This window comes from Tissierella creatinophila DSM 6911 (assembly GCF_001940565.1).
Taxonomy (GTDB): domain Bacteria; phylum Bacillota; class Clostridia; order Tissierellales; family Tissierellaceae; genus Tissierella_A; species Tissierella_A creatinophila.
In genome coordinates this window covers 1-57,671 of sequence record NZ_LTDM01000002.1, presented here as the reverse complement: position 1 = coordinate 57,671, position 57,671 = coordinate 1, and the positions used below count along the sequence as shown (strand labels likewise).

Annotated in this window: 52 protein-coding genes, 1 other RNA gene and 1 pseudogene (1 of these 54 running past the window's edge); 33 read left to right on the top strand and 21 right to left on the bottom strand. The window is 29.3% G+C overall.

Features of this window, described 5'->3' with window-relative positions; all coding sequences use genetic code 11:
* The 6 genes from TICRE_RS00780 to ssrA all read left to right on the top strand — a co-directional run.
* Nucleotides 1-1,970: the 3' portion of a sodium-translocating pyrophosphatase gene (locus TICRE_RS00780; protein WP_075724131.1), read on the top strand. Its footprint begins 31 nt before the window's first position; the window shows 1,970 of its 2,001 coding nt (coding positions 32-2,001); its start codon lies beyond the left edge, outside the window; its stop codon occupies nt 1,968-1,970.
* Nucleotides 1,971-2,170: 200 nt separating this feature from the next.
* On the top strand, nt 2,171-4,282 hold the full coding sequence (rnr, locus tag TICRE_RS00775) for a ribonuclease R (protein WP_075724130.1): 2,112 nt from the start codon (nt 2,171-2,173) through the stop codon (nt 4,280-4,282).
* A 23-nt stretch (nt 4,283-4,305) separates the two neighbouring features.
* Nucleotides 4,306-4,770, top strand: coding sequence for an SsrA-binding protein SmpB (gene smpB / locus TICRE_RS00770; protein WP_075724129.1), 465 nt, complete (start codon nt 4,306-4,308; stop codon nt 4,768-4,770).
* Between the two features lie 158 nt (nt 4,771-4,928).
* Nucleotides 4,929-6,392, top strand: a complete 1,464-nt coding sequence (locus TICRE_RS00765) for a protein adenylyltransferase SelO (protein WP_075724217.1) — start codon at nt 4,929-4,931, stop codon at nt 6,390-6,392.
* A gap of 154 nt (nt 6,393-6,546) precedes the next feature.
* Complete coding sequence (locus TICRE_RS00760) at nt 6,547-6,921, top strand: hypothetical protein (protein WP_075724128.1); 375 nt, start codon at nt 6,547-6,549, stop codon at nt 6,919-6,921.
* Nucleotides 6,922-7,012: 91 nt separating this feature from the next.
* Nucleotides 7,013-7,361, top strand: a transfer-messenger RNA (tmRNA) gene (gene ssrA / locus TICRE_RS00755).
* 82 nt (nt 7,362-7,443) lie between these two features.
* On the opposite strand, the gene TICRE_RS00750 is transcribed toward ssrA, so the two are convergent.
* The 9 genes from TICRE_RS00750 to TICRE_RS00715 all read right to left on the bottom strand — a co-directional run bounded on the left by TICRE_RS00750 (nt 7,444) and on the right by TICRE_RS00715 (nt 15,953).
* Entirely contained in the window at nt 7,444-9,123 is a 1,680-nt protein-coding gene (locus TICRE_RS00750) for an MASE3 domain-containing protein (RefSeq protein ID WP_084191677.1), read from the bottom strand.
* A 219-nt stretch (nt 9,124-9,342) separates the two neighbouring features.
* On the bottom strand, nt 9,343-9,747 hold the full coding sequence (locus TICRE_RS00745) for a hypothetical protein (RefSeq protein ID WP_075724127.1): 405 nt from the start codon (nt 9,745-9,747) through the stop codon (nt 9,343-9,345).
* An 18-nt stretch (nt 9,748-9,765) separates the two neighbouring features.
* Nucleotides 9,766-10,107: a cytochrome b5 domain-containing protein gene (locus TICRE_RS00740; RefSeq protein WP_075724126.1), complete on the bottom strand. Its 342-nt coding sequence runs from the start codon at nt 10,105-10,107 to the stop codon at nt 9,766-9,768.
* Nucleotides 10,108-10,379: 272 nt separating this feature from the next.
* Nucleotides 10,380-11,429 (bottom strand): 16S rRNA (cytosine(1402)-N(4))-methyltransferase RsmH, encoded by a 1,050-nt coding sequence (rsmH, locus tag TICRE_RS00735; protein WP_075724125.1) that lies wholly within the window; start codon nt 11,427-11,429, stop codon nt 10,380-10,382.
* Between the two features lie 83 nt (nt 11,430-11,512).
* Complete coding sequence (locus TICRE_RS13145) at nt 11,513-11,653, bottom strand: hypothetical protein (protein WP_158016372.1); 141 nt, start codon at nt 11,651-11,653, stop codon at nt 11,513-11,515.
* A gap of 146 nt (nt 11,654-11,799) precedes the next feature.
* Entirely contained in the window at nt 11,800-12,996 is a 1,197-nt protein-coding gene (gene hydF / locus TICRE_RS00730) for a [FeFe] hydrogenase H-cluster maturation GTPase HydF (protein ID WP_075724124.1), read from the bottom strand.
* Nucleotides 12,997-13,005: 9 nt separating this feature from the next.
* Nucleotides 13,006-14,382, bottom strand: a complete 1,377-nt coding sequence (gene hydG / locus TICRE_RS00725; protein WP_075724123.1) for a [FeFe] hydrogenase H-cluster radical SAM maturase HydG — start codon at nt 14,380-14,382, stop codon at nt 13,006-13,008.
* Nucleotide 14,383: 1 nt separating this feature from the next.
* Nucleotides 14,384-15,436: a [FeFe] hydrogenase H-cluster radical SAM maturase HydE gene (gene hydE, locus TICRE_RS00720; protein WP_075724122.1), complete on the bottom strand. Its 1,053-nt coding sequence runs from the start codon at nt 15,434-15,436 to the stop codon at nt 14,384-14,386.
* A 262-nt stretch (nt 15,437-15,698) separates the two neighbouring features.
* Complete coding sequence (locus tag TICRE_RS00715; RefSeq protein WP_075724121.1) at nt 15,699-15,953, bottom strand: TM1266 family iron-only hydrogenase system putative regulator; 255 nt, start codon at nt 15,951-15,953, stop codon at nt 15,699-15,701.
* Nucleotides 15,954-16,274: 321 nt separating this feature from the next.
* On the opposite strand from TICRE_RS00715, the gene TICRE_RS00710 reads away from it, so the two are divergent.
* The 5 genes from TICRE_RS00710 (at nt 16,275) to ilvA (ending at nt 21,224) form a co-directional block, all read left to right on the top strand.
* Nucleotides 16,275-16,691: a YkvA family protein gene (locus tag TICRE_RS00710; RefSeq protein WP_075724120.1), complete on the top strand. Its 417-nt coding sequence runs from the start codon at nt 16,275-16,277 to the stop codon at nt 16,689-16,691.
* 40 nt (nt 16,692-16,731) lie between these two features.
* Complete coding sequence (gene iadA / locus TICRE_RS00705; protein ID WP_075724119.1) at nt 16,732-17,874, top strand: beta-aspartyl-peptidase; 1,143 nt, start codon at nt 16,732-16,734, stop codon at nt 17,872-17,874.
* Between the two features lie 239 nt (nt 17,875-18,113).
* Complete coding sequence (locus TICRE_RS00700) at nt 18,114-18,665, top strand: hypothetical protein (RefSeq protein ID WP_075724118.1); 552 nt, start codon at nt 18,114-18,116, stop codon at nt 18,663-18,665.
* Between the two features lie 73 nt (nt 18,666-18,738).
* Nucleotides 18,739-19,602, top strand: coding sequence for a DUF1002 domain-containing protein (locus TICRE_RS00695; protein ID WP_075724117.1), 864 nt, complete (start codon nt 18,739-18,741; stop codon nt 19,600-19,602).
* A gap of 410 nt (nt 19,603-20,012) precedes the next feature.
* Nucleotides 20,013-21,224, top strand: a complete 1,212-nt coding sequence (gene ilvA / locus TICRE_RS00690; RefSeq protein ID WP_075724116.1) for a threonine ammonia-lyase — start codon at nt 20,013-20,015, stop codon at nt 21,222-21,224.
* Nucleotides 21,225-21,272: 48 nt separating this feature from the next.
* On the opposite strand, the gene TICRE_RS00685 is transcribed toward ilvA, so the two are convergent.
* Both TICRE_RS00685 and TICRE_RS00680 read right to left on the bottom strand, forming a co-directional pair.
* Nucleotides 21,273-24,182, bottom strand: coding sequence for an insulinase family protein (locus TICRE_RS00685; RefSeq protein ID WP_075724115.1), 2,910 nt, complete (start codon nt 24,180-24,182; stop codon nt 21,273-21,275).
* A 138-nt stretch (nt 24,183-24,320) separates the two neighbouring features.
* A complete protein-coding gene (locus TICRE_RS00680) occupies nt 24,321-24,755 on the bottom strand; it encodes a general stress protein (protein WP_075724114.1) in 435 nt (144 codons plus the stop codon).
* A 132-nt stretch (nt 24,756-24,887) separates the two neighbouring features.
* On the opposite strand from TICRE_RS00680, the gene TICRE_RS00675 reads away from it, so the two are divergent.
* From TICRE_RS00675 to TICRE_RS00660, 4 genes are all read left to right on the top strand, one after another.
* Nucleotides 24,888-25,781, top strand: a complete 894-nt coding sequence (locus TICRE_RS00675) for a YihY/virulence factor BrkB family protein (RefSeq protein ID WP_084191675.1) — start codon at nt 24,888-24,890, stop codon at nt 25,779-25,781.
* A gap of 73 nt (nt 25,782-25,854) precedes the next feature.
* Nucleotides 25,855-26,733: an efflux RND transporter periplasmic adaptor subunit gene (locus TICRE_RS00670; protein ID WP_075724113.1), complete on the top strand. Its 879-nt coding sequence runs from the start codon at nt 25,855-25,857 to the stop codon at nt 26,731-26,733.
* Nucleotides 26,726-27,421, top strand: coding sequence for an ABC transporter ATP-binding protein (locus tag TICRE_RS00665; protein WP_075724112.1), 696 nt, complete (start codon nt 26,726-26,728; stop codon nt 27,419-27,421). Before TICRE_RS00670 ends, TICRE_RS00665 begins: the two co-directional genes overlap by 8 nt.
* Nucleotides 27,408-28,580, top strand: coding sequence for an ABC transporter permease (locus tag TICRE_RS00660; RefSeq protein ID WP_075724111.1), 1,173 nt, complete (start codon nt 27,408-27,410; stop codon nt 28,578-28,580). The genes TICRE_RS00665 and TICRE_RS00660 overlap by 14 nt, the downstream gene beginning before the upstream one ends.
* 74 nt (nt 28,581-28,654) lie before the next feature.
* Here the strand turns inward: TICRE_RS00660 and TICRE_RS00655 are convergent, their stop codons facing one another.
* Nucleotides 28,655-28,852: a CsbD family protein gene (locus TICRE_RS00655; protein WP_075724110.1), complete on the bottom strand. Its 198-nt coding sequence runs from the start codon at nt 28,850-28,852 to the stop codon at nt 28,655-28,657.
* A 155-nt stretch (nt 28,853-29,007) separates the two neighbouring features.
* Between TICRE_RS00655 and pgeF the strand changes: the two genes are divergently transcribed.
* Both pgeF and TICRE_RS00645 read left to right on the top strand, forming a co-directional pair.
* The gene (gene pgeF, locus TICRE_RS00650) at nt 29,008-29,820 is read left to right on the top strand and encodes a peptidoglycan editing factor PgeF (RefSeq protein ID WP_198927445.1); all 813 of its coding nucleotides are present in this window, start codon (nt 29,008-29,010) and stop codon (nt 29,818-29,820) included.
* Nucleotides 29,821-29,893: 73 nt separating this feature from the next.
* Entirely contained in the window at nt 29,894-30,328 is a 435-nt protein-coding gene (locus TICRE_RS00645) for a YkvA family protein (RefSeq protein WP_075724108.1), read from the top strand.
* A 171-nt stretch (nt 30,329-30,499) separates the two neighbouring features.
* On the opposite strand, the gene TICRE_RS00640 is transcribed toward TICRE_RS00645, so the two are convergent.
* The gene (locus tag TICRE_RS00640) at nt 30,500-31,882 is read right to left on the bottom strand and encodes a UDP-N-acetylmuramoyl-tripeptide--D-alanyl-D-alanine ligase (RefSeq protein ID WP_075724107.1); all 1,383 of its coding nucleotides are present in this window, start codon (nt 31,880-31,882) and stop codon (nt 30,500-30,502) included.
* A complete protein-coding gene (locus tag TICRE_RS00635; protein ID WP_075724106.1) occupies nt 31,882-32,961 on the bottom strand; it encodes a D-alanine--D-alanine ligase family protein in 1,080 nt (359 codons plus the stop codon). The genes TICRE_RS00640 and TICRE_RS00635 overlap by 1 nt, the downstream gene beginning before the upstream one ends.
* Before the next feature lie 387 nt (nt 32,962-33,348).
* Between TICRE_RS00635 and TICRE_RS00630 the strand changes: the two genes are divergently transcribed.
* The 3 genes from TICRE_RS00630 (at nt 33,349) to TICRE_RS00620 (ending at nt 36,159) form a co-directional block, all read left to right on the top strand.
* Entirely contained in the window at nt 33,349-34,263 is a 915-nt protein-coding gene (locus TICRE_RS00630; RefSeq protein WP_233120111.1) for a DMT family transporter, read from the top strand.
* Nucleotides 34,264-34,401: 138 nt separating this feature from the next.
* A complete protein-coding gene (locus TICRE_RS00625; protein WP_075724104.1) occupies nt 34,402-35,013 on the top strand; it encodes a superoxide dismutase in 612 nt (203 codons plus the stop codon).
* A gap of 144 nt (nt 35,014-35,157) precedes the next feature.
* Nucleotides 35,158-36,159 carry a questin oxidase family protein gene (locus TICRE_RS00620; protein WP_075724103.1) on the top strand — a complete coding sequence of 334 codons (1,002 nt, stop codon included), beginning with the start codon at nt 35,158-35,160 and terminating at the stop codon, nt 36,157-36,159.
* 31 nt (nt 36,160-36,190) lie between these two features.
* Here the strand turns inward: TICRE_RS00620 and TICRE_RS13805 are convergent, their stop codons facing one another.
* Both TICRE_RS13805 and TICRE_RS00615 read right to left on the bottom strand, forming a co-directional pair.
* Nucleotides 36,191-36,475, bottom strand: coding sequence for a CC/Se motif family (seleno)protein (locus tag TICRE_RS13805; protein WP_332881331.1), 285 nt, complete (start codon nt 36,473-36,475; stop codon nt 36,191-36,193).
* A 1-nt stretch (nt 36,476) separates the two neighbouring features.
* The gene (locus TICRE_RS00615) at nt 36,477-37,868 is read right to left on the bottom strand and encodes an L-cystine transporter (protein ID WP_075724102.1); all 1,392 of its coding nucleotides are present in this window, start codon (nt 37,866-37,868) and stop codon (nt 36,477-36,479) included.
* A gap of 209 nt (nt 37,869-38,077) precedes the next feature.
* Between TICRE_RS00615 and TICRE_RS00610 the strand changes: the two genes are divergently transcribed.
* The 4 genes from TICRE_RS00610 to TICRE_RS00595 all read left to right on the top strand — a co-directional run bounded on the left by TICRE_RS00610 (nt 38,078) and on the right by TICRE_RS00595 (nt 42,348).
* A complete protein-coding gene (locus TICRE_RS00610; protein WP_075724101.1) occupies nt 38,078-38,959 on the top strand; it encodes an EamA family transporter in 882 nt (293 codons plus the stop codon).
* A gap of 71 nt (nt 38,960-39,030) precedes the next feature.
* Nucleotides 39,031-39,681, top strand: a complete 651-nt coding sequence (locus TICRE_RS00605) for an SIMPL domain-containing protein (RefSeq protein ID WP_075724100.1) — start codon at nt 39,031-39,033, stop codon at nt 39,679-39,681.
* Between the two features lie 93 nt (nt 39,682-39,774).
* The gene (locus TICRE_RS00600; RefSeq protein ID WP_075724099.1) at nt 39,775-40,671 is read left to right on the top strand and encodes an FUSC family protein; all 897 of its coding nucleotides are present in this window, start codon (nt 39,775-39,777) and stop codon (nt 40,669-40,671) included.
* 18 nt (nt 40,672-40,689) lie between these two features.
* The gene (locus TICRE_RS00595) at nt 40,690-42,348 is read left to right on the top strand and encodes a nucleoside kinase (protein WP_075724098.1); all 1,659 of its coding nucleotides are present in this window, start codon (nt 40,690-40,692) and stop codon (nt 42,346-42,348) included.
* A gap of 39 nt (nt 42,349-42,387) precedes the next feature.
* Here the strand turns inward: TICRE_RS00595 and TICRE_RS00590 are convergent, their stop codons facing one another.
* On the bottom strand, nt 42,388-42,972 hold the full coding sequence (locus TICRE_RS00590; protein ID WP_075724097.1) for a metal-dependent hydrolase: 585 nt from the start codon (nt 42,970-42,972) through the stop codon (nt 42,388-42,390).
* Nucleotides 42,973-43,206: 234 nt separating this feature from the next.
* Here TICRE_RS00590 and TICRE_RS00585 point away from each other — a divergent pair, with 234 nt between their 5' ends.
* The 4 genes from TICRE_RS00585 (at nt 43,207) to TICRE_RS00570 (ending at nt 48,010) form a co-directional block, all read left to right on the top strand.
* Nucleotides 43,207-44,400, top strand: a complete 1,194-nt coding sequence (locus TICRE_RS00585) for a methyl-accepting chemotaxis protein (protein ID WP_075724096.1) — start codon at nt 43,207-43,209, stop codon at nt 44,398-44,400.
* 160 nt (nt 44,401-44,560) lie between these two features.
* The gene (locus TICRE_RS00580; RefSeq protein WP_075724095.1) at nt 44,561-45,523 is read left to right on the top strand and encodes a sugar ABC transporter substrate-binding protein; all 963 of its coding nucleotides are present in this window, start codon (nt 44,561-44,563) and stop codon (nt 45,521-45,523) included.
* Nucleotides 45,524-45,579: 56 nt separating this feature from the next.
* Nucleotides 45,580-47,085: a sugar ABC transporter ATP-binding protein gene (locus tag TICRE_RS00575; protein WP_075724094.1), complete on the top strand. Its 1,506-nt coding sequence runs from the start codon at nt 45,580-45,582 to the stop codon at nt 47,083-47,085.
* Nucleotides 47,078-48,010 (top strand): ABC transporter permease, encoded by a 933-nt coding sequence (locus tag TICRE_RS00570; protein ID WP_075724093.1) that lies wholly within the window; start codon nt 47,078-47,080, stop codon nt 48,008-48,010. Before TICRE_RS00575 ends, TICRE_RS00570 begins: the two co-directional genes overlap by 8 nt.
* A 97-nt stretch (nt 48,011-48,107) precedes the next feature.
* Here TICRE_RS00570 and TICRE_RS00565 read toward each other — a convergent pair whose 3' ends face one another.
* Together TICRE_RS00565 and TICRE_RS00560 are read right to left on the bottom strand one after the other, a co-directional pair.
* The gene (locus TICRE_RS00565; RefSeq protein WP_075724092.1) at nt 48,108-49,001 is read right to left on the bottom strand and encodes an RsiV family protein; all 894 of its coding nucleotides are present in this window, start codon (nt 48,999-49,001) and stop codon (nt 48,108-48,110) included.
* Nucleotides 48,994-49,503, bottom strand: a complete 510-nt coding sequence (locus tag TICRE_RS00560; RefSeq protein ID WP_075724091.1) for an RNA polymerase sigma factor — start codon at nt 49,501-49,503, stop codon at nt 48,994-48,996. Before TICRE_RS00560 ends, TICRE_RS00565 begins: the two co-directional genes overlap by 8 nt.
* A 626-nt stretch (nt 49,504-50,129) precedes the next feature.
* Here TICRE_RS00560 and TICRE_RS13140 point away from each other — a divergent pair.
* The 5 genes from TICRE_RS13140 (at nt 50,130) to TICRE_RS13555 (ending at nt 56,580) form a co-directional block, all read left to right on the top strand.
* A complete protein-coding gene (locus TICRE_RS13140; RefSeq protein WP_158016370.1) occupies nt 50,130-50,270 on the top strand; it encodes a hypothetical protein in 141 nt (46 codons plus the stop codon).
* Nucleotides 50,263-52,230, top strand: a complete 1,968-nt coding sequence (locus TICRE_RS00555; RefSeq protein WP_075724090.1) for a site-specific DNA-methyltransferase — start codon at nt 50,263-50,265, stop codon at nt 52,228-52,230. Before TICRE_RS13140 ends, TICRE_RS00555 begins: the two co-directional genes overlap by 8 nt.
* 11 nt (nt 52,231-52,241) lie before the next feature.
* Nucleotides 52,242-55,388: a restriction endonuclease gene (locus TICRE_RS00550; RefSeq protein WP_075724089.1), complete on the top strand. Its 3,147-nt coding sequence runs from the start codon at nt 52,242-52,244 to the stop codon at nt 55,386-55,388.
* A gap of 141 nt (nt 55,389-55,529) precedes the next feature.
* Entirely contained in the window at nt 55,530-55,763 is a 234-nt protein-coding gene (locus TICRE_RS13135) for a hypothetical protein (RefSeq protein ID WP_158016369.1), read from the top strand.
* Between the two features lie 94 nt (nt 55,764-55,857).
* On the top strand, nt 55,858-56,580 hold the full coding sequence (locus TICRE_RS13555) for a restriction endonuclease (RefSeq protein WP_084191687.1): 723 nt from the start codon (nt 55,858-55,860) through the stop codon (nt 56,578-56,580).
* A 351-nt stretch (nt 56,581-56,931) separates the two neighbouring features.
* On the opposite strand, the pseudogene TICRE_RS00540 reads toward TICRE_RS13555, so the two are convergent.
* Nucleotides 56,932-57,150 (bottom strand): annotated as a pseudogene (locus TICRE_RS00540) (DUF188 domain-containing protein); the annotation flags it as partial.
* A gap of 64 nt (nt 57,151-57,214) precedes the next feature.
* Nucleotides 57,215-57,671 (bottom strand): IS3 family transposase (locus tag TICRE_RS00535; RefSeq protein ID WP_143582993.1); only part of this gene is annotated, 457 nt, incomplete at its 5' end.

Here is a 57,671-nt window from a genome sequence, read left to right as displayed (position 1 = left end):
TAGGTATATTGGCCTTATTATTTGCTTTTTATAAAGCAGCTAGTATCGATAAAGTTGATCCAGGAAATGATCGTATGAAAGAGATTTCAAAATATATCCAAGATGGATCTATGGCTTTTTTATCTAGACAGTATAAATCTCTTGCAATTTTTGTAGCAGTATTATTTGTTATATTAACATTTGTAAAAGGACTTGGAATCAAAGTAGCAATTTGTTTTTTACTTGGAGCTTTATTTTCTGTAGCAGCAGGATATGTAGGTATGAGAGTTGCTACTAAGGCAAACGTAAGAACAGCAAATGCTGCAATGACAGGTGGAATGAACAAAGCACTAGATGTAGCATTCTCTGGTGGAGCAGTAATGGGTATGTGTGTTGTAGGACTTGGACTTTTAGGAGTTGGACAATTATATAATATCTTTAGAGAACCAGAGATAATCACAGGTTTTGGATTAGGTGCATCTTCTATAGCATTATTTGCTAGAGTAGGTGGGGGAATCTATACAAAGGCAGCAGACGTTGGAGCAGACCTTGTAGGTAAAGTAGAAGCAGGAATACCAGAAGATGACCCTAGAAACCCAGCAGTTATAGCTGATAACGTAGGAGATAACGTAGGAGACGTAGCTGGTATGGGAGCTGACTTATTTGAATCATATGTTGGAGCTATAATATCGGCAATAACACTTGGACTTTTAGCATTTGGTGAAGAAGGAGCTATATTTGCTCTAGCACTTTCAGGAGTTGGAATAATTGCTTCTATAATAGGGGTATTCTTTGTTAAGGGTGATGGAGATCCTCAAAAATCATTAAATCGTGGTACTTTAGTTAGTTCATTAATTACATTAGTAGTAGGATTTTTCTTAAGCAAGTATATACTTAATTCATACAAACCTTTTATAGCCATAGTAGCAGGATTGGCAGTAGGACTTATAATAGCTAAAATCACAGAATACTATACATCAGCAGATCATGCACCAGTTAAAAGAATAGCTAAAGAATCAGAAACTGGAGCATCTACAAATATAATAGGTGGATTATCCGTAGGTATGATGTCTACAGCAGGACCTATAATATTTATAGCTATTGGTATAATGGTAGCATATTTCCTTTCAGGAGGAGCAGAAAATCCAGCTTATGGTCTATACGGTATTTCCCTTGCAGCAGTAGGAATGCTTTCTACAGCAGGTATGACTATAGCAGTAGATGCATATGGTCCAATAGCAGATAACGCAGGCGGTATAGCTGAAATGTGTGATTTACCTGAAGAAGTAAGAGAGATTACAGATAAACTTGACTCAGTAGGAAATACAACTGCAGCTATAGGTAAAGGATTTGCAATAGGTTCAGCTGCACTTACTTCACTAGCACTTTTCTCTTCTTACACTCAAACTGTAGGTCTTTCTGCAATAGACTTAACAAAACCAGTAGTTATAGCAGGAGCTTTTATAGGTGGAATGCTTCCATTCTTATTTTCAGCTATGACAATGGATGCGGTAGGTAAAGCAGCTTTTGCAATGATAGAAGAAGTAAGAAGACAGTTTAAAGAAATGCCAGGAATTATGGAAGGAACACAAACTCCAGATTATGGAAGATGTGTAGATATAAGTACAAAATCAGCACTACAAGAGATGATAATTCCAGGACTTTTAGCTGTAATAGTACCAGTAGGTATTGGTCTATTATTAGGTGCAGAAGCACTTGGAGGTCTTCTTGCAGGTTCACTTGTAACAGGAGTACTTATGGCAATATTTATGAGTAATGCCGGAGGAGCTTGGGACAATGCTAAGAAGTATATAGAAGATGGACACCACGGCGGAAAAGGTAGTGAAGCTCATAAAGCTGCAGTTACTGGAGACACTGTAGGAGATCCATTTAAAGATACTTCAGGACCATCATTAAATATATTGATAAAACTTATGACTATAGTTTCTCTTGTATTTGCAGGAGTATTTGGAAACGGAATATTATTTTAAATTAAAAATCCCTCTTTAAAGAGGGATTTTTAATTTAAAACTTTTACTATTTAATAATAAATGATTTTCCAGAGGAATATTAAAGTTTTCTATATATAATAAGTATAAAAAATGTAAGACATTGAAATATCTTACATTTTTTTTCATAAAAAGGGTAATTATAAATGATAAGAAGAATTATATAACTCGAGGAGGAAAATATGAGTATAAAAGAAAAGATAATAGAGCTTATGTCCCAAAAAGACTATAAACCTATGTTAAAAGAAGAACTTTTAGTAAAGTTTGATATTCCAATAGAATTTAAAAAAGAATTCTTTAAAGTTTTAAAGGATTTAGAAAAAGAAGGAACAATAATAAAATCAGCAAATGAAAGATATGGCAAGATAGATACTGATTATTTAGTAGTAGGAAAGCTTCAAGGTCATGAAAGAGGGTTTGGATTTGTAATTCCAGAAGAAAAAGAAAACCCAGATGTATATATTTCAGCTGAGGCTATGAATGGTGCAATGCATGGAGACAAAGTAGTAGCAAATGTTATTAAGAGATCAGAGGGAGGAAAAAGACAAGAAGGAGAAATAATCAGGATACTTGAAAGAAAAAACCAATTTATTGTTGGAACATTTGAAGACAATCAAAACTTTGGATTTTTAATACCAGATAATCAAAAAATATTTCATGATGTGTTCATTCCAAAGGGACATACAAATGGAGCTAAAAATGGGCAAAAGATAGTAGTAGAAATAACTCAGTGGCCGGAAAGGAGAAGAAATCCAGAGGGAAAAGTTGCAGAAATCTTAGGCTACCCTGATGAAACAGGTACAGATGTACTTTCAATTATAAGACAATTTGACTTACCTGAAGAATTTCCTGAGAAAGTAATTAGATTTGCTCAAAATATAGAAGATAGAATATCTGAAGATGATATTAAAGATAGAAAAGATTTAAGAAGAGTAAAGACTTTTACAATAGATGGGGCAGATGCTAAGGACTTAGATGATGCTATTTCGATTGAAAAACTAGAAAATGGTAATTATAGTTTAGGAGTTCATATAGCAGATGTATCTCACTATGTAAGAGAGGGAACTCCATTAGACAAGGAAAGCTATAGAAGAGGAAACTCGGTATATTTAGTAGACAGAGTAATTCCTATGCTTCCTAAAGAATTATCAAATGGAATTTGTTCACTAAATCCAAATGTGGATAGGCTTTGTCTATCAGTTATAATGGAAATAGATAAAAGTGGAAAAGTTTTATCTCACGAAATAGTAGAAACAGTCATAAATAGTGATAAAAGACTTATATACGAAGATGTGTCTAATTATCTAGAAGACAATGATGAAGAGGCTAGAGAAAAACTAGATGGAATATTAGAAGAGATAAACCTAATGGAAGAGCTTATGCATATTTTAAAATCACAAAGAGAAAATAGAGGTAGTATAGACTTTAATTTCCCTGAAACTCAGATAATACTAGATGAAAGAGGAAAGCCTATAGATATAAAGAAAGCGGATAGAAGGATTGCAAATAGGATGATAGAAGAGTTTATGCTTATAACAAATGAAACAGTAGCAGAACAGTTTTTCTGGGCCGAGATTCCATTCCTATATAGAATTCATGAACAACCTTCAGAAGAAAGGATGGCTACATTTAGTAAATTTATCTATAATTTAGGATATAAGCTAAAGGGAAAAGAAATACATCCAAAAGATCTTCAAATGCTAACTGAAGAAATAGAAGGAAAAAAAGAAGAACTAGTTATATCAACTATGATGCTTAGATCTCTTAAAAAGGCTAAATATAGCATGGATCAAGATATACACTTTGGACTAGCTGCAAAATACTATTCTCATTTTACAGCTCCTATAAGAAGATACCCAGACCTAGTAATTCATAGGATAATAAAAGATTTTATAAAAGGTGAAATGAGCACTCACAAGCAAGAGATATTAAAAGCTAATTTACCTGAAATAGCAGAACATACTTCATATACAGAAAGATTAGCAGAAGAAGCTGAAAGAGAAGTACAAGATTTAAAAATGACTCAATATATGAGTGAACGAATTGGTGAAGAGTACGAAGGGATAATATCTTCACTTACAAACTTTGGTATGTTTGTACAACTTGAAAATACTATTGAAGGGCTAGTACCATTTAGTCAAATGTTAGATGACTATTATCAATTTGATGAAGAAAACTTAAAAATAGTTGGAGAAAGGACTAAAAAGGAGTATAATCTAGGAGATAAGGTAAAAATTGAAGTAGTCGGAGCCGATATAGTTAGAAGAAATATTGACTTTCAACTTGTAGTATAAGTAAAAAAATAGAAGGTGAAATGATGAAAAAAAGTGGGGTAAAAGTTGTAGCAAGCAATAGAAAGGCAAGACATGAGTTCTTTATAGAGGATACTTTGGAAGTTGGTATAGCTCTTAAAGGTACTGAAGTAAAGTCTATAAGACAGGGAAAACTAAATTTAAAGGAAAGTTATGCAAGTATTGATGATGATGAAGTGTTCATAAACAATATGCATATAAGCCCTTATGAACAAGGAAACATTCACAATGTAGATCCTATAAGAAAAAGGAAACTTCTTCTTCATAAAAGAGAGATAAGAAAACTAAAACAAGAAACTAAACTTAAAGGATCAACACTAGTACCATTAAGTGTATATATTAAAGATGGTAAAGTAAAGATGGAACTAGCTACAGCAGTAGGTAAAAAACTATACGATAAAAGACAAGACATAGCTAAAAAAGATGCGGATAGAAGGATGAGGCAGCATGCAAGTGAAAAGTATAGTTAAACTTTAAAAGCCAAGAGAAATCTCTTGGCTTTTTTATAAAAAATGTAAAGATTAAAACATAAATTCTGCTTTATCCTTAGCTTCTAAATTTGAGTATAATAAACTTAAAAAAGTAAAAGCTAAAATATGGATGTCATAAAAGAATGGGAGCTGTTAATATGAACACAATGGATACAGGATGGAATTTAGAAAATAGTTATTTAGATCTTCCAGAAATGTTTTATACCAAAGTAAGCCCAAACTCTGTAAGTACACCTAAGATAGTTATTATAAATAATTCCTTAGGAAAATATTTGGGATTAAATACAGAGAGATTAAAGAGTAAAGAAAATATAAATCTTTTAGTAGGAAACACTCTTCCAGAAAGCGGATTTTTATTAGCCCAGGCTTACGCAGGACATCAATTTGGTCACTTTACTATGCTAGGAGATGGTAGAGCAGCTTTAATTGGAGAGCAAATAACTCCCCAAGGTGAAAGATATGATATACAATTAAAAGGCTCAGGAAGAACTCCTTACTCTCGTGGAGGAGATGGTAGGGCAGGACTTGGACCCATGTTAAGAGAATATATTATTAGTGAAGCGATGCACAATCTCCAAATTCCAACAACTAGAAGTTTAGCTGTGATAGCAACAGGAGATAAAATATATAGAGAAACATCATTAAATGGTGCTGTTTTAACAAGAGTTGCAAAAAGTCATATAAGAGTTGGAACATTTGAATACGCTTTGAGAATGGGAACTAAAGAAAATCTTAAGGCACTTTCAGATTATACTATTAAACGTCATTTCCCAAACATTCAATCGGATGAAAATCTTTATCTTTCAGTGTTAAAAGAAGTAATAAAAGTTCAAGCTAGACTTATTTCTAAATGGCAGTTAGTTGGATTTATTCATGGAGTTATGAACACTGACAACATGACTATAAGTGGAGAAACTATAGATTATGGACCTTGTGCTTTTATGGATAGCTATAGTCCTAAAACTGTATTTAGCTCCATAGATAGATATGGTCGTTACGCCTATGGAAATCAACCTAGTATTGCCAAATGGAATCTTGGTAAATTTGCAGAAACTCTGTTACCATTGATAGATAATGATATGGATAAATCACTAGAATTAGCCCGAAATGCCCTTCAGGATTTTGATGGATTATATTACAATAATTGGTTAACTGGTATGAAATCTAAACTTGGCATATTTAATGATGAAGTAGAGGATAAGGGGATCATAGAGGAACTTTTAAACTTAATGGAAAAGCATAATGCAGATTATACTAACACATTTATTTCTTTAACATTTGATAAGCTAGATGGAGCATGTTTATTTAGTAGTGAAGAATTTAAAAAGTGGAATAGAAAATGGAATGAAAGATTAAATAGTCAGGGAGAATCCAAAGACTTATCGAAAGAATTAATGAAAAAATCTAATCCTTCAGTAATACCTAGAAATCATTTGGTAGAAGAAGCATTAGAATCTGCTACAAAGGATGGAAACTATGAACCACTTTTTGATCTATTGGATGCACTATCTAGTCCATATGAGCATTTAAAAGTAGATGATAAATATACAAAAACTCCCGAGCCTTCATCTATACAATATAGAACATATTGTGGGACTTAGGGTAAAATACAGATAAGAGTAGGACAAATTTGTCCTACTCTTATCTATATTTTAAGCACACTTCCTATAGTTAAATACTAAGCTTTTATTAAATTTTATAGTAAGATTTAAAGATATAATATATAATACATATATAAGAATATGGAGGAAATTTATGAAAAAATTAGAAAAAGTAATTAAGATACCTATTGTATTATTTGTTTTAGGAGTATTATTTCTGTCAATAGTTATGTGGAAAGACATTGAAATAGGTGGAAAATTTATAAATATGTTTATGATCATATTTTTTATTTCGATTTGCTTGGTATTGGGAATAGGTCTTATTTTATCAATAAAGTCTATATTAAAATATATTAAAAATAATCCATTAGGCTTTTTAAAATCATTTATCATAAGATTTATCATTCTTATATCAATAGACTTTGGAATTGATTATATAAAAGGAAAAGAAATTGATTTAGTATATGGAGTCGTTTATAGCATTTTACTTACAATAGGAAGTTTTTATATGGAAGATAGATATTTATAAAAACAGGAAGACCTGTTAAATTGAGGTATTTGACATATCTTTTTAAATTTGTTATAATAAAAAGTAGACAAAATTAATGATTTTAATATCTGGGGGCGCACTGGTTTCGACGGGGATATGGAATCAGGAGTAGCGAGTCGTTGTCGCCGAACAACGTTAAAAGTGGCACAAACAATAATTGACAACAATAATTACGCATTTGCAGCTTAGTTAAAGCTGTCGTTCTATCTTTGTAGCCCACGGCTTAGAATAGAACGTCAACCTAGTGGGGAACCGAGCCAAGTAAAGCTTTGAGCCTGGAACGGAAACTATGAAGCTACTAAGGCCTATATCCCGTTAGTAGGAGATAGGCTAAGGGAATGTTAAATTACTAACTGCACTCGGAGAAACTCTTGTGGAAGTGTTTTCGGACGTGGGTTCGATTCCCACCGCCTCCACCATACATATGACAATATAAAAGCTCTAGTAAATTATTTACTAGAGCTTTTATAATGTCATAAATTCTGTATAGAAATTTTATTCTTAATTTGTTATTAACATAGTTAAAAATGTTATATCATCCATTAGTTCCTTACTATAATCTATATGGTTGAAAAAATCTTCCTTTATAGCAATATTTAACTCAGTAGAATTTAAATTATAGTTATTTTTTAATAAATTTTCTAATTTATGATGTCCATATACCTCTTTATTTTTATTCTTAGCTTCAACTAAGCCATCAGAATAAAATAAAATCTTATCACCTGTTTCTAACTGTATACTTTTATTCTCGTAATAGGGATCCATAAGATTACCTAATTTACAGATGGGGAATCCTCTAACATCCATTTCATATAATTCTCCTGATTTTTTAATAATGTAAGGTGATACATTTATTCCTGCTGATGAATAATTAAAAGACCTATCTTTAATATTATAAATACCATAAAGCATGACTATATATTTTTCTTCAGTAATATTTGTGTTATTAAAACTGTTATAAATAGTTTTCAAAACTAATCCAGGTTCTATAATCTTTTGGGTTAAATTTTCTTTTAACTGCAAAACATTCTGGTAAGCAAATACTGATAACATAGCGGCAGAAATACCATGACCGGACACATCTCCAATATAGATAGCAATATTATCTTCATCTAGCTTAATGACATTATAAAAATCTCCACTTAAATGTTCAGCCGCTAAATATTCTGCATCAAATGATACAGACATTCCTCCAGGCATTTGGTTGGGCAACAAGCATCTCTGCATTTCTTTTGCATATTCAATATCATTTAACAATACTTCATTCAACTTTTCAAGCTCTTTGGTTCTTTGTTTTACAATTACATTAAGATTGTCTGAATATCTCTTTAATTTATTTTTAGCTTTTTTCATTTCTTTATATGGTGTGATTACATTTCCTATATAGATAGTTTTATATAATATACTATAAGCTATTATTTTATATAAATGACCTATATAATTAAAGGCATCATAGATACTTCCATAGCTAGTAAATGAAAATTCACTAAAGATTAATAATACTAAAGCTATCATAAACTGATATTCATTATTAGAAAGAGTTTTTCTATACTGAGTTTCAATGATAATAAATGTTATTGCTAAAATAAATATTATAAAATATTCTATAAATATTTTAATATTAGTCAGCCCTTCTCCTTCTATATACATAGAAGGGAAAAAAGTAGGATTGTAAGTTACTATTAAAAACAATAGAACAGTAAAAAAAGTTGTTACTATTGCAAAGACTTCTTTTTTAATATAACAGATAAAATTAGAAGGTATAGAAACAGCTGCCATAAATCCTAAACTTCCAATAAGCCTTGAAAAAATCCATAGAATTGTTGCTCTATTTGCAGTATCATTTGCTATGAAAAAGTATGGCATACCTTTATAACTAAAAGTATGAAATGCATCAAGTAAACCCATCAACAAAAATGCACACCCAAACATTATCATCTTTAAGTTTCCTGATTCTTCATAAATAAAGTATGTAACTGTAAATATGGAGAATGACACCAATATACTAGAGAGTTCAAATATAGTATGCCATGTCAAAAAGCTTTCTACAGGCATAATTTTAACAAATATACTATTAAAAACCGCAGCTATAATATATATTATTATTGAAAAAATAGAAACAAATATCACTTTATTGTATTTTTTAGTGTTATGAAACAAACTCATCTTTGCAATATCCATAAAAATCCTCCTATATAGAATTATATTTGTATATTTAAAATATATTAAGCTTTGAAAAAACTGTATTATATTAGACCTTGTCTCATTTTAATTATTATACCTTAATTTAGAAACAATGTCACTAAAAGCCATTTTCTTATATTTTAAAATAATTATTAGATAATTTAAACTAAAAATAGGAGTTTCATAACTATTCTAACAGTCATGAAACTCCTATTTTTAGTTTAACAAATAATATATTGCATTTGGAGCAAAGAAGTGTATAAGAAAAAATAATATTGTAATTACAGCCATACGTTTATGCCAAGTGAAAAAATTTTTATTTTTAGTTTTATAAAAAGCACCCCCAAGTAAAGCGGTGGTAAGTGCAGACAAATATAATATAAGTCCTGTATGAAGTCTCAAGGCTCCCAGAGCCATATAACCATGTATCAATGGTATTATAATTAATGATAGTCCAAGAGGCTTATGGATTTTCCTAAAGAACTTTATTGTCTTTATATAACAGTTATTTTTTGATTTATCGATTGATTTTCTATATTTATTTAAACGCTTTAATATATAAGGAAATACTAAAATTCCAAGAATTATTAAACTCATCCAACCCCAATTTACATACGTCATATTTACCTTCCTTCTAATTTAATCTTTTAGTTTACCTACTATAGGAACTTCTTTTAGCTTAGATATTCCGTGTGGTGATATTGTCTTTATCTCTTTTGTAAGGTCTTTACCAGCTGAAAAACCATTGTGCATACCACCTTTCCAAGGAGTGGCATCTGTTACATCATATATTACTCTATCGATAGCCACATAAGAAGGTTTACCATCCATACCATTAAATTGACTTAACTCTTTTAGTGTAAGGATCACTTCTTCACTTTTAGGTGCAGAAGTTTCAGGTTCTTTGTTTCCACTACATCCCGCTAGTATAAAAATAAAAACTAATAATATTATAGTAACTTTCATAAATTGATTTTTCATAACAGACCTCCCAATAATAAGTTTTAATTATAGTGTAATATTTATACCCTATAATTAGAAGTAAAAGTCAATTATTTTAAGCAAAACAAAATTAAATAAAAGTTCTTTATATTGAGAATTTAATGATACACTAGGTACTGCTATAGAGAAAATTTACAACGCTTCAATTGTATAAGTCAGATAAAAATATAAAAAAGCTATGCTTGTTATAAATTACGAGTATAGCTTTGCTAAGTGGAAAATAAATCCAATATAAAACATTTCTTTTAAAGCTAAGCTTTTATAGCCCAACGCAATTTTGCTGAACGAGCACGACCATTTGAGCTACATTCTTCTGGTGTTGGACGAATTGGACCTGGAGTTACTTCACTATATATTCCTTTCCTGAAATAATGCTTAAATGATTTTTTTACTAAACGGTCTTCTCCCGAATGGAAAGAAAGAATAGCTACTCGTCCTCCCTTAGCTAGAGCAGAAGGAAGTTTTTCTAAAAACTCATAGAGTACCTCAAACTCATCATTGACATCTATTCTCAATGCTTGAAAAGTTCTTTGGCACGATTTTTTAGTTTCATTTTCTCTTTTGTTTTCTGGTATAAATTTAAGAGTATCTGTTATAATTTCTTGAAGATCTGTAGTAGTATTTATTTTTCCACCTTTTTTTAATGCTGAAATAATAGCACTAGCTATTTTTTTAGCATGTGGTTCATCGGCATTTTCTATTAACATACCTTCCAATTCATCTTCTGAAAATTTACTTAATCTTTCGGATGCTGATTCTCCTTTGTTAGGATTTAGTCTTAAATCTAATGGACCTTCATTTTTAAAAGAAAAACCTCTATCGGGATTATCTATTTGCATAGAAGAAACACCTAAATCTGCTAATATAAAATCTAATGGACCTGATTCTAAAACCACTTGATCTATATTTGAAAAATTTAGTTGTCTAATTTTTAAAACTTCTGATCCATAGCCCAAATCTTCTAATCTTCGTTGTGTTTTTGGTAACTCAATAGAATCTATATCAGTTGCATATAATTGGCCCTTTGAATCCAGACATTTAAGTATTTCTAGAGTATGACCACCATAACCAAGAGTTGCATCTAATCCGGTTTGTCCCGGAGTAATTTGTAAAAAATTCAATATTTCATCAACGCAAATTGATCTATGCATTCCTGCAGGGGTACTTCCCTTTTGAATAACTTTTTCAACTGTATCAGGATATGCCTCTGGTTGTAATTCTTTATATTTCTCTTTATAGGATCTTGGATGAGTTCCTTTATATCTAACACGTCTTTTATGTTTTTGGTCTTGATTATTCATTCTTTCGCCCACCTTTCATATAGTATAATACCAAATATAAGTCATAAAGACAATTTGGTAAAAAAATATTAGGAAAACTAAATTTAAGAATAAAATAGTAGAGCTTCATCATATTCATCAAGGATTTCTTGATTTGGTTCTTCCGTAACTAAGGATACAAAATAAATAAATAATGATGAAATAATAAATCCAGGAATAATTTTACAAAGTCCAAATATTGCCAAAGAAGAAATTTTAGCTATTTGAATCCATCCAATTACGACTACTGCAGAAGTTGTATCATATCAAATAATATATTACAGCTTTAATAAAAATAGGCTACTTTGCATTTTATACAAAGTAGCCTATTTTTATTAATTGGTATTTAAAGTTATAAATTTTTAACTTTTAAAGTTCTATCGAGTATGCTAGTAGCATAAGCAAGAACAACTCCATAATTCGTTATAGGAACACCTGCGTCATTACATATCATTATTCTACTTTGCATAGTTTTTTTATTGAGCATACAAGAACCACAGTGAATAACAAGATTATATTCGCTAAGATTTTCTGGAAAATTATGTCCCATTCTAAAATCGTAGTTAAAAGTTTTATTTTCTTTGTGATTTAGTAATTTCGGAATTTTATATCTTCCAATGTCTTCGTGAGAGTGATTATGAGTGCAACTTTCGCTTATTAATATATTTGCACCATCTTTTAAATCTTTTATCACATTAACTCCATGAACAAAGCTCTTTATATCACCTTTGTATCGGGCAAATAATATAGAAAAAGATGTAAGTGGTATGTTTTCAGGAACCATAGCGCTTACACTTTTAAAAGCCTGCGAATCAGTAACAACTAAATCGATATGTTTTAAATCACCCAAGGCGTCTTTAAGCTCGGTGTCACGTACAAGGTAGCTTTTTATACCATTATCAAGACAATCACGTATAAGTTGTACCTGTGGTAGTATAATCCTACCTTTAGGAGCCTCGCTATCAATAGGCACAACCATAACAACTGTGCCACCGTATGGAACAAGATCTCCAATTATAGTAGGTTCGTTTTCTTCATTTTTAATTTTATCAATTAAAGCATTTTTTAACTCTATAACTTGTTTGTCATCACTTGTGCTTATAAATTGAGCGTCTTTATATAATTTTTTAAATGAGTTCAAAGTTTCCTTGTCAGCTTTATCAATTTTATTAAATACAATCATATATGGTATATTAAATTTTTTAAATTGATGTATCATATTTTCCTGCTCTTTTTCATCAAAATTGGTGATATCATTTAAATAGATTGCAAAATCAGTTCTTTGAAGTACTTTTAAAGTTCGTTCAATACGAAGTGCTCCAAGTTCTCCATCATCACCAAGTCCTGCAGTATCTATGAATACAACCGGTCCAAGGGGAAGTAGCTCCATTGGTTTTGTCACAGGGTCTGTAGTAGTTCCTTTTACATCAGAGACTAGTGAAACGTCTTGACCAATAATTGCATTTATAAGCGAACTTTTTCCTGCATTTGTAGCGCCGTATATGCCAATGTGTAGCCTATTTGCACTAGGGGTTACATTTAAACTCATAAATACCTCCTATAAGAATAAATCTCTTTCGCCATTTTCTATCTTTTCTAGATTTTTAAGTGTAAGTTGTTTCATATCTTCACGCTCTATTTTATTTGCTTCATCGTATATTGTTTTTTTGCCAGTTATAGCTAAATCTTCATCACCGTAGTCACATATAAATTCCATAAGAGTCATAAGGGCGTTAGGATTACATACATTTTCGATATTGCCAGACTTTGCAAGTTGCATAAATCTATCTCCAGTACGTCCAGATCTATAACAAGCAGTACAATAACTAGGAATATATCCATCTTTAATAAGATCTTTAACAACTTGAAGAGGAGTTCGCTCGTCAGATGTTATAAATTGACCAACATCTTTCTTAGCATCACTTTCTTTATATCCACCAACACCTGTACATGAACCAGCACTTACTTGAGAAACACCATAGTCAATAACTTCATTTCTCATATCAACACTTTCGCGAGTTGAAAGTATAATTCCAGTAAAAGGAACAGCAAGACGAATAATAGCAACAATCTTTTTAAATTCATCATCAGTTACGATGTTTGGAAATTGATCTAATGACATACCTTCAGCTTTTTTAAGTCTAGGAACTGATATTGTATGGAAGCCAACTCCATATTCTTTTTCAAGGTGATCATTATGAAGCATGAGAGCTAAAATTTCAAATTTGTAATCAGCAAGACCAAATAATACTCCACCACCAACATCGTCAATGCCTGCTTCCATAGCGCGGTCAAAAGCAGTAAGATGGTAGTTATAATCCCCCTTTAAACACTTAGGGTGCATCTCTTTGTATATATCTTCATGATATGTTTCTTGGAAGAGAATATAAGTACCTATATTTCTATCTTTTAAAGATTTGTAGTTTTCAACAGTAGTTGCAGCTATATTAACGTTAATTCGTCTTATATTACCATTAACATTTTCCGTTTCGTATATAGTATCAATTGCCTCAAAAACATAATCAATAGGACAATTAACTGGATCTTCACCAACTTCAAGTGCTATTCTTTTATGACCCATTTTTTCAAGTAATTTAACTTCTTCTTGTATTTGTTCTTTGTCAAGTCGTCTTCTAGGGAATTCATTACACCTTTGATATCCACAATAACGGCAGTTGTTAACGCAGTAGTTAGAGATATATAAAGGAGCAAACATAACAACTCTTTTGCCGTATATTTTATTTTTTATAGAACCGGCTACAGAGTAAAGTTCTTTTAATAATTCGCCATCTTCTATATATAATAGTTTTGCAATTTCTTCATGTGTTAAACCTTGAAAATTCTTTGCTTTTTGAAGTATAGTTTTAATTTCATCTTTTGAAGTAGTTTTATTGTTTTCTAAAAGTTCACCTATATAATCATGATTTATAAACATATTATTTCCCCCATTCGCTATGATCTCCACGGCCCATATCTACACTATAACCAGTTGAGTTAATCCTAACTTCTATGCACTTTCTGCAGTGAGCAGCCTCATCGCCAGTACAAATTTTATCTTTATAAAGCTCATATAATTCACGTACATTCGTAGGTGAAAGATTAGGCATAACAACATTTGCTCCTGCTTTTAAAGCTTTTTCTCTACCTTTTGAATCAAGGGTACCAAGTGCTGTTGTTGATGGAAGTAATGCGCTTGGTAAAAGAAGTCTTGTGATTGCTACCATTACAAGAGTTTTTTCGACTGTTCCTCCAATAGATGAGCCAAGTGGTGTATCTTCATGAGGTATAAAAGGACCAATTCCTATCATTTCAGGATTTAATTCTTTTAAAAATTCTAAGTCGTTTACAAAGTCTGATGTTTTTTGATTTGGAAGACCAACCATAAAACCAGCTCCAACTTGATAGCCAAGTTCTTTTAATATAAATAAACAGTTACGTCTATTGTCAAAACTCATATTGGGATGTAAACTTTCATAAAGTTCTTTTGAAGCAGTCTCATGGCGAAGCAAGTATCTATCAGTTCCAGCTTCTTTTAACTTCTTATAAGATTCCATAGATTTTTCACCTACAGAGAGAGTGATTGCAACATCTGGATATTTATATTTAATAGATTTGACAATATCACAAAGTAGATCATCGCTAAAAAAAGGATCTTCGCCTCCTTGCATAACAAATGATCGGTATCCAAGTCTATAACCTTCATCAGAGCATTCTAAAATTTGTTCTTTTGATAATCTGTATCGTTCAACCTTTGAATTTGAAGCTCTAATTCCACAGTAGTTACAGTTTTGCTTACAGTAATTTGTAAACTCGATAAGTGCACGCATAAAAACGGATTTATCATAATATTCTTCCTTTCTTTTTCGAGCAAGATTAAAGAGAAATTCATAGTCATTCTCATCAATATTATCAATTAGTAAGGTAAACTCATCACGACTTAAATTAGAATTATCATATAACTTTTGTATTAGATTTTTAGTAGTATTCATATTTACTCCTTTTCAAAAAAATAAAAAACTTCTTGTTTAGTAAACATAGAAGTAAATAAAATCAATAACAAAAATGCCTTTTTCAATAAAGAAAATTTGGCATATTGATAGTATAACTTCCTTATAGATTAGATTTCTCTTTTCCTTTAGGTGATAGTTTTTTTAAAGAACTCGCCAAGTAAAAATTAAAATAATTACTTGGAAAGTTACTTATTAATAAGTTATCAGAAAATACTTTCAATGTCAATAGTATTATACAATGCTATATAATTTCTTTTTTTGAAATAGAGGTTTTTACACTCATATTGCTAATGTTACCAAGTTTTCCAGTAAGACTATTAATCTCATCTAAGGAACCAACTACAGTAATAGAAATAACACTAATGCCTTCATCATGAAATGGAATACCCATTCTACCACGTATTATAGGCTGATAAGATGAAATTACATCATTAAATTGATGATTATTATTAATAGGATCTTCTAGAATAGCGGATATTATTGCGACTCTTTTCATATTTTACCTCCAAATATTATATGTTTTTAATATTATTATTTTACATTAAAAACGTGGAATTTAAAAGAACTATTATGAAATAGTAAGATTGAGAGGAGTTTATTATTATATTGCCGAATACAGATCAAGATGGAGCTAAAAAGAATTTGATGATACCCTAGGAACTGCTATAGAGAAAATTTATAATGCTTCAATTATATAAAATAAAAAGCTATGCTTATTATAATAGTGAGTATAGCTTTTTTAAAGTATAAACTTGTTATATAATCATAATAAATAGGTATATTATAACTATAATAATAAAACTGGAGGTAGAGAAAGATGAAGAAGTCAAATGAAATAGAAAAATATAAAAAACATTATGATGAGAAAGAGTTTTTAGGTAAAGTATTTAAATATGCAAAGACAGCAGGGATAAACGTTGTATATGTAGGCTTGCTATTATTTTATACATTACAAAATCCTAAATTGCCTCGCAAGTTAAAAAATGTAGTAATCGGTTCTTTAGGATATTTTATTTTGCCCATAGACTTGGTGCCTGATATGATACCACTTGCAGGCTATACTGATGATTTAGGAATTTTAATGGCAGCTATAGTAATGGTAGCTTTTTATATAGATGAAGATGCTAAGACAAAAGCCAAAGAAAAATTGAAAGATTTATTTGGGGAATACGATGAAAAATTATTAGAAGAAATTAATAAAAAAATCAATAAAAGCAAACAAAAAGAAAATTAAACGATTTGGGTTTGAAAATAATAAAGGATGGAGTGGACTTATGTTATTAATAAAAAATGTACAAGTTTATTCTCCAGAGTATATTGGAGAAAAAGATGTATTAATTGTAAATGAAAAGATAAGCTTAATAGAAGACAATATAGAAAAATTTAGTGAAAAGATAAAAGTTATAGATGGTAAAGATAAGATATTAACCCCAGGACTAATTGACAATCATGTTCATATAACTGGTGGAGGTGGGGAAGGTAGCTTTAAAACTAGAGTGCCAGAGATTACACTTTCTAAATTAATTGAAGGGGGTATAACAACAGCTATAGGACTTATGGGTACAGATTCTACTACTCGAAGTGTAGAAAATCTAGTTGCTAAGGCTAAAGCGTTAAAAGAAGAAGGCGTATCTGTTTATGTTCACACCGGTGCTTATAGTTATCCATCACCTACATTGACAGGGGAAGTTAAAAAAGATATAACATTTTTAGAAGAAATAATAGGGGTAAAGATAGCTCTTTCAGATCATAGATCTTCAAGTTTAAGTGAAGATGAACTAGCTCATCTGGCATCTGATGCTAGGATTGCAGGAATGCTTTCAGGTAAGGCAGGCATAGTGGTAGCTCACATGGGAGATGGTGAAGATGGACTAGGAATAGTAAATAGGGTTTTAGAAAAGACTGAAATACCAATTAGAACTATAAGACCTACTCATGTGAACAGAAAAAAAGAACTATTGATGGAAAGTTTTGAGTATGCAAAAAAAGGTGGAATAATTGATCTAACATGTGGAATGTCCGATGAATTATCACCAAGAAAAGTTATAAAACAGGCTAAAGAAAAAGGAGTACCTTTAGAAAATATAACTATAAGTTCTGATGGATATGGAAGCTTTTCAGATTATGATGAATATGGAAATTTATTGAGAATAGGAGTATCCTCAGTAAAAGATCTATTATTAGAATTAACTAAAATGGCAAAAGAAGAAAATTTTGACCTCCAAGAAGCATTGATGTTTTTTACTACAAATGTTGCAAAGGCATTAAGTTTATATCCTAAAAAAGGGATAATAAAAGAAAGTTCAGATGCAGATTTATTGATGCTAAATAAAGATATAGAATTAGTTTCAGTAATATCTAAAGGTAAATTGATGATGAATGATTCTAAAATAATAGTAAAGGGAACTTATGAATAGAAACACAGTAGTATAATTAATTTTAAATTATGCATATAGAAATCCATTGGTAAATTGATAGCAAAATGGATTTCTATATGCATTTGTTATTTAAGTGATGGTGAACAATATTAATAGCTAGTTCTACTATTAAAGTATGTTAAATATAATATAAAGTTAAAAGAAATAAAAGCCATATATTGGGTAAACTATAGTTAAGAATATTTAAATTATGGGTTATTATCTAGGGGGAATTTTTCATGAAAAAGCTATTTATAATATTGTTATTAAGTGTTAGTGTATCTTTGATAAGTGGGTGCAGTAAAGATGTAGATGATAAGACGGGTGTAGATGGAGTAGTAAAAAACGACATAGATAAAGATAAAGATAAAGAAAAGGATATTAATGAGCCTACAGTAGATACTTCTGGAAAAGGAAAGATTATATATAAAAATGAAGAATATGGTTTTAACTTAGAAATTCCTTCGTGGTGGAAAGATAGTTATAGGGTCGAAAATGGAATTTGGATGGATGAAATGAGTAAAAGTGTAAGTTTTAACTTTGATATAAATGATATTTCTGGAAATATATTTACTATTATTATACTAGATGAAAAAATAAAAAAAGAAGAATGGGAAGATCCTCTTTTAACATATATAATGGAACATGATGGAAAGACTTATTGCTATTTACCAGCTATGGAACCTACAGACGAATTATTAAAAGAAGAAAATAAAGAACATTTTAATACGGTTAGTAAAATGGTAGAAGAAGTACCAAGAATAATGGAAACTTTTAATATTGGAAAATAAATATCATTAATAGAGACTTTATGATAAAATAAGAGATAGCAACATTAACCAAAATATTAAAAGAGGTGGAAAGATGAAAAAAAGTAAAACACTAAGAAATATAAGTATGATTTTATCATTTATATTTATATTTGGTAGCTTTGTATATGCAGATAGCGATAAGGTAGTGACACTTGGAAAAAACTTAGATGATGCCCAAAGAAAGCAGATATTAGAAATTTTTAAAGTAAATGAAAAAGATGTTAAGATAATAGAAGTAAACAATCAGGAAGAAAGAAAGTATTTGGAAGGAGTAGCTACTGAAGCACAGCTTGGTAAGATTACCATGAGTTCAGCTTATGTAGAACTATTGGAAGAGGGTTCTGGAATAGAAGTTGAAACTTATAATATATCTTGGGTTACAAAAGAGATGTATGCCAATGCACTTGTTACAGCAGGAGTTAAAAATGCTAAGATAATAACAGCAGCACCTTTTCCAGTGTCAGGTACAGGAGCTCTTACAGGAGTTATGAAGGCATTTGAGCAGGCAACTGGTGAGAAAATAAGTGAAGAGCAAAAAAAGGTAGCCAATGAGGAAGTTGTAAGAGTTGGAGAGCTAGGAGAAGAAGTTGGAAAAGATAAGGCGGCAGAATTAGTTAAAAAAGTAAAAGAAGAGGTAATAGAAAAGAATGTAAAAGACCCAGAAGAAATTAAGAAGATTATAATAGAGATTGCAGGTAATCTAAATATAAATCTAAACACTGATCAAATTCAAAAGATTGGTGGACTTATGGAAAAAATAACAAATCTTGACTTAAATACCCAAACCATAAAAGATCAGCTTAAAGACATAGGAAATAAATTAGATGATACAATAAAAAATAATGAAGAAGTAAAGTCTCTTCTTCAAAGGATATTAGATGCTATAAAAAACTTCTTTAACTCTATATTTAAATAGTATAGAGTTAATATAATAATCCAATATTTAAGAAAAATCAATTTATTTTAAAAAACTCTTGCAATTTAGAATAAAATGTAATAAGATAATAATAATTTAATAAACAAAAGTTATCTTAGAGATAAAAGTACAAAAAATTTAATTACAGAGAGCTGATACTTGGTGAGAATCAGTATTAAAGATGTATAATGATCCCTCTAAGGCTATAAAGACGAAATATTAAAAGTAGTTTTTATCGGTAATCTTTTTTTAAAGATGCGCCACCGTTATATGGCTCGGGCTAAAAGTAAAATCTTTGGGCCTTAAAGGCACTTAAACTAAGTGTAAACATGGGTGGTACCACGATAATCTCGTCCCTAGTATATTTTTATATACTAGGGATTTTTTAATGCTAAAAAGGAGCTGAGTAGATGTTAAGATTATATGATTTTATGGAAGCTAGAGAAAGACTTGGAACAGTAATTACTAGGACAGAACTTATATATAGCACAATATTTTCAAAAGAAACTGGAAATGAAGTTTTTATAAAACCTGAAAACTTGCAAAGAACAGGATCATTTAAAATAAGGGGAGCCTATAATAAAATATCAAAACTCCCTAAAGAAGAAAAAGAAAAAGGCGTAATATCATCATCTGCGGGCAATCATGCTCAAGGGGTAGCATTAGCTGCCCAAAAATTAGGTCTCAAATCCACAATTGTAATGCCTAAATATACTCCTTTAATAAAGGTGCAGGCAACGAGAGAATATGGGGCAGAAGTAGTTTTACATGGAGAAGTATATGATGATGCTCATAAGAAGGCTTTAGAGCTTCAACAAGAATGTGGATATACTTTTATACATCCATTTAATGATGAAGATATAATAGAAGGTCAAGGTAGTATTGCATTAGAAGTGTTAGAAGAACTTCCCGATACAGATATAATATTAGTACCTCTAGGGGGAGGAGGACTAGTTTCTGGGATTGCTGCAGCAGCTAAACTCAAAAACCCAGAAGTAAAGATAATAGGGGTTGAACCAGAAGGTGCAGCATGTGCAAGTAAATGTATGGAAGAGGGAAAGATTGTAGAATTAGATGAAGCCATTACAATAGCAGATGGAGCGGCCGTAAAGAAAATAGGGGATGTAAACTTTGACTATATATGTAAATATGTAGATGAAATAATAACAGTTTCTGATTATGAACTTATGGAGTCATTTTTACTATTGGTAGAAAAACATAAGATTATAGCTGAGAATGCTGGGATATTAGCTGTGGCAGGACTTAAAAAGATAAAAGCTAAGGGAAAGAAAATAGTAGCTATAGTAAGTGGAGGCAATATAGATGTTTTAACTATTTCTTCAATGATAAGTAAAGGGCTCATACAAAGGGGTAGAATATTTAGCTTCTCAATAAGTCTTCCAGATAAGCCAGGACAACTTGTAAATGTTTCACAAATATTGGCAGATTCAAATGCCAATGTAATAAAACTTGATCACAATCAGTTTAAAAACCTTGATAGATTTCACGATGTTGAACTTCAAGTAACGGCAGAGACAAATGGTGAAGAACATATAGAAAAGATTATAGAAGCCTTAAATAAAGAAGGATATGAAATAAACAGACTTAATATGGGACATTAATTTTACTTAACAAAATGAGCGATAATTTTATCGCTCATTTTGATATCTTTATTTTTTTAGTGGTACTAAATTTAAAAATACATCTTTATTTTGCTTTATTTTTGTTTCATTTCCAAATACACATAGATAATTTTGTTGCATTATTTTTTCAAGTAATTTTGCGTAGGACTTAATTTGTTCTTCAGTAGTAGATAAAACTTCTTCCATTTGTTTTTTTACATCTCCATATTCTAAATGGGTTATATATCTGCTAAGACCAATTTGTCCTTTTTGAGAAGCAGTTAGTGGTGGATCTAGTTTATTCATAGTTCCTATTATATAATTTGTAAGATCATCTTTAGTTAAAATTAGATTTTTAAGATATTCACCTAAATTATCATATACTTTAAGTGTTTCTACAAGGTTGGGATCTCTATATGAGTAAGTTGATACATCACCTTTAAGATTAAAACTTATACCCGCACCATATGCTCCACCCTTTGCACGAATCCAGTTATGAAGATAGTCTCTACTTAGTATAGTAGAAAGAACCGACATATTTCCATTGTATTCGTATCCTAATTGTTTTAAATTATATCCTTTAGAAACATATTGAACATTGGATGAAGATAGAATACCCTCATTTAACTTTTCTACACTTAAATCTATAATCTTTTCTTCATATTTTTCTTCGTTTAATACATCTTTTACAATATTTAAGTTTTTCTTTACTAGTTCTAAATCCTCTTTTTCACCTGTAACATTTACTATTAAACCATTTTTATTAAATACTAAATCATAAGCTTTTTGAAGATTTTCTAATATGCTATCAGATTTGTCGTCAAAGTTTTGAGCTAAATCTTCAATAAACCATAAGAAATCAAGGCCAGATATGAGTTCTAAGTATTTACCTGGTTTAGAAAAATATGATGTCACTCTTCCAGAAGCTACTGCATGACCAGAACTGTATATATTCATTTCAATTCTAGATTTTATTTGATTTATTATTTCTTTTATCCTCTTTTTATCTTCAAGTTTTGTATTTGTTATAAGTTCTTTAATAAGATTAAAAAGTTCAGTAGTTTTCTGTCTTATTACCTTACTTGTTAACATTAATTTAGGATAGAAATCATCGCTCTTCTTATCTGATAGGGCAGATATATTTAGATAGATTCCGCCAGTATTTATATAGATTTCATTAGATAGATCTCCATAGCTATAGTTTTTAGTATCTACACTTCCTACTATTTGAGCCAATAAGCTTACATAGGGCACCAAATCTTTTTCTATGTGTTTTAAATCAAACACTAAATCTAAATAAATAATTCCACTTGTAAATAAGTCGTGATGAAGTATTGTAACATCTTTTTCGTATATATCTTGATCTATTTGTAAAGGTTTATTATTTACATCTTCTATTAAAAGTTTTGGTATAGTATTTTTATCTTCTATAGTATCTTCAGAAAGCTGAAATTTTTCAAGTGCCTTATTTTCCTCTATCAATGCATCTAGTTCATCAGCGGTTAATGAGGCCTTATAGGAGGCTAGTTGTTCTTCTATTATTTTATCTTTTTCTTCAGCAAGCCCTTTTTGAGGTTTTAAAATTACTAGAGATTGATGATTGTTTTCTATAAAGTTTTTTTGTATATAGTCTTCATAGTAATTTGTTTTTAAAGCTTCTCTAAAAAATTTAATAGTTTCTTCATATTCTAAATTAGCTAGAGGATCTCCATCATATAGCCATGTGTCAAATATATTAAAACCATAGACTATACCTACTGTAGCATATCCACCAGCTTCCCTTAAACTATATTCTAATTTATTTATGGTAGCTTCTATTAACTTTTTATCTATACCTTCTTTTATGAGTTTGTTTAAAGTATTAAATATTACTTCTTTAAACTTATCTTTTTGGTTTTCGCTTGCATTTTTAGCTATTATACTGAAGGCAGGCTGAATGCCTCCAGATGAAGAACCTATTATATCTTCTCCAATTCCAGCATCTAAAAGTGCTTCTTTTATAGGGCCTGCAGTAGAGTTTATAAGCACATCATTTAATATTTCATTCATCAAACTATCTTTTTTATCAGTTGCTTTACCAATTACGAAATTTAAAGATAGATAGTCTTTATTTTCATCACTTTCATCTTGAGCTATAGGATAGTATTCTACTAAATCGTTTTTTATAGCATTTTGAATTGGTATTTCTGTATCTATTTCTTTTTTATCAAAATTACTTAAATATTCTTTATCGATATATGATAGATGTTCTAATACATCTCCATCTCCATATAGATAAATATAACTATTTGAAGGATGATAGTATTTAGTATGAAACTTTAAGAAGTTCTCATGCGTTAGCTCTGGTATAATATATGGATCACCCCCTGAAGAGTGTCTATAGATCGTATCAGGAAATAGTGATTGAGATATTCTTTCACCTAAAAGAGATTCTGCTGAAGAATATGCTCCACGCATTTCATTGTAAACTACCCCTTTATATTCTATAGGGCTATCTTTATCCATGATTTCATAATGCCAACCTTCTTGCATAAATATTTCAGGCATTTCATAAATCCTAGGGTTGAATACTGAATCAAGATATACATCCATTAAATTTTGAAAGTCTTTATCGTTTCTACTTGCTACAGGATAAATTGTTTTATCAGGGTAGGTCATAGCATTTAAAAAAGTTTGAAGTGAACCCTTTATCAAATCCATAAATGGTTCTTTTGTTCTATATTTTGTAGAACCAGATAAAACTGAGTGTTCAATTATATGAGGAACTCCGGTGCTATCTTCTGGTGGTGTTCTAAATCCTATAGTAAATACTTTATTATTGTCTTCATTTGATAAATAAATAAGCTTTGCACCAGTTTTTTCATGAGTGAAAAGCCTTGAGATAGAATTTACTTCTTTAACATTCTTTTCTTCTAAAAGTTTAAAGCCATTATATATTTTACCTATTTCAAAATTCAAATTATTACCTCCTGTTTGTTTAATTAAATTTCCAATGAATACCTATTATTATATACTATTTTGTTTAATAGACAATATAAGATGCTCTCTTCTTTTTCTAAAACGAAACTAAGAAAAGAGCATCCTTGGAATACTTTTCTACTTATCGTGTAAATCGTCTTGAGTTTGAAAATCCTCTCGTAATACTTCAGATTCTAAATTTTCTGTTGGGATAATGAGCCCATCTTCAGTTAGTTCAAATTTACTCTCATAATTTTTATTTACCATAAGAAGTATTTTTCCATTTTGTACTTCTTCATAACAATCATCTCTATATTTTTCATCTAAATCCATTTTATTAAAAGCATCTATTACAGAATCATTTCCTTTTAAAAAACTTTTAAATCTATCAAATAGCGAATCATCTTCTTGTTTTATCATAACGCCTGTGTAACCCTTTAGCATTGAAATTTCTTCATCATCATCTACTATTATATACATATCATCTTCTTCATATCCTTCTCTTTTTAAATCATCTATTCTCTTTATAACCTCAAGTTCATTATCAAAAAGTTCTACTTTGTTTTCCATCATATTTAAAGCCCCTTTCTATTTATGAATTATTATAAATATACCCTTATGAACTTGTTATTAAGCATAGATATGAATAAGAAAATCCTTATAGGGGTATAAGATTTATAATAAAATAAATTAGGTGGTGATTTTATGGATAAAATTATGGATAAACTACGTAAAAAATATGGAGATAAAAAGTGGATTATCTTCATTGAACAACTTCTATTTAGATTCGATGACGATGGGGTAACAGCAATTGGAGCCCAGTTAGCTTATTATTTAACTTTGGCTATATTTCCTTTTATTATATTTTTTTTAAGTATACTACAATTTACTCCACTTGCTGATGTAAATGTACTTCAAAAGCTTTTATCACCATTGCCAGGAGAAACAGGTAAACTATTATATGATCTTATAAATAATATAATAAAAGATGGAAGCATTGCACTTTTATCATTTGGTGCTATAGGAAGTATTTGGTCTTCTTCAAATGGAGTTATGGCTGTTATGAAAGCAGTAAATAGAGCTCTTGATTTAGATGAAGATAGACCATATATAAAACTTAGAGGTCTATCTATATTATTTACAATAGGATTATTTTTAATTCTTATAATTGCTTTTACTGTTTTAATATTTGGTGAAGTCATATTTAATGCTTTATTTATTTCTTATACATGGCCAACAGTTATCATATGGAAGATATTAAAGTTTTTAATTCCATTAGTTTTTATGGTTTTGTCAATTACTATACTTTATAAATATTCCCCATCTGTAAAAGAAGGCATAGAGATAAAGTTTTCAGAGAGTATTCCGGGTGCTATATTTGCAAGTTTGCTTTGGATTGTATTATCAATTACATTTTCATTCTATGTAAGTAATTTTGGAAGTTATTCTAAAACTTATGGAAGTCTTGGAGGAGTCATAGTGTTTTTAATATGGCTTTATATGAGTAGCATAGTAATAGTATTAGGTGCAGAAGTAAATGCAACACTTCTATCTATGAAGGATAAGAAGAGCAAAAGGATAAGGATGATAGAAAAATAAAAGGTATTTGAATGATTTTGTTTTTCTATGGTTTCAAAAGTTTATAGAATTGGAAAAATTGGAGGAAAAAAAGTTGAATAAAAAGAATGTGTCAAAATGGGTTATAGGAATTGCAATTGTTGCTTTAGCTATGTTTTTAATTTTCAGACTTACTGGCAACAAAGAGATACAAGGGGAAGAAATCGAAGTAAAAGAGGGAGATATATCTACTTACTATAACTTCTCAGGAAGCATTGAAGCTAAGAATAAAAGCACTATATTTGCAGAACTACCTCTTCAAGTAAGTGAGTTTTTAGTAGAAAAGGGTGAAAAGGTAGAAAAAGGAGATGTAATATATAAAAGCTCAACTGGGCAAAATGTAAAAGCTGATATATCTGGAGAAATTTCTAAGATAGGGGTAGAAGAAAATGCTCAGATATCTCCTGGAACTGAGATAATCGAAATAGTTGACTATAATGAGTTAGAATTAAAAGTAAAAGTAGATGAATATGATTTAAATTCAATAAAAGTAGGAACTAAAGTAGAAGTAACAGTAAACGCACTGGATAAAATATTTAAAGGTGAAATAGTTGATATTTCAAAGCAGGGAGTATATATGAATGGTGTGACATTTTTTGAAACTTTGATATCAGTAGAGAGTGAAGAGGGTATAAGAGTAGGAATGAGTGCTGAAGCTAAAGTGTTAAATGAAGAATCAAATAATACTAAAATATTGCCCATGAATTCTATAGAATTTAGAAATGACAACACCCCTTATGTAAATATAAAGAAAGATAAAAGTGTAAAAGAAAAAGAAATAGAAATTGGGATTACTGATGGTGTAAATGTAGAAATAAAATCAGGACTTGAAATAGGAGATAAAGTATTTATACCTAAAGTAGAAACCAATAACTTTGGACCACCTGAAGGAGTAAGGCGTTCAGATGACTCTGAGGTGAACAAGGATGAGTAAAATACTTGATATGAAAAATATTACTAAGATCTATGAGATGGGGTCTGAAAAAGTAGTTGCACTAGATAATGTCAGTATATCTATAAATACTGGAGAATTTGTCACTATTTTAGGGCCATCGGGCTCTGGAAAATCAACTCTTATGAATATAATAGGATGTTTAGATACTCCAACTAAGGGAGAATATATCTTATCAGATAAGAAAGTAGCTGGACTAAATGAAAAAGAACTTGCAAATATAAGAAATAAAGAGATAGGTTTTATATTTCAATCATTTCAATTACTTCCTAAACTGACAGCTGCTAAAAATGTAGAACTACCATTGATTTATGCAGGTGTAAATTTAAATAGAAGAAAAGAAATTTCCAGGGAAATACTTTCAAAAGTAGGGCTAGGAGATAAGGCTAATAATCTACCTACTCAATTATCTGGAGGTCAGCAACAAAGAGTTGCTATAGCTCGTGCTATATCAACCGAACCGTCTATACTATTAGCTGACGAACCTACCGGAGCTTTAGATCAAGAAACAGGTATAAAGATTTTAGAATTATTTAAGGAATTAAATAAAGAAGGCAGAACTATAATCATGATAACTCATGATAAAAGTATAGCTCAATATGGTGATAGAATACTAAATATAGTTGACGGGAAGATAACAGAAAGCGGTGAATTCTATGATAAAAGATAGTATAAAAATGTCATGGGATAATATAATAAGCAATAAAGTTAGATCTTTTTTAACTGTTCTAGGAATTGTAATAGGTGTAGCCTCAATAATATCTCTTATAACTATTGTACAAGGGGCTACAGATGAGGTTACAAATCAGGTTTCAAGTCTTGGAGCAAATACTATAACAATACAAGCACCAGGAACACCATTAAAGAAAGGATTAAATGATAAAGATTTAGAAAGTTTAAGCCAGATAGACAATATAAAGGGAGTCTCTCCTACCATTACCAGCAAAGTATCTATAGCTGCTAATGGAATGGCTATGAAAGATATAGATATAAAGGGGAGAAATAATATATTTTTTGAAGAAAGCAGTGAAGATATAAATTTTGGAAGAGGGTTTAATCCTTTAGATTTAGAAAGAAAAACCAAAGTTGCTGTATTGGGAAGTGGCATAAATAGAGACATATTTTTAAATCAGAACCCTATAGGTAAAGATATAAAGATAAATGGTTTAAGTTTTAAAGTAATAGGAACTTTAAAGCCAGGTAGTGAGTTTGATTTTTCATCAAATAATGATTCTATATTCATACCTTATACTACTGCCATAACCACACTTAGTACTAGAAATATAAATGAAGCAGATATATATATGAAGGATAGTTCTAAATCAGATGAAATTATTGAAGATATAAAATTAATTTTAAATAGAGCGTTTAATTATAAAGACAATGCTTATTTCGTATTTAATTTTGAGGATATTATAGACGCTATAGATGATATTACTGGACTTATGACACTTTTACTTGCAGGGATAGCATCTATTTCTCTTTTAGTAGGTGGAATTGGCATAATGAATATGATGCTAGTCTCAGTAACTGAGAGAACATCAGAAATAGGTCTTAGAAAAGCACTAGGTGCCGAGCCCAATAGAATACAATTACAATTTATATTGGAATCGATATTTCTATCTCTATTTGGTGGATTATTTGGTCTTTTATTGGGACTTTTAATAGCATATGTAGCTGCAAAAACTATAGGATATCCTTTTTCAGTTTCTGCTATGACTATATTTATAGCGATTGGATTTTCATCTGTTGTAGGGATAGTCTTTGGATATGCACCAGCAAGAAAAGCGAGTAAACTAAACCCTATTGATGCTCTTAGAACATTATAGTTTAAGATTATAAATATAGAAAAAGCACTTCAAAATGAAGTGCTTTTTCTATATACTATATTAAAAGAAACTTTTTAGTCATTCCACTTATACTCATCAATTTGTTTTTTAGCTTCATCTTTTGTAATGCCATATCTTTCTTGAATTTTTCCAGCTAATATATCAGAATTTCCTTCTACTACATCTAGATCATCATCTGTAAGTTTTCCCCAGTTTTTCTTAGCCTTTCCTTTAAATTGTTTCCAGTTTCCTTCAAAAATATCTTTATTCATTAGTAATAGCCTCCTATAAATTTTATTTTGAAAGTTTCTTATTATATAACTTACCCAAGGATAACTAATATAATCAAAAAATGTAGATTTATTCTATTTGTCTTTTATTGTATGATATAATTAAATACAAATATTAATTAAATGAGGTGGTATTTTTGCCGTTTATAAAAAATGAAGATAACAATTTAGTTTACTATACTATAGAATCTTTTGAGAAAACTGATCTTGTAAAACATGGTTTTTCAACAAGACTTGGAGGAGTTAGTACTGGAAATTTAAATAGTTTAAATTTAGGGGTTAAAAAGAAAGATACACGAGAGAATATATTAAACAATTATAAAATATTTACTAAAAGTTTAGGAATAAATATAGAAAACTTAGTTTTGACACATCAAGTTCATAAAGATAATATAATGGAAGTAGATGAAGAAGATAGGGGAAAGGGGCTAACCAGAGAAACAGATATAGTAGATACAGATGGTTTTATAACAAATAAAAGAAAGGTAGCACTAGTTACCTTTTATGCAGACTGCGTACCTCTTTTTTTCTTAGATCCAGTAAATAAAGCTATAGGTCTTACTCATGCTGGATGGAAAGGAACTGTAAGTAAAATAGGTCAAAAAACTCTTAAAAAGATGATAAAAACTTATGGTACAAATCCAAATGATATACTTATAGGAATAGGACCCTCCATTGGTAAATGCTGTTTTGAAGTTGGAGAAGAAGTTATAGAAGTAATAAATGAAAAATTTGCAAATGCAAAAGATTATTTTTATAAAAAAGATAATGGGAAATTTATGCTTGATCTATGGGCTTTAAATAAAGATCAGTTTATAGAGATGGGTGTCTTAGAGGAAAATATAACAGTAAGTAATATATGTACAAAATGCAATAAAGACATATTTTTCTCTCACAGAGGAGATAATAAAAAGACAGGAAGTCTTGCTGCGATCATGGAACTAAAGTAAGTTTTAAGGATTAAATATAAGTTGTACGGGTAAATTATTAATAAAATAAAATAAAATAAAATGGGGTGACAAATTGAAAATCGACTTTGAAGAAATAAAAAATGAATTCAGCGAGAGAGCTAAAACCTTTTATGATGATAATGAAAAGTTAGGGCAACTTATAGATGAGTTTAGTGAAAAGATAAAAGATAGTAAAATATTTGAAACAGTTGGATCTGATTTAAAACTCACAATAGAAATGCTTATAGACTGGAAAAATGGAGATTATAAAGATTTATCTAAAGAGAGTTTAACTATAATAGTTGTAGGGTTTTTATATATTTTAAGCCCGATAAGTATTATACCTAAGTTTATACCATTAAAATATGTAGATGATATATTGGTATTAGCCTACGTAATAAAAAAGATAAAAGATGAACTAGAAACTTATAAAAAGTGGAAGAGTGAGAATGGATCAATAGATATGGAAGATGGTAAGGATGAAACAATTTATATAGATTTAAGCTAAATAAGTTTTTTAAGTTTAAGCATAAATTTAATAGTATAATATGAGGCTACTAAATTTACTTTATGAAATAGTAAATGGTTTTTAAAAAAACTGGCTTCTATAAAATATAGAAGCCAGTTTTTTTAGGATATATTTTTATTGTTTGATTGAGAGATAATATATCTAAAACTACTATTTTATCAATTTTTTTATAACATCTTCTAATGCTACAGCCCTAGATGCTTTTATTAATATCAAAGTATCTTTTTCTATATTTTGTAAGATAGAAGCCTCTAAATCTTCTTTAGTTTCAGAGTGATAGATATTCTTTTCTTTAAAGTTGCTCTTAGCTGCCTCACCTATATGTTTTCCTAATTCACCTATAGTAAATATTTTTTCTACTTTAGTAGAATCTATCTTGGAACCTACTTCTCTATGAAGTTTGACTATATCTTCACCTAAATCAAGCATATCTCCAAGTACAACGGCCTTATGCTTATATCCATCAATACTATATAGTGTATCTAATGCAGCTAATAGACTATCGGGATTGGATTTATATGCATCGTTTAATATGGTGAAATTTTCTCTTTCTATAATTTCATTTCTCATTTGGGTTGCATTAATATTATATAATCCCTTTTGTATATCCTCATACGATATGCCTAATTCTCTAGCTACTATGATGCATACAGCAGCATTATATATATTGTGACGACCTATCATAGGTATATGGAGTTTATGAAGTTCATTATTTTCCTTTATACTAAACTTAATCCCGTCCATTCCCTCTTCTAGTAATTCTACTTTAAAGTCGCTAGAATCTTTTTGACCGAAGTTTAGAATCCTCTGTTTTATATTGTATTCTTTTATAACCTTTTCAATTGTTTTATCATCATTATTATATATAAATAGTCCATCTTTTTTTAATCCATCTAGTATTTCAAATTTAGCACGGGCCACATTTTCCACTGTCTCTAGCAAGTCTAAATGAGATGCACCTATATTAGTGATCAAAGCCATATCAGGATGAGCTAAATTTGTAATAACTTCTATCTGACCAAATCCATCTGTACCCATTTCCACTATACCAACTTCTGTATCTTCATCCAGTGAAAGAAGAGTAAGAGGAACGCCTATATGGTTATTTAAGTTTCCCATAGTCTTTTGAGTTTTGTATTTAGTAGAGAGGATACCATCCATAATATCCTTAGTGGATGTCTTGCCATTGCTCCCTGTTATACCTATAATCTTTATATCTTTTAAAGAGTTTCTATAGTTTTTAGCTAGAGTTTGTATTCCCTTTAAAGTATCGTTAACTAATATAAATGGAAAGTCTATATCGGGCAGGGGAATATCTTTTTGCCAAAGACAAGCTACAGCACCATTTTCTATGGCTTTATCTAAAAACTTATGCCCATCAAAATTTTCTCCTACAAGAGGAACAAATAGATTTCCATCTACTATTTCTCTAGTGTCAGTGGAAACTCCAGAAATTTTAATTTTATAAAACTTCTCTAAAAGTCCATTTCCTTCTGAAAGTTTTTCTATTGTTTGCAAATCTTTTTTTATCATTAATTAGTCACCTTTACCTTTGAGATCGAAGTTTTTTCATCATATCTTTCAAGAGCATAATCAATAAGCCTTTCTACAAGATCTTTAAAACTAGATTCATCAGTTTTTTGCCATAACATTGGAGCCATACTTATTGAAGTAAATCCAGGCATAGTATTGATCTCATTTACTAGGATTTTATTTTCAGGAGTTACAAATATATCTACTCTAGCAATTCCTCTACAGTCCAATATTTCATATGTTTTAAGAGCTATTTCTCTTACTCTTTTACTTGTTTCAATATCTAATTTAGCTGGAATAACTGGCACGGCAGCTTTTTTAATATATTTAGCTTCGTAATCATAAAAAGCATCTTCCATCTCAAGCTCCCCGGAAAGAGAAGCTTTTGGATAATTATTTCCTATTATACAAGTTTCAACTTCCTTTCCTACAACTTCTTCTTGAATCAAGAGCTTAACATCATAGGTAAATGCTAAATTAATACTATCTATTAATTCATCTCGAGTTGTAGCTTTGCTAATTCCAACACTTGAACCAGCATTAGCAGGTTTAACAAATACAGGTAAATTAACATCATTAAGTAAATTATCTAATGTAGATTCTAAATCTTTATCCCATTGATATTTTTTTATACTTGTGTAACGTGCTTGTGGTATATTATGTGCATTTAAAATATCACTTGTCATAGTTTTATCCATGCAGAGAGCAGAAGATAGGACTTCATTTCCTACATAAGGAATGTCTATCAATTCTAATAATCCTTGGACTGTACCATCTTCTCCATTATTACCATGAAGGACTGGAAATACTATATTTTTTTCATTACCATCTATTGATTTTATAAAATCTCCCATGGATTGAGTTATAGATTTATCGCTAGAGAGTTCCAATTCTTTTTCTTTTTCTATATTGTTATTTAGTTTTCCAAATGGACACCATTGTCCCTCTTTAGTTATAAATACTGGATATACATTGTATTTACTTTTATCTACTGCATTTAAAACAGCAGTGGCAGATATAATAGAGATCTCATGTTCGATAGATCTACCACCATATAATACGTACAGATTTGTCTTCATATATTTTCCCCCTAATAAATTGTTTTTTTATATATAATATTACAGTTCAAGGCTTTAGAATTAATTTTATAGATATCTTATACAATTATAATACTTTATAAGAAAGAATACTATTCTTTTACGATATTATTTGCTAATTAGATAAAAGTATCAACTATAAACTAATATATGATAGTTTTATTAATTTTAGCATATTTTATACGGCTAAGAATCAAAACATAAGGGTGTGTAGCTTTCTATAGTATACCTGAAAGAGTATCTATCACGATTTAAAATATTCTTTTATATTTTAAAGAAAGATGATATCATATAATAATGCGAAAGAGCAAAATGGTTATGAAAGACATCATAAAGAACAAAGTTATTGGTTATAAAAATACATAAAAAGTGAGGAATGAAAAATTGATAAGTTCTAAAATAGGAGAAATAGCAGCTTTAACTACGGCGATTTGTTGGGCTGTGATGGGAATGTTTTTTGAATCTGCAGGAAAAAGAGTTGGTTCACTTGCAGTTAATTTTATAAGACTTGTGTTTGGATTTTTATTTATTAGTATATTTACATATTTTGTTAGAGGGCATTTCTTTCCGGTAGATGCAACACTTCATAACTGGACATGGCTTAGTATATCTGGAGCTATTGGGTTTTTTCTGGGTGATTTATTTCTTTTTCAAGCTTATATAGAGATAGGAACTAGAATTTCACTACTTATATTAGCATCAAGCCCACCTCTTACTGCACTTTTAGGATTTATATTTTTAAAAGAAAAAGTTTCTATATTAGGTGTACTTGGAATGTTTGTTACATTTTTAGGCATAGCTTTAGTTATACTTAGCAAAGATACTGGAGAGCGAAAATTTAAATTTACTCATTCTATAAAAGGTTTAATATATGCTTTTTTAGGTGCTATAGGACAATCAGTAGGAACTATTTTTAGTAAAGTTGGTATGAATGGCTATAATGCATTTGCTTCAACTCAAATAAGGATTATATCTGGATTTTTTTCTTTTGTAATTCTATTTTTATTCTTAAATAGATGGTCAGATTTAAAAGAGGCTCTAAAAGATAAAAGAGCGATGATTTTAATAGCAGTTGGAGCTATCCTCGGCCCATTTTTAGGAGTGTCTCTTCAGCTTATTTCACTTCAATATACAACAGCTGGAGTATCAGCTACCATTATATCTATAATGCCTATAATCATAATACCTTTTTCCATAATAATTTATAAAGAAAAGATAACTGCTAAAGAAATATTAGGAGCAGTACTTTCTGTATTAGGTGTAGGAGTTTTATTTTTAATCTAGATTACTTTAAATCCTAGAAAAATTCTAGGATTTTTAAATAAAATTAGATGATAATGTTTATCAATTAGAAAAATGGATATATATAATAATAGATAGAAGCTTTTAAAACAATCATATAAATAAAAGGAGAGATATTAAATGACTTTTAAATTACCAGAATTAGATTATGCATACGATGCATTAGAACCTTATATAGATGCTAAAACAATGGAGATCCATCATACTAAGCACCATCAAGCATATATAAATAACGCAAATAATGCTTTAGAAGGTCACGAAAAACTTCAAGATATGGACGTTAAAGAATTACTAGAAAAATTAGATGAAGTTCCAAAAGAGATAAGAACTGCAGTTAGAAATAATGCGGGTGGACACTATAACCACTCTATTTTCTGGAAGATAATGTCACCAAATGGCGGCGGAAAACCAGATGGAGAACTTTCTAAAAGAATTGAAGAGGATTTAGGAGGATTTGAAAAGTTTAAAGAAGAATTTAATAAAGCTGCAACTACTAGATTTGGTAGTGGCTGGGCATGGTTAGTACTAGAAAATGGAAAACTTTCAGTTATGTCAACTCCAAATCAAGATAGTCCAGTTTCTGAAGGAAAGTTTCCACTAATGGGTCTTGATGTATGGGAGCATGCTTATTATTTAAAATATCAAAATAAGAGACCAGATTATATAGAAGCTTTTTGGAATGTTGTAAATTGGAAAGAAGTAGAAAAAAGATTTAATGAAGCAAACAAATAAACATTAGTCTTAAAATCAAATCCCAAAGATTAGATGCAAAAATATCTAATCTTTGGGATTATTTATTTAAATGAGTTTAAAGTTTTATAACTGGGTATAGATTATATGTAATATACAAAATAATCATCAAAGAGAGGTAGAGAGATGACAGTCGAAAGTATAATAAACAAGACAGGAGAAATGTTTTCGCCATATATGGGCTCGCTTATAAACCATTTACCAATGGCTCAATGGGCAACATATAAGTTATCAGGAGAAAGTGAATCTGTAGATGAATTTACTACAAAGTATCTTGAAAAATCTCATATAGATAAGGTTAAAAAAGAATACAAGGATGTAAACTCTATAGAAGAGGCTTTAGGAAACAGGGATTTATATGAAGGAGCTTTAGATTTTTTAAAAAAAGAATTGCTAACTAAAAATATAGAAGAATTGACAAGTTATATATTAAACAAATATCCACTTGGTATGAGCTCAGGACTATTTCACACACTTATAAGGGTTTCTTATGGAGTAGAAGGATATAGAGAAAAATCGGAGCTAAAAGAGGAACTGACAAGGGGATTAGCATATTATATTACAGCTTATAGAGAAGCTAGATTACTTGAAAGAAAAGTTGAACCAAAAGATATAAGAGAAGAAATAAAAAAGTTGGCAAGAAGTGTACATATTAAAGAAATACTTGAAAACAATGATAGATTAGGTCAAAGATTAAAGGCGCTATATAATGATGAAATATATCTTAAAAATGGATTTATATTAAAAGGGGAGTACGATGAAAAAATTAGAGCACTTCTTGATTTATTAATACCACTATTTTACAAAGATAGAAATATAGTTGTGCTTCATTGCATAACTAGTCTCCACGCCCTAATTGTTTTAAAAGACTATTATGATGATTTTGAAGAAGCAATGGATATATTTACCACATGTATAATTACGAATCTAATAGCTACGGGTATTATGGATTATCCTCAAATGCAAGAAAATGAAACAGGGTTTTCTTGGAAGTGTATCATACAAAAATCTCTCAAATCTACGGATGTTCATGATATAAAACTCACATATTCAGCCTTATGTTTAGATAAAATATATAATATTGAACAACTTAAAGATATAAGTGTTAAAAGAATAAAATATCATTAAAATACTCCCTAGTAGATACTAGGGAGTATTTTTAAAATATAATACCTTCTACAACAAGTTTTTCCACCCAAAGCATTTTAGAATACTTTATCTTTAATGAGTCTTCTTTAGCTTTAACATCTGATTTAACATATACTTTTATATCATCTACATCATACTTATCATAATCATCCACATCTTCAGGTTTTCCCATCTTAACTGATGGTTGAGGTTCACTAGTGCCTCATGAAGAACATCCTTCAAGCCAGATAATTATAGAATCTTCTTTTTTTGATGTAAGATACTTTTTTGTTTTGTCATCAATAGATATTTTCATTTTATCCCTCCTCAACATTCTTTGAAACTTTACTATTATACCTTTCTAAATCAAGTTCATTCATAAGCTTACTTGATATAAGACCTGCAACCATAGAATCACTTACATTTACAAGTGTTCTACCCATATCTATAAGAGGTTCTATAGCTATTAAAAGTCCTACCAATCCTACAGGTAGTCCCATAGAAGAAAGCACTGTAAGAGCTGCAAAAGTTGCCCCCCCACCTACACCTGCTATTCCAAATGAAGCTATAGCGGTAATTACAATAAGTTTTATTAAGAATGTAGGATCCATAGGATCTATACCCACAGTAGGTGCAATCATAACAGCAAGCATAGCAGGATATACCCCTGCACAACCATTTTGACCTATACTAGTTCCAAGAGAAGCAGATAGATTAGCTTGTCCAGGGGAGACTCCAAACTTATCGATTTGAGTTTGAATATTTATAGGTAGTGTTCCAGCAGAAGATCTAGAACTAAAAGCAAACATTAAAGCGGTAGCTGATTTTTTTAAATATATTCCAGGATTTATTCCAAAAGCTAATAATAATAGTAAATGAATTATAAATACTATTATTAAGGCCACATAAGATGCTATTACAAAATTTATAAGCCTTAAAATATCTTTAAAATTACTTGTTGATACCATTCTAGTCATAAGAGCTAGAACGCCATAAGGAGTAAGTCTTAAAATCATTGTAACCATACGCATTACAACATCATTGAGTGCTTTTATTAAGTCGGCAAACAACTTTGATGATTCTGGTTTTATACTACGAATACCAATAGCTGCTATAGCCACAAAAGCTGCAAATACAACAACAGATAGTGTAGCAGAATTTCCTTGACCTGTCATAGAATAGAACGGATTTATAGGAATGATCTCTACAATTTGTTCTTGGATAGGTCTAGACTGATACTCTTCTAGACTCTCTTCTAAACTTTCACCAGCTTGTGTTTCGATTTCACCAGAGTAAAGCCCCTTTGCAGTCAAGTTAAAGGCATTTGAAGTCATAGCACCTACAAAAGCCGAAATAGCAGTTGTTATTACTAAGATCAATATTATTTGAGTTGCCATTTTCCCTAGGTTTTTAGATTCTTGATTTATTATAGCACTTGTTATAGATACAAATATTAGGGGAATAACTATCATCCTTAAAAGCCTAACATAACCTGTACCTACTATAGAAAACCAAGAGTTTGATTCTACTACTATATCCGATGATGCACCATAGATTATTTGAAGAGCTGCACCAAAGACTATACCTACTACCATAGCTAGAATAACTCTAAATGTAAATGAAAAGTTTCTCTTTTTCAAAAACATTAAAGTATATATAATTGCCGCCATAGCTAAAATATTTATAAGTATTAAAACAGTATTATTCATGAACTTTCCTCCTCTTTATTTTAATATATAAAAATTATATATTTTTAACATAATACCCTTCTCTTACGACTTTTACTCTTTCATTATAGTGATATGAAAATACAAGTCTATTAATATTATATAGTATTAGTTTTAAATTTTATATACTTTTTTATTTTCCAATATTATGATATTATAGTTATAGTTTTTTAAAAAAGAGGAGGACAGTTATGTGGTTTATATTTGCAATTATTACACTATTATCTTGGGGGACAGCTGATTTATTTTATAAAATGGGAACTGACCCCAAAGATAAATATAGTCATTTAAAGATTGTCATAATGGTAGGACTTGTAATGGGGATTCATGCGGTTTCTTATATATTATATAATGGTATAAGTTATAATCCTATAAATATGATAAAGTACTTACCTGTATCATCTATGTATATAATATCTATGACTATAGGATATGTAGGGCTTAGATATCTTGAACTATCTATAGTATCCCCACTAAGTAATTCATCTGGAGCAGTTGCTGCAATTTTAACATTCTTATTTTTAGGACAAACTATGGGAAGATTACAATTTTTTGCTGTAACAATAATTACTTTAGGGATTATACTGCTTGCAAAATTAGAAGGAAAAGATGAAACACTTGTAGAAGAAAATAAAGATAAAAAGTATAGTATAAGTGCCATAGCTATTATATTTCCAATTCTTTATGCCATCATAGATGGGGTGGGTACATTTTTAGATGGTTTTTATCTAGATAGAATACTAACAGAGGCAGATGCAAATATTTCTTATGAACTTACATTTTTACTTGTAGGAATAATAGCATTTATTTATATCAGATTTATAAAAAAAGAAAAAATATTTTTTAAAGAAGAAAAAACAAAACTTTTTGCTGCTGGGTTTGAAACATTTGGGCAGTTTTTTTATGTATATGCTATGGCAGAAAATTCTATAGTAACAGCACCACTTATTGCTTCATATAGTATAGTTTCTATAATACTCTCTAGAATTTTTCTAAAGGAAAAACTTACAAAGATGCAGTATGCAGTTATTGGAGCTATTATGATAGGAATATTTATTCTTGGAATAGAATAGACATTAGTATATTAAAATATCCTTTTATGGGTATCTTTATTGATACAGATGATTATCAGGAGGGATATTATATGGATAAGAGAATTATAAGGGTAAAAGGTGTAGGAAAAGCATCAATGACTCCAGATCAAATTAAAATAAATATAAATCTAAAATCTTCTAATGCTTCTTATGAAAAGACTATTGAAATGGCTAATAAAGATTTAGAAAACATAAGGAGGGCTTTGAAAAGTGAAGGATTTGAAAAAGAGGATATAAAAACTGTTAATTTTAATGTGGATACAAAATATGAAAATGAAACCACTTCTTTTAACAACTACAAAAGAAAATTTATTGGATATGAAGTAATTCATTCACTTAAGATTGAGTTTGAAAATGATTCCCAAAAACTGGGTAGAGTTCTAAATGAACTGACTAAATCAAAATCTAATCCAGAGTTTTCTATTTTTTATAATTTAAAAGATGAAACTGAATTTAAAAATCAAATGTTAAAAAATGCAATAGAAGATTCAAGAAGAAAAGCGATAGTTATTGCAGAAGCTTCTGGGGTAAGGCTGGGTGAGATTCTAAATATAAATTATAGTTTAGATGAAGAAAAATTTTATAGCACCCCTTTAAGCCTACAAAAAGGCATGAGCTTTATTAGTGAGAACATATCAATAGTACCTGAAGACTTAAAATCAACTGATACAGTAGATATAGCTTGGGAAATAGAAAAATAGTTAAAAGGTATGAGATATGGCTCATACCTTTTGTTTGTGTAAATATGATATAATAGTCTAAAAGACATAAAAGATAAATTATAGAGGTGAATTATGAAATTTAAAAAAGTTGGGATGAGAACTGTAAAAACAGTTATAGCAGTAGTGTTAACTCTAGAAATATCCAAAATTTTAAATATAAATAGCCCTATACTTGCAGGAATTGCAGCTATAATGACTATGGAAACTTCCGTATCAGAATCATTTAGTACAGGAAAATACAGAATGTATGGAACAGTTTTTGGGGCTATAATAGCACTTATAATAACGTGGATTTCACCAGTAAATTTTGTAACTACAGCCCTTGGACTCTTTGTCATACTATATATATCTAATATGCTAAAATGGCAAGATGCAGTTAGGATGGCAATGATAGTCTTCTTAGTAATTATAATAGATTTTGAAGAAGGTTATAGGTTTACCTATGCATTAAATAGAACTTTAGATACATTTATTGGAGTAATAGTAGGTACAACTATAAACTACTTTATAAGACCACCTAAAATAGAGATAAAAATGGAGACCATTATAGATAATATGACTACAGAAGTAATAGAAAACATAAAAGGGATGATTTGGAGTGATAAAAAACCTCAATTAGACAATTTAAAAAAAGAAATAAATTATATTGAAGAAAATTATGAGACACTTAAAAAAGATACAAAGTTTAAGATAAATACACATCAAAGTTTAATAAATTATGAATATATATTTGAGATGTTTCAAAATATTCATAGTCATTTTAGAGTAATAAACTTACTAGATAGTGGAGTATATATAGATGAAGAAAATAAAGAGCTTTTAGAAACTATGTTTTTAGAAGAGATACCTAAGAGGGAAGATATAGAAAAAGAACAAATATATATAATATACAACTATCATTTAAGAGAAATACTATATGAGTTAAAGTCTATAGAAATCATGTACAATTATAAAAGTGAAATAGCATAAGTTTTAAAGGAGGATTTTATGAAAGTTAAGGTAAATATTGTTGGATTAAAATACCTAGAAGTAGAAAAAGGAATAAGTCTTTTAGAACTATCAAAAAATATCTTTGGAGAAAATTATAAGAAGTATTTAGGAGCGAGGATAAACAATACAATATATAATTTAGATAAAAGTATAGAAGAAAACGTGGACATAGAATTTTTAGACAATACTGATGTTGATGGATATAGGATATATACTAAAACTATATCAGTTGTATTTATAATGGCTTGTAAAGAACTTTATCCAAATAGTAAAGTGAGTATAGAATACTTTTTAGGTTCAGGGCTTTATGCCAAATTAGATGAAGATTACCCTATTAGTTTTGATGATTTGATAAATATAGAACAAAAAATGAGAGAGATAGTAGAAAAGGATTCTATCATAGAGAGAATAAAGTATAAAAAACATAAAGCAATAGAGATTTTTAGAAGAAATGGATATGCAGATAAATTAAGACTTCTGGAATCTATAGATAAAGAAGAAATAAGTATATATAAGATAGAAAATCATTATGATTCTTTTCATGGATATTTAGCTGCTTCTACAGGATATGTAAAAGAGTTTAAACTAAAATATTATTATCCTGGCGTTATAATACTCTTTCCAAGTAAGAAAAACAACTACAATATAGATAATTTTAAAGAACAAAAGAAACTAGCTAAGATGTTTGAAGATACAAGTGATTGGCTTGATATATTGGATTTATCTTATGTAGGTTCGTTAAATGAAAAAATAAACAATGGAAATATAGATGATATAATTCAAATAACAGAAGCTCATCATGAAAAAAAAGTAGCTGAAATTGCAGATATTATATATAAAGATACGGATGTAAATATTATACAGATAGCTGGACCATCTTCTTCAGGTAAAACTACATTTTCAAAGAGGTTAGCGGTTCAAATGAATGTAAATGGACAAAGACCGGTTACTATATCATTAGATGATTATTTTTTAGATAGGGATAACACTCCTTTAAAAAAAGATGGCCTTCCAGATTTTGAGACAATAAAAGCTATAGACCTAGAAAGTTTAAATATGGATCTTGTAAATTTATTGGAAGGAAGGGATGTCGAGCTTCCTAAATTCAACTTTTTAACTGGTAAAAGAGAAAACTCAGGTAAAATAGTAAGATTAGATAAAAATCATCCTATAATAATAGAGGGAATCCATGGTTTAAATCCTGAGCTTACTAAAACGATACCAGAAAAAAATAAATTTAAAATATATATCTCTGCTCTTACTCAGTTAAACTTAGATCCTCACAATAGAATATCAACTACGGATATAAGACTAATTAGAAGAATGGTAAGAGATTTTAAGTTTAGAGGAAACGGACCATTAAAAACACTTGAATTGTGGACTGGAGTAAGAGAGGGTGAAGAGAAGTATATATTCCCATATCAAGAAGAAGCAGATATAATGTTTAACTCATCATTAGTTTATGAAATGGGTGTGCTTAAAAAACATATAATTCCACTGTTAAAGAAAATAGATAAAAGCAATATTTATTATAGTGAAGCTATAAAACTTATAAAATTTCTAGAATATTTTTCTGATATTGAAAAACAAGATACTATACCACCAAATTCTATATTAAGAGAATTTATAGGAGGAGCATCTTTTAAACTTTATTAAAAAATCATAATAAAACTCCTCTGTAGCTACAGAGGAGTTTTACATGATAAATTTAAAAAGTAAAATTATAGAATAGATACTTGCAAGTGTAAATATAACACTATCAATTCCACTCTTTGGATTTATAATTATAGGAGATGCTATATTTACATTTAAAGGATAAAATAGTTTTACACCTTTTGGAGTTAGAAAGTCGGCAACTAAATGTAGTAAATATCCTAAGCTTATACTTTGATAGAGATAATCCAGATTGTATTGCGTTGTTATAGTTTTGATTATGTAAGCAAATATTAAAAAGCCCATAATACTATGAGTAAAACCTCGATGTGTAGATATACCTATAAATAAGAAAATAAGAGACAAAAGAGCATAGGTAGTATTTTTTTTATCCATATATAGATATAAAAAGATAGAAGCTATAGAGATGAAAAAAACCACACGATATAATTCATTTTTTAGAAACAGTAATTTTTGATTTAACTTTGATTTAGGATGATCTAAATCAGGTATTAAAGAACCAAGTGATGAAGCAATGATAATTATAAGTTGCTCATTTATAGGTTTATCATAGGCCATAGTAAGACCTGCCGCAACACCTATAGCTATATGGGTTTTTCCCGTCATATATTTCACCTCGATGATAAAATTTAGCCAAATTCTTAGACTATTACATTATATATCTTTTCGAACATATATTCAATAAAAAAGAAAATATTGTAAAAAAATGTAGAAATATTGATTTAATATAAAATGTTATACTAGAAAGGTTAATATTTATACAATATCACTATAGACTAAATTTTTAGATTATCACATAATTTTTCCAAACCTCATATAATGATTTGGGAGGTTGAAAAAATGTTTAAAAAAAATAATGATGTTGATTTATTAGGAGACAAAGATAAAAAAGTCAAAGCATTAGAAGAAGAACTCTTTATATTAAAAGGTATTCAAGATGCTATGCCAGATCCTTATTTTGTAAGAGATATGGACTATAATATAATCCTTTGGCCTAAGTCTATGGAAGATCTTATGGGATATAGCGAAAAAGAAGCTAAAACTATAAAGTGTGGAGATCTATTTAAAGCTACCGTTTGTAAAGATTGTCCTACTCAAAAATGTATAGCTAGTAAAGAGTTCTTAAAAGATGCTAGTGTGGATGTATATACTAAAAGAGGAAAAGTGTTAAATACACTTGTCTCCAACGCTGGTATCTACGATAAAGAAGGAAATCCACTAGGTGCTGTAGAGATTGTAAAAGATAATTCTAAATATAAAAGTATGATACAAGCGGTAGGTGATAGTACTGAGCAACTAAGTGCTATCTCTGAAGAAATGGCAGCTTCTTCGCAGGAAGTAAGTTATATGTCAGATAAAGTAAAGAACCAAACTATCGAAGTTTCAAAAGCATCCCAAGAAGTATCAGCTGCTACTGAAGAAGTGAGTTCTCATTCAAATAAATGTGTAGAATATGCAAATGGTGTTAAAGAAAATATAGATAAAGTAAACACTTCAATGGATTATTCTGTAGAAAAGATTAATAATTTAGAGGAAAAATCTATAGCTATAGCAAATGCAATAACTCAAATACAAAATATTGCAGCACAAACAAATCTTTTAGCACTTAATGCATCTATTGAAGCAGCTAGAGCTGGAGAAACTGGAAGAGGATTTACTGTTGTAGCAGAAGAAATCCGAACACTTGCAGAGAGTTCAGATAACTTTTCAAAAGAAATTGAAACTACAATAAAAGAGATAAGCACTATGATAAAAGAAGTAACAAATGCTATTTCTAATGTAAATAAAGATTTCAGAGAAAGTGAATTAAGCACAAATGAAATGATAAATTTGATAAATGAGATTTCTAAGATTTCAGATTCTATGGTAGAATCTATGGAAAAAATTGAAAATGCTACTACTAACAATTTAGAAATAAGCTCAAAACAAAATGAATCGATGGAAGAATTAGAAAAAGTAGCACAAAATGTAGCTGAAATAGCACAAGTGACTCAGGTAGAATTTGAAAAGATAAAACATAATGATATGGGGTAATAAAACACTAGAAGATATTGCTAGTGTTTTATTACTATGAGATATAGATAGTAAAATGAAATTGGAATTAAAAAGTAAGGTATTAAAAAAAATTAAATAACAATTTTATAAATCCTATAAATGGGTATCATAAACTTAAGAAAACTTAAAGGAGAATAGTATGAAAAAAATAATTTCACTTATGTTAATATGCGTATTAGCATTTAGCTTAGTAGCATGTACACAAGAAGGAGAAAAACCATCAAAGACTCCAGGAGATACAGGAGAAAAACTTAGAATGGGATATATCACAATGGATCTTGGAAATCCATATTTTGTAAGAGTAATAGAAGGTATGAAAGAAAAGGCAAAAGAACTAGATATAGAATTAACCATTCATGATGGGAAAAGTGATGTAGAACCTCAAATAAAAGCTATGGAAGATCTTATAACACAAAAGGTGGATGCAATTATCCTTAGTGCAAATAGTTCAGAAGCTTTAAACCCTATGATACAAGAGGCTAAAAGTGCAGGTATTAAAGTTATAGCTGCAAATGCTGAAGTAGGAGATCCAGATGCATTTATAGGATCTATAGAATATGACAATGGCTTTCAAGCTGGAGAAATTGCAGGAGAATATATAAGAGATAATCTAAATGGTGAAGCAAAGGTTGCAATCCTTAAACTAGGTACAATCCCAGCTGCTTTAGAAAGAACAAGGGGTCAAAGAGAAGGTGTACTATCTATTGCACCAAATGCTAAGATAGTTGCCGAACCTGAAGCTAGTACTAGGGAACTTGGACTAAATGCTATAGAAACACTTTTGCAATCTAATCCAGACTTAAATGTAGTATTAGGAATAAATGATGATTCAGTGCTTGGTGCATATCAGGCGATGATGTCAGCTGGAAAAGATGGAAAAGATATAGTTTTGGTAGGTTTTGATGCAATAGAAGAAGCATTACTGAAAATTAAAGAAGGCGGAATATATAGAGGTACTATAGATATAGCTCCATTTGAAAGTGGTAAAGTTATAATTGAAACTGCAAAAAAAGTAGTAAAAGATGGACCAATAAAAGAATTAATAGAATTTCCAGTTACTAAAGTAACACCTGAAAATGTAGATAAATTTTTAAATAAATAATAAATTATCCTCCATTTTTTAATGGAGGATAATTTATATAAAGATAAGGAGATACCATGAAAGAGTTTATATTGAAATTAGAAAACCTTACTAAAGAGTACCCAGGAGTAGTTGCACTTAATAATGTAAGTATAGAATTTGAAAAAGGTAAGATTCATTCTCTTGTAGGAGAAAATGGTGCAGGCAAATCTACCCTTATAAAGCTTATCACAGGGGCAGTAGATAAAACTTCTGGAAAAATTTATTATAAAGGAAATGAAATTGAAAATAATTCCCCCATAAATAGCTTGAATAAAGGAATCATACCAGTATATCAAGAGCTTAATATGATACCGACACTTTCTATTGTAGAAAATATTTTTTATGGAAACGAAAAAACAAATGGATTGATTTTAGATAAAAAATATATGCTCAAAAAAACTAGAGAATTATTAACAGAAGTAGGACTTAATATATCGCCTGAAACTAAGATAAGAGATATGGGGATTGGAAATCAACAATTAGTAGAGATTTCAAAAGCCCTTGTAAGAAATGTTGAGGTGTTAATATTAGATGAACCCACTGCATCACTAACTGATAATGAAATAAAAAATTTATTTCATATAATAAATAAACTTAAAACCGATGGGGTAACTATAATATACATATCCCATAGACTAGATGAAGTCTTAGAGATATCAGATACCATTACAGTTTTAAGAGATGGTAAAGTGATAGATAGCAAATCACCAACTGAACTTGATGAAGAAATGCTAGTAAATCTTATGGTTGGAAGAGACCTTATCCGAAATAAAAAAGAAAAAGAAAAAGAAATAGTTTCTCAAAGAGTTTTAGAATTTAAAAATGTAAATACGAACAAGATAAAAGATATATCTTTTATCTTGTTAAAAGGTGAAATACTAGGAATAGCTGGACTTATAGGATCAGGAAGGACAGAACTTGCAGAAGCAATATTTGGAGTAGATGAAATACTTTCAGGAGAAGTTTTTATAGGGGGAAAACAAAAGAAGATAAAGTCGCCAAGAGATGCTATAGAAGAAAACATAGCATTCATAACAGAAGATAGAAAATCTTTAGGATTGTTACTAGATCTATCAGTTTTAGAAAATGTAACTTATTCTTCACTAGAAAACATTAGTAAAATAGGAGTTATAGATAAAAGAAAAGAAGAAAAGCTTGTAAAAAATATATTAGAAAAATTACAAGTTAAGTACTCCACACTCGGAGAAAAAGTTTTAAACCTAAGTGGAGGAAATCAACAAAAGATAGTTATAGCAAAATGGCTTCTGTCAAACGCATCTATATTTATATTTGATGAGCCTACTAGAGGAATAGATGTAGGTGCTAAAGAAGAGATATATAATATACTAAGAAGTTTAACAGAGGAAGGAAAGTCCATTATAATGATATCTTCAGAAATGCAGGAAGTCATAAATATTTCTGATAGAATACTTGTTATGAGTAATGGGCATATAGTATCAGAATATAAATCATCTGAAATTACATCGGAAAAGATTTTTATAGATTCAGCAAGTCTATTAAAGGAGCAAAAAAATGGATAAAATTAAAAGAAGTGGAGTTTTTACTTATGGAATATTGATATTTTTAATGGTTTTATTTTTATTTTTATCTTTCAGTAGTCCATATTTTTTAACAGTAGATAATCTAACTAAGGTTTTAAGACAAATTGCAGTGGTAGGTATTGTGACAGTAAGTATGACTATGGTAATTCTTACCGGAGGAATAGATCTATCTGTAGGCTCTATACTAGGACTTACTTCCGTAATACTTGCAAAACTTATGGTTGCAGGCGTTAGTGTCCCTATAGCTATTATAATTACACTTATATCAGGAATGGGTCTTGGCTTATTTAATGGATTTTTAATAAATAAGATAAAGATATCTCCCCTTATTTCAACACTTGGAACAATGACTATATATAGTGGCATCACTTATATAGTTACAAAGGGGGTAAGCATATTTGGATTTCCTAAAAGTTTTTCATTTATAGGTCAAGGTTATATCCTCGGAGTACCAGTTCCTATAATAATACTAGTTATAGTATATATATTTGGATTCTTTATTTTAAACTATACAAGGTTTGGAAGATATCTATATGGAATAGGAGCCAATGAAAAAGCATCTATTCTTTCTGGAGTAGATGTTGTAAAGATAAAATATGTAGTTTATATTTTATCAGGTCTACTAGCTTCTCTTGCATCAGTTGTAATGTTATCTAGAATAAATAGTGCTCTTCCTAGTACAGGGGTCGGCTTAGAATTTGACGTTGTAACAGCAGTGGTACTAGGAGGAATAAGTGTAAACGGAGGCGAGGGAAAGCTTCAGGGTGTAGTTATTGGATTGTTGATAATTGCTATACTTTCTAATGGGATGATACTTCTAGGAGTAGACACTTACTTTCAAACAGTAGTAAAAGGAGCTGTGCTTCTAATGGCAGTTGGTATAGATAATATTTCTAAAAAATAAACTTGCTAAAACAAAATTAAAATTAGAAAACAAAGCTACCCCAACGTTTTATTAAGTCGGGGTAGCTTTGATTTCTAATGTATAAATTAAATTTATTTTATTTTATATAATCATTACTAATTAGAATATCTGATAAAATTTTTGTAGGTATAGTAAATTCTAAAACACCCATAAATCCAGGAGCTACTTCATATTCGTCAAAAGATATAATTAAATTACTATTTTCATCAATATAAAAATGTTGATCAGGAGCGATTTTTTCAAAGTTATCTAAATCGTTACCTAGTTCTTCTAACCAATAAATTTTAGAATCATCCTTTTTATTGTTTTCAATCATCTGCTCTTTAATATTTTCACTTATAATTTCTATATACTTATCATCTTTAAATAGAGAAGGTAGAGTTATTAATATATTATCTTTTTTAGAAATTGTATCAAATGTAAATTCTGTAGAAGAAGAAGCGGCAGTATTTGTTTTATATCTAGCTATTGAAAAGATTTCATCGGTATCAGTTTTTACAATATATCCACTATCTACTCCTAAATAACCTTGCCCATTTTCTTTTAAATCTTCAATTTCCTTCATAAATTCTTCATAAAGTTTTTTGTTTTCTTTTAAATATTTTTCATTTAAACTATTTTGTAGATTTTCATTTTCTAAACCTTCTATCTTAGGGGTTACTATATTTCCCTGATAATGATCTTGATCTATTTTGTACTCTCTAAAGGTTAAGACTTTAACTACACTTCCAATAACTGGAATATTACCTAAGCTATCTGCAATAACAAAACTAGTATTTACACCTGCTATTACAAGTACAAATAAAGCAGCAACAGAGGATAATAGGGTTAAGGCTTTTCTAATACTTTTTTGCTTTCTCATTTCAATTCTCCTCTCTCTTAATGTCTGTTCTATTAAGGAATCTAATTCCTTTGGAATGGGAATATTTTTATAGTCTTCTTTTAACTGTTCTATTTTTTTATCAAACATTTTTAACCTCCTTATCACCAATATTAATATTTATCTTTAGCTTTTTTAAACCTTTGTAAAGATTAGTTTTTACAGTATTTATATTTTGACCTAATATAGATGCTATTTCTTTTAACGGTAGATCTTCAAAATATCTTAATATTATAATTGTACGATAGTTATTAGGAAGCTCATTTAATGCTTTTTCTAAGTCTATATCTTCATAAATATCAATACGACCAATATCATTATAAAGTAAGGATTCATCGTCTACTAAAACTTCTCTTTTTCTTTTTCTAATAAAGTCTATAGAAGTATTTACAACTATTCTATAAAACCAAGTCTTAATAAATTGAGGTTCTTTGAGGCTATCAATAGATGAAAATGCTTTAAATATAGATTCTTGAACAATATCTAGAGAATCTTCAACATTTCTTACATAGCTATAAGCTAATCTATAGATGGCATCTTGATATTCAATTATATAATCCTCAACATATTTTTCCAATTCAACTTTGCGCATTTTAAGCTTCCCTTCATATTTCATTTCTATCGTAAAGGCCTTTACAATATATAGACGGATAACTATCTTAAAAAGTTTCAAAACAATTAACATTTAATTAAATTATAATAGATATATATGAATTTGTATGTGAATAAAGTCTAAAAGTATCCCGTAGCTGCTAAATATTAGGTATTTGTTCACTACTGTAAATGTCAATATAAGAACGGTTCTTATATTGACATTTACATCTAATTAGAGAAATGAAAAACTTATGGCAGTATTAGGAAGATTTGAAGATCTTCACCTTTCGAGCCTGTCAAATTATCTTGAAAGTACTAAAATGGAGTAGTGGTAAGTAAATAAAGATTATAGCCAAATAGATTTAGAAATTTAAGTTAAAATACTATTTAACAAAAAATAGTTATAATTAGATAGATTGTCTAATTTTCAGAATTTGATATAATAGGAATAGCGCTTAAAATCGTAAAAATCAAGTTTATAAATTTAGATGAGGTGAAACACTTGGCTTACACAAAAGATAATACAGATATAGTTGGAACTATTAATGGATAAATAATAAAGACAATATAAAAAACTATAAAGATCTATTAAACTCAAAACTAGGGTATAGCAGAAATAACATAATGGAATTGATAGATATGGTTGAAGAAATTAAACTATTAAATAAAAAAGATAAAAAGATAAAATTAACTTCTGAACGAATGGAAATCAATAAAAAATTAGTTAAACTATATGAAAAATTGGAGGATATAATAAATGGATAAATTTGAAAAAGTACCAAGTGGAATATTTGATAAAATAGAAGATAATAAAAAACAATTTATAAGTAAATTTGTAAATGATTTAGAAGAACTATTCCCAGAAACAGTTAGAGATGGAGTAGTAGATTTTCAAGCCTTACTTGATAGGTTTGGAAAATATGAAGAAGAGGACAAAAACGTAGAAAAATATAATATGACTTGGATAGGTAAAAGAGAAGCTATAAGAGAAGCTGATGAAGATATAGTAGGTAAAACTCTTAAATATGTAGAAGAAGATAGTAAAAATCCTGAAACCACTCAAAACTTATATATAGAAGGAGATAATCTGGAGGTTATTAAATTACTTAGACAATCTTATTATGGTAAAATTAAAATGATTTACATAGATCCGCCTTATAACACAGGGAACGATTTTGTATATAAAGATAACTTTGCTATGAGTGAAGAAGAATATGCTAAGCTTTCCGGGGAAGTAGATGAATATGGCGAAAGACTTGTGAAAAACTCAAAAGACTCAGGAAGATTTCATTCTGACTGGTTAAATATGATGTATCCTAGACTTAAGGTAGCAAAAGATTTGCTTAAAGATGATGGAGTTATATTTATATCTATAGATGATAATGAAGTTCATAATATAAGAAAGATTTGTGATGAAATATTTGGAGAAAGGAATTTTGTAGAACAATTAATATGGAAACGAAGGGCGACTGCTCCCAATGATAGAATTATTGGTAAAAATCATGAATACATTATTTGTTTTGCAAAAAACATTGAATCTGTGGTTCTTAATCTACAGCCAAGAAATGATAGCATAAATGAAAGATATAAAAACCCCGATAATGATTCACGCGGGAGGTGGGCTGCATCAGATTTAAGTGCGAATGGGAAAGGTGGCAGATTAGTAGAAAGCTGTATATTTCCAATAATGAATCCTGATACAAAAGAAATGTTTGATCCTCCTCAGAATAAATGCTGGCTATATAATAAAGAAAAAATAGAGCAATTACTTAATGAAGGTAGGATTGGATTTAGAAAGAATTCTGGAAGTCCATTTCTAAAAAGATATATAACAGAAGTAAGACAAGGTGCAACTCTACCTACTATAATTGAAAAGGGTGGGTTTTCTTCTGACTCTGCTAAAGAAATAAAAGATTTATTCAAAAAGGATGTTTTTGAATTTAGTAAGCCTGTATCTTTGATAAAAATAATATCTAAAACTGGTTCTAATAATGAAGATATAATATTAGATTTTTTTTCAGGATCGTCTACTACAGCCCATGCGATTTTAGATTTAAATGCAGAAGACAATGGTAATAGAAAATATATAATGGTACAACTTCCAGAACCAACCGATGAAAAATCAGAAGCTTATAAAGCAGATTATAAAAACATATCTGAAATAGGTAAAGCAAGAATAAGAAAATCAGGAGATAACATTAAAAATGATCTAAAAGAAAGATTTAATAAAGCCAGTGAAGAGGAAAGAAAATTGATGAAAGATCCAGAGAACCTAGACATAGGATTTAAAGTATTTAAAGTAGAAGATACAAACCTTAAGAGAGTTAAAGACACTGTAGAAGAAGGAATAGACTTAGAAAAACTTAAAGCAATATCTCCAAAAGACTCTGATGACTTTAACCCTCATTTCACAGATATAGATGTAGTTTATGAAATGATGCTTAAAAGACAAGATATAGAATTAACAGAAGAAGTTATTAGACTAGACTATATAGGAGATAGAATTTATTTAGTAGGACAAGCGATATTGGTATGCTTAGAAGAGAAGATAAATGAAGAGATGATAGATAAAATAGGTAGTATTAAACCAGCTCTATCATGGATAATTCTTAGAGATAGTGCATTTGATAGCAATATAAACTTAAAACTAAATGCAGTTAAAAGATTGAGAGCAGTAATAAAAGAGATAAATGATATAAAAGATCAAAAAATCTATTGGATATAGGAGGAATATTGATGACTGAGAAAAAAATACAATTTGACATAGAAGAACTTGATTATCAAAAATATGCTGTCAATTCTTTAGTAGATTTATTTGTAGATATTCCTAAAGTAGTTACCAATCCTATATACGGAGACAAGTTAAATGTTATAAGAGCTTCTACTAGAGGATCAGGAAAGTATATTAGAAATAAAGAAATATCTCTTGGAGAAAAGTTTCTAAATAATTTAAAATATGTTCAGTTTGGCAACAATATTATGGCAAATGAAAGTATAGACCTAGATAAAGGAATACTAAATTTAACAGTAGAGATGGAAACAGGAACAGGTAAAACATATGTATATTTAAAAACTATAATGGAGCTTTATAAGCAATATGAAGGAAGTTTTAATAAATTTATAATAATAGTTCCTTCTGTAGCTATAAGGCTTGGAGTCCAGAAAAGTATAGATATATTTAAGCACCAAATAGCAAAAGATTACGATGGAATAGATATTTCTAAACATGTTCTTACATTCGATGCAAGTATAAAAGATGTAGCAGCTAGTGTAAGAGATAACTTTATAGATAAAAATGAATTAAGTATTTTAATAGTAAATACTCATGCTTTTAATAGTACAAATAATAGATTAAGAGATTCCTCAGGCGAGTACAATCTAGATAATGTTTCTGCTTGGGATCAGATGAAGGGTGTTCATCCTATAGTAATTCTTGATGAACCACAAAAGTTTGATGGTGGAGATTCTAAAAAAGAAATGACAAAGACAATGAAAGCTATATATGAAACAGATCCTAGATTTGTAATAAGATATTCAGCCACTCATAGACAAAAGATGAATTTAGTTTATGAACTGAGTTCTTATGATGCCTATGTAAAAGAACTAGTTAAGAGAATAAGAGTAAGATCTATAACTAGAAAATTACCTAAGGATTTTCCTTATATAAAATATATAAAGATGACTAAAAACAATGATGCTAAGATAGAGATACTATATAATGATACTGGAAAAGGCGTAAAAACTAAAACCTTTGATATTAATAAAGAAAAAGATAATATCTATGAATTTTCAGGAGAGTTAAAGCAATATAAGAACTATAGACTTCTAGAAAATCCTTTTAAAGGACATCCTTTAAAAATAGATGCAAATGGTAAAATGATTGAAATTGATGAAGGTGAGTCTATAACTCCTTTTACAGAATCGGATATAGTCAGACTACAAATGAGAATTGCTATAGAATCTCATTTAGAACAACAATTTAAATTGTTGGATAAAGGAAAAGAAATAAAAGCTTTATCACTATTTTTTATAGATGAAGTTAAAAAAGTTAGACAAGAAGATGGAGAAGATGGAGAATATTTTAGGATATTTGATCAAGAGTACTCTAAAATAGTAAAACAAGATAAATGGAAAGTAAAGTTTGAAAAATATATAGATAAGTTTCCATATTATGAAGATGTAAAATCAGTTAGAGAAGGGTACTTTGCAATAGATAAGTTAAAAACCAGAACTGAGATTATAGAAATAGATGAAAATAAAAAGTCATATAATCAAAAAGAGAAGAGAAGTATCGAAAATGGAATAGAACTTATATTAGAAAGGAAGGAAGACCTTATAGATTTTAAAACTTCTTTAGCTTTTATATTCTCACATTCTGCTTTAAGGGAAGGATGGGATAATCCTAATATATTTACCCTTTGTACTTTAAAGAAAAGTGATAATGAAATTGCTAAAAAACAAGAGATAGGTAGGGGGCTGAGACTTCCTGTAGATATTGATGGTAAAAGAAATAAAGATATAGAAGACAATGTACTAACTGTTGTAGCTAATAGTAGTTATGAAGAATTCAGTAAAAGCTTACAAAAATCTTACAATGAAGAAGCAGGATTTAATAAAGAACAAATAAGTCAAGATATAATAAACCAGATATTTAAAAATGCAGGTATCAAAGAAACTGAAATAGATTCAGAGCTTTCTTTAAGAATGGTTGAAGAGTTAAAGGAACATGAAATTATTAACTCTGAGGGAATATTAAATGAAAATATAAAAGAAAAACTAGACAGTATAGAGTTTAAAAATAAAGTATTGAAAGCACATTCAATAAAAATAAAAGAAGAGATTATAAATGTGATGGAAGAAAGAGGCTCTAGAAGTATAGTGATTGAAAATGGTGATGAAGAAAATATAGTAAATAAAATAAATAGCTTTGTTAATGAAGAAGATTTTAAGAAAATAGTTTTTAGATTAGGAGATAAATTATCTTATAAGACTACTTATAGAATAGACATAGATGAGGATAAGTTCTTAAAATCAGCTATAGAAAGATTAAATGAATACTTCTTATATAGAGATTTAACTGAGCAATACTATACTTTAGAAGAAGGTAAACATCATATAAATAAAATAACTGGAGCTGGATATGAAAAAGCTTTAGAAATAAAAGAAAAAATAGAAAATATGGAAATTAAAATAGAGAGAAGTACAGCTGAAATTATAAATTTTATAATGGAAGGAACAGACTTACCAAGAAGAAGTATTCAATATATATATGACAGTATAGATAAAAAACACTTATTTAACAGCCAAGAATATTTAGACGGAGCTTTGAAAGAAATAAAAGATGTTCTTTTAAAACAAATAAGTGAAAGTCCAATAGAATATGACTTATTGAAAGGCTATACTATATCTCAAACTGATATATTTAAAATGGATACGGTAATAAATACTGAAATAGGTAAAAAAGGTGTATATCTATATCCAAATGATCCAAGAGTTGATAATAACAGTACTAAAAGAGGAATTAATAGATATTATAAATTTGATAGTAAAGGGGAAGAAGAATTTGCTATTCAATTGGATAAGGATGCTAAAGTAAAATTGTTTACTAAATTAAGTAAAGGTGGATTTGTAATAGACACCCCTTATGGAAATTACACTCCTGACTGGGCTATAGTTTATGAAGATGATGGAAAAGATAACCTTTATTTCATAGCAGAAACAAAGTTTCAAAAAGAAGAAAAAGATTTAATGGGAGTAGAAAAATTTAAGATAAAATGTGGAGAAGCACATTTTGAAACTATAAGTGAAGAATCAGGAAAAGATATTAAATTTACTTGGGCAAGTTCATATGAAAACTTTAAAAATAAAAATGGATTGTATTGATTGAATTAATATATGGGTACAAGAGTAAAATAATCTGGATAAAATTGATTTAGATTAAGTAAAAGACATAGGTAAAGCTTACCCATATTAAAAAAACATAGGTAAAAAATCGTAAAAATTACCTATGTTTTTTTATTCTCATTGTTAACATCCTATGACAATCAATTTTTAAATCAAGGGTTCACTTATATTAAAAGAAGGCGAGGTATTAACATACTTAAACAAGTAGTACACATAGGTACAACAGTAACAGGTATATATAAAATTTATGCTAGTTTAAAAGAAAATGGTGTAGAATTTATTTCAGATTCTCAATATTTCGATTTAACATATCAAGGTTTTGGTGAAATTAAAGCAGTATACTTTAAAGATTAATATTGGATTATGTTGTAACTATTAGAACTTATAGAATAAGGATCAGTTATAGACTTAGAAAATAAAATTATATTAGGATTATAGGAGGAGTTTTATGAGTAAAATAACTAAGAAAAAGAAAGATCATCCTATTGATATAGCTACAAGTTTAATGGCTTTAATAAGTCTCATGCTTTATCTTAATACTAAAAATATAGTGCTGGCTATTATAACTTTTTTACTGGGAACCGCTATATCAATTTTTGTTGTTGTAAAGATAAGTTTAAAGAAAAAGAAAAAGGATTATCAGAAATTATTAAACAGTGGAATTGATGATTTAGATACAATGTCTGGGTTAGACTTTGAAAAATTTATATTAGTACATTTCCAAAATCAAGGATATAAAGGTGAGGTTACAAAGGCTACTAATGATTATGGTGCTGATTTAATTTTAAATAAAGATGGTTCAAAGATTGTGGTACAAGCTAAACGATGGAAAGATAAGGTAGGAATTACTGCCATACAAGAAATTGTGGGAGCTATTAATTATTATGGCGCATCTAAAGGTATGGTTATTACTAATAGCTATTTTACATCCAATGCTCAGAACTTAGCAAAGGCTAATAATATAGAGTTATGGGATAGAGATATGCTTATTGGCATCATGTCTAAAAACCAAGGTAAGAATCTAGCTGAAAAGTTAAAATATGAAACAGAGGTTCAAGCAGAGTATTGTCCTATGTGCAAAAGTAAATTATTAATTCGAAAAGGTAAGAGAGGTTCATTTTGGGGTTGTTCAAATTTTCCAAAATGTAGATTTACTAAAGATTTAAATTGAAAATAATAGAATAGTGTGTAAGTTATTATGATTTTCTTGAATTAATCCAGAAAGGTAGTGATAGCATATGTCTAACTTGTTTATAAGAGAGAAAAAGTATCTTTGTGAAAATTATGCCAAACTTGGATATAAAAAACTCAACTAATAGAGCATTAGAATATTTTGTATGAGCCGTAAAAAGTCAATTATTTTGGGATGGAAATAAAAGAACAAGCTCTTTAATGGCAAATAAGATATTGATAGGAAATGGTGAGGGCATATTTACTAATTAAATTTTACACTACAAAAGCTACAGAACCGTTAATATTACAAGGACAGAGTATGTTTTATACTCTGTCCTTTAAGCTTGTCTTACAATCTTTCTTTATCTTCTATAAGTCGTTTAAAACTTGTTCTAAACTTATCATCATTTTCCTTTGTTCTCTTCTTAAATTTACTATGGTGTTTTCCAGTCTTTCTTAACTCTTTATGAATATGACGAGTATTAAGCATTCCATCAATATTGTAAGAAGTATATACTAACCCATTTTGGTTTATAGGATAAGCTTCTTTTGATATACACATTGCAGCAAGTCCATAGTCTGGTCCTCTGTCAAGAAAAAGGACAAATTAAACATAATAAATCTATATTCTGTTAAATAATATTTTCTTCCTCATAGTCATAAGGCGACTTCATGTCACAGTGACTATGTATTCTCTTTGTATTGTAGAATGTTTCAATGTATTCAAATATTAACTCATGAGCATGACTTAGATGCTGAATTACAAATCTATTCAGCCATTCTCTTTTAATAAGTGCATGAAAAGACTCGATTACTGCATTATCCCAAGGGTTACCTTTCCTTGAGTAACTCCTTATAAAGCTTTCTGCAGGAGTAGCGTCAATATAAGCTTTTGAGATGTATTGCACGCCTCTGTCGCTGTGAATAATTATGGGGCAATCTATTTTTCTGTTTTGCTTTGACTTTTCTATTGCTCTTAAAACACTTTTAGTAGAAAGATTATCAGTTAAATGCCAACCGACTATTTTTCTTGAATATAGATCCATTATTGATGCTAAATATACAAAACCAGATAAAGTATAAATATAA

Bases quoted from the DNA above. Each gene is read 5' to 3' on its own strand.
- rnr (WP_075724130.1), top strand. From the start codon at position 2,171: ATGAGTATAAAAGAAAAGATAATAGAGCTTATGTCCCAAAAAGACTAT.
- smpB (WP_075724129.1), top strand. From the start codon at position 4,306: ATGAAAAAAAGTGGGGTAAAAGTTGTAGCAAGCAATAGAAAGGCAAGA.
- TICRE_RS00765 (WP_075724217.1), top strand. From the start codon at position 4,929: ATGAACACAATGGATACAGGATGGAATTTAGAAAATAGTTATTTAGAT.
- TICRE_RS00760 (WP_075724128.1), top strand. From the start codon at position 6,547: ATGAAAAAATTAGAAAAAGTAATTAAGATACCTATTGTATTATTTGTT.
- TICRE_RS00750 (WP_084191677.1), bottom strand. From the start codon at position 9,123: ATGGATATTGCAAAGATGAGTTTGTTTCATAACACTAAAAAATACAAT.
- TICRE_RS00745 (WP_075724127.1), bottom strand. From the start codon at position 9,747: ATGACGTATGTAAATTGGGGTTGGATGAGTTTAATAATTCTTGGAATT.
- TICRE_RS00740 (WP_075724126.1), bottom strand. From the start codon at position 10,107: ATGAAAAATCAATTTATGAAAGTTACTATAATATTATTAGTTTTTATT.
- rsmH (WP_075724125.1), bottom strand. From the start codon at position 11,429: ATGAATAATCAAGACCAAAAACATAAAAGACGTGTTAGATATAAAGGA.
- hydF (WP_075724124.1), bottom strand. From the start codon at position 12,996: ATGAGTTTAAATGTAACCCCTAGTGCAAATAGGCTACACATTGGCATA.
- hydG (WP_075724123.1), bottom strand. From the start codon at position 14,382: ATGTTTATAAATCATGATTATATAGGTGAACTTTTAGAAAACAATAAA.
- hydE (WP_075724122.1), bottom strand. From the start codon at position 15,436: ATGAATACTACTAAAAATCTAATACAAAAGTTATATGATAATTCTAAT.
- TICRE_RS00715 (WP_075724121.1), bottom strand. From the start codon at position 15,953: ATGAAAAGAGTCGCAATAATATCCGCTATTCTAGAAGATCCTATTAAT.
- TICRE_RS00710 (WP_075724120.1), top strand. From the start codon at position 16,275: ATGAAGAAGTCAAATGAAATAGAAAAATATAAAAAACATTATGATGAG.
- iadA (WP_075724119.1), top strand. From the start codon at position 16,732: ATGTTATTAATAAAAAATGTACAAGTTTATTCTCCAGAGTATATTGGA.
- TICRE_RS00700 (WP_075724118.1), top strand. From the start codon at position 18,114: ATGAAAAAGCTATTTATAATATTGTTATTAAGTGTTAGTGTATCTTTG.
- TICRE_RS00695 (WP_075724117.1), top strand. From the start codon at position 18,739: ATGAAAAAAAGTAAAACACTAAGAAATATAAGTATGATTTTATCATTT.
- ilvA (WP_075724116.1), top strand. From the start codon at position 20,013: ATGTTAAGATTATATGATTTTATGGAAGCTAGAGAAAGACTTGGAACA.
- TICRE_RS00680 (WP_075724114.1), bottom strand. From the start codon at position 24,755: ATGATGGAAAACAAAGTAGAACTTTTTGATAATGAACTTGAGGTTATA.
- TICRE_RS00675 (WP_084191675.1), top strand. From the start codon at position 24,888: ATGGATAAAATTATGGATAAACTACGTAAAAAATATGGAGATAAAAAG.
- TICRE_RS00665 (WP_075724112.1), top strand. From the start codon at position 26,726: ATGAGTAAAATACTTGATATGAAAAATATTACTAAGATCTATGAGATG.
- TICRE_RS00660 (WP_075724111.1), top strand. From the start codon at position 27,408: ATGATAAAAGATAGTATAAAAATGTCATGGGATAATATAATAAGCAAT.
- TICRE_RS00655 (WP_075724110.1), bottom strand. From the start codon at position 28,852: ATGAATAAAGATATTTTTGAAGGAAACTGGAAACAATTTAAAGGAAAG.
- TICRE_RS00640 (WP_075724107.1), bottom strand. From the start codon at position 31,882: ATGATAAAAAAAGATTTGCAAACAATAGAAAAACTTTCAGAAGGAAAT.
- TICRE_RS00635 (WP_075724106.1), bottom strand. From the start codon at position 32,961: ATGAAGACAAATCTGTACGTATTATATGGTGGTAGATCTATCGAACAT.
- TICRE_RS00625 (WP_075724104.1), top strand. From the start codon at position 34,402: ATGACTTTTAAATTACCAGAATTAGATTATGCATACGATGCATTAGAA.
- TICRE_RS00620 (WP_075724103.1), top strand. From the start codon at position 35,158: ATGACAGTCGAAAGTATAATAAACAAGACAGGAGAAATGTTTTCGCCA.
- TICRE_RS00615 (WP_075724102.1), bottom strand. From the start codon at position 37,868: ATGAATAATACTGTTTTAATACTTATAAATATTTTAGCTATGGCGGCA.
- TICRE_RS00610 (WP_075724101.1), top strand. From the start codon at position 38,078: ATGTGGTTTATATTTGCAATTATTACACTATTATCTTGGGGGACAGCT.
- TICRE_RS00605 (WP_075724100.1), top strand. From the start codon at position 39,031: ATGGATAAGAGAATTATAAGGGTAAAAGGTGTAGGAAAAGCATCAATG.
- TICRE_RS00600 (WP_075724099.1), top strand. From the start codon at position 39,775: ATGAAATTTAAAAAAGTTGGGATGAGAACTGTAAAAACAGTTATAGCA.
- TICRE_RS00595 (WP_075724098.1), top strand. From the start codon at position 40,690: ATGAAAGTTAAGGTAAATATTGTTGGATTAAAATACCTAGAAGTAGAA.
- TICRE_RS00590 (WP_075724097.1), bottom strand. From the start codon at position 42,972: ATGACGGGAAAAACCCATATAGCTATAGGTGTTGCGGCAGGTCTTACT.
- TICRE_RS00585 (WP_075724096.1), top strand. From the start codon at position 43,207: ATGTTTAAAAAAAATAATGATGTTGATTTATTAGGAGACAAAGATAAA.
- TICRE_RS00580 (WP_075724095.1), top strand. From the start codon at position 44,561: ATGAAAAAAATAATTTCACTTATGTTAATATGCGTATTAGCATTTAGC.
- TICRE_RS00575 (WP_075724094.1), top strand. From the start codon at position 45,580: ATGAAAGAGTTTATATTGAAATTAGAAAACCTTACTAAAGAGTACCCA.
- TICRE_RS00570 (WP_075724093.1), top strand. From the start codon at position 47,078: ATGGATAAAATTAAAAGAAGTGGAGTTTTTACTTATGGAATATTGATA.
- TICRE_RS00565 (WP_075724092.1), bottom strand. From the start codon at position 49,001: ATGTTTGATAAAAAAATAGAACAGTTAAAAGAAGACTATAAAAATATT.
- TICRE_RS00560 (WP_075724091.1), bottom strand. From the start codon at position 49,503: ATGCGCAAAGTTGAATTGGAAAAATATGTTGAGGATTATATAATTGAA.
- TICRE_RS13140 (WP_158016370.1), top strand. From the start codon at position 50,130: ATGGAATTGATAGATATGGTTGAAGAAATTAAACTATTAAATAAAAAA.
- TICRE_RS00555 (WP_075724090.1), top strand. From the start codon at position 50,263: ATGGATAAATTTGAAAAAGTACCAAGTGGAATATTTGATAAAATAGAA.
- TICRE_RS00550 (WP_075724089.1), top strand. From the start codon at position 52,242: ATGACTGAGAAAAAAATACAATTTGACATAGAAGAACTTGATTATCAA.
- TICRE_RS13555 (WP_084191687.1), top strand. From the start codon at position 55,858: ATGAGTAAAATAACTAAGAAAAAGAAAGATCATCCTATTGATATAGCT.